Origin of the sequence: Amycolatopsis sp. NPDC023774, from assembly GCF_040639695.1 — a bacterium.
Lineage (GTDB): Bacteria > Actinomycetota > Actinomycetes > Mycobacteriales > Pseudonocardiaceae > Amycolatopsis.
This window is the reverse complement of the sequence record NZ_JBFAAJ010000023.1, coordinates 1-50,987: the sequence shown is the minus strand read 5'-3', so window position 1 is coordinate 50,987 and position 50,987 is coordinate 1. Positions and strand designations below refer to the sequence as shown.

General features: G+C 69.7%; 54 protein-coding genes and 3 pseudogenes. 29 read left to right on the top strand and 28 right to left on the bottom strand.

The genetic code is table 11. From position 1 onward, the window contains the following. Positions 1 to 625 precede the first annotated feature (625 nt). Entirely contained in the window at positions 626 to 802 is a 177-nt protein-coding gene (locus AB0F91_RS34120) for a hypothetical protein (RefSeq protein WP_360604303.1), read from the bottom strand. Positions 803 to 1,058: 256 nt separating this feature from the next. Continuing rightward, a complete protein-coding gene (locus tag AB0F91_RS34115; RefSeq protein ID WP_360604301.1) occupies positions 1,059 to 2,069 on the bottom strand; it encodes an FAD-dependent monooxygenase in 1,011 nt (336 codons plus the stop codon). Positions 2,070 to 2,300: 231 nt separating this feature from the next. Between AB0F91_RS34115 and AB0F91_RS34110 the strand changes: the two genes are divergently transcribed. After that, positions 2,301 to 3,002 carry a TetR family transcriptional regulator gene (locus AB0F91_RS34110; RefSeq protein ID WP_360604299.1) on the top strand — a complete coding sequence of 234 codons (702 nt, stop codon included), beginning with the start codon at positions 2,301 to 2,303 and terminating at the stop codon, positions 3,000 to 3,002. Between the two features lie 200 nt (positions 3,003 to 3,202). Here the strand turns inward: AB0F91_RS34110 and AB0F91_RS34105 are convergent, their stop codons facing one another. Together AB0F91_RS34105 and AB0F91_RS34100 are read right to left on the bottom strand one after the other, a co-directional pair. Next, positions 3,203 to 3,559: an ArsC/Spx/MgsR family protein gene (locus tag AB0F91_RS34105; protein WP_360604462.1), complete on the bottom strand. Its 357-nt coding sequence runs from the start codon at positions 3,557 to 3,559 to the stop codon at positions 3,203 to 3,205. Between the two features lie 19 nt (positions 3,560 to 3,578). Then, the gene (locus AB0F91_RS34100; protein WP_360604297.1) at positions 3,579 to 4,178 is read right to left on the bottom strand and encodes a hypothetical protein; all 600 of its coding nucleotides are present in this window, start codon (positions 4,176 to 4,178) and stop codon (positions 3,579 to 3,581) included. Between the two features lie 136 nt (positions 4,179 to 4,314). Between AB0F91_RS34100 and AB0F91_RS34095 the strand changes: the two genes are divergently transcribed. Further along, on the top strand, positions 4,315 to 4,845 hold the full coding sequence (locus AB0F91_RS34095) for a GNAT family N-acetyltransferase (protein ID WP_360604295.1): 531 nt from the start codon (positions 4,315 to 4,317) through the stop codon (positions 4,843 to 4,845). A gap of 339 nt (positions 4,846 to 5,184) precedes the next feature. Here the strand turns inward: AB0F91_RS34095 and AB0F91_RS34090 are convergent, their stop codons facing one another. After that, positions 5,185 to 5,643, bottom strand: a complete 459-nt coding sequence (locus AB0F91_RS34090) for an MEKHLA domain-containing protein (protein WP_360604293.1) — start codon at positions 5,641 to 5,643, stop codon at positions 5,185 to 5,187. Between the two features lie 150 nt (positions 5,644 to 5,793). Further along, positions 5,794 to 6,435 (bottom strand): NAD(P)H-dependent oxidoreductase, encoded by a 642-nt coding sequence (locus AB0F91_RS34085; RefSeq protein ID WP_360604291.1) that lies wholly within the window; start codon positions 6,433 to 6,435, stop codon positions 5,794 to 5,796. A gap of 84 nt (positions 6,436 to 6,519) precedes the next feature. On the opposite strand from AB0F91_RS34085, the gene AB0F91_RS34080 reads away from it, so the two are divergent. From AB0F91_RS34080 to AB0F91_RS34065, 4 genes are all read left to right on the top strand, one after another. After that, complete coding sequence (locus tag AB0F91_RS34080) at positions 6,520 to 7,044, top strand: MarR family winged helix-turn-helix transcriptional regulator (RefSeq protein ID WP_360604289.1); 525 nt, start codon at positions 6,520 to 6,522, stop codon at positions 7,042 to 7,044. Positions 7,045 to 7,135: 91 nt separating this feature from the next. Next, positions 7,136 to 8,887 carry a cytochrome c oxidase subunit I gene (gene ctaD, locus AB0F91_RS34075; RefSeq protein ID WP_360604287.1) on the top strand — a complete coding sequence of 584 codons (1,752 nt, stop codon included), beginning with the start codon at positions 7,136 to 7,138 and terminating at the stop codon, positions 8,885 to 8,887. Between the two features lie 37 nt (positions 8,888 to 8,924). Beyond that, positions 8,925 to 10,511, top strand: coding sequence for a non-homologous end-joining DNA ligase (ligD, locus tag AB0F91_RS34070; protein WP_360604285.1), 1,587 nt, complete (start codon positions 8,925 to 8,927; stop codon positions 10,509 to 10,511). Positions 10,512 to 10,565: 54 nt separating this feature from the next. Further along, positions 10,566 to 11,555, top strand: a complete 990-nt coding sequence (locus tag AB0F91_RS34065; RefSeq protein WP_360604283.1) for an LLM class F420-dependent oxidoreductase — start codon at positions 10,566 to 10,568, stop codon at positions 11,553 to 11,555. Between the two features lie 320 nt (positions 11,556 to 11,875). Here AB0F91_RS34065 and AB0F91_RS34060 read toward each other — a convergent pair whose 3' ends face one another. Then, on the bottom strand, positions 11,876 to 12,496 hold the full coding sequence (locus AB0F91_RS34060) for a hypothetical protein (protein WP_360604281.1): 621 nt from the start codon (positions 12,494 to 12,496) through the stop codon (positions 11,876 to 11,878). Positions 12,497 to 12,535: 39 nt separating this feature from the next. After that, a complete protein-coding gene (locus AB0F91_RS34055) occupies positions 12,536 to 13,090 on the bottom strand; it encodes an XRE family transcriptional regulator (protein ID WP_360604279.1) in 555 nt (184 codons plus the stop codon). A gap of 43 nt (positions 13,091 to 13,133) precedes the next feature. Between AB0F91_RS34055 and AB0F91_RS34050 the strand changes: the two genes are divergently transcribed. The 3 genes from AB0F91_RS34050 to AB0F91_RS34040 are packed head-to-tail and all read left to right on the top strand — an operon-like array spanning position 13,134 to position 14,537. Beyond that, positions 13,134 to 13,655 (top strand): N-acetyltransferase family protein, encoded by a 522-nt coding sequence (locus AB0F91_RS34050; protein WP_360604277.1) that lies wholly within the window; start codon positions 13,134 to 13,136, stop codon positions 13,653 to 13,655. Positions 13,656 to 13,673: 18 nt separating this feature from the next. Then, entirely contained in the window at positions 13,674 to 14,123 is a 450-nt protein-coding gene (locus AB0F91_RS34045; protein ID WP_360604275.1) for a helix-turn-helix transcriptional regulator, read from the top strand. 9 nt (positions 14,124 to 14,132) lie between these two features. Then, entirely contained in the window at positions 14,133 to 14,537 is a 405-nt protein-coding gene (locus tag AB0F91_RS34040; RefSeq protein WP_220246681.1) for a VOC family protein, read from the top strand. A gap of 10 nt (positions 14,538 to 14,547) precedes the next feature. Here the strand turns inward: AB0F91_RS34040 and AB0F91_RS34035 are convergent, their stop codons facing one another. The 3 genes from AB0F91_RS34035 to AB0F91_RS34025 form a co-directional block, all read right to left on the bottom strand. Next, a complete protein-coding gene (locus AB0F91_RS34035; protein WP_360604273.1) occupies positions 14,548 to 15,534 on the bottom strand; it encodes a hypothetical protein in 987 nt (328 codons plus the stop codon). Next, a complete protein-coding gene (locus tag AB0F91_RS34030; RefSeq protein ID WP_360604271.1) occupies positions 15,531 to 16,088 on the bottom strand; it encodes a hypothetical protein in 558 nt (185 codons plus the stop codon). Before AB0F91_RS34030 ends, AB0F91_RS34035 begins: the two co-directional genes overlap by 4 nt. A gap of 71 nt (positions 16,089 to 16,159) precedes the next feature. After that, the gene (locus AB0F91_RS34025; RefSeq protein WP_360604269.1) at positions 16,160 to 16,438 is read right to left on the bottom strand and encodes a hypothetical protein; all 279 of its coding nucleotides are present in this window, start codon (positions 16,436 to 16,438) and stop codon (positions 16,160 to 16,162) included. 529 nt (positions 16,439 to 16,967) lie between these two features. On the opposite strand from AB0F91_RS34025, the gene AB0F91_RS34020 reads away from it, so the two are divergent. From AB0F91_RS34020 to AB0F91_RS34010, 3 genes are all read left to right on the top strand, one after another. Next, positions 16,968 to 20,057, top strand: a complete 3,090-nt coding sequence (locus tag AB0F91_RS34020) for a BTAD domain-containing putative transcriptional regulator (protein ID WP_360604267.1) — start codon at positions 16,968 to 16,970, stop codon at positions 20,055 to 20,057. A gap of 590 nt (positions 20,058 to 20,647) precedes the next feature. Further along, positions 20,648 to 21,532, top strand: coding sequence for a LysR family transcriptional regulator (locus AB0F91_RS34015; protein ID WP_360604265.1), 885 nt, complete (start codon positions 20,648 to 20,650; stop codon positions 21,530 to 21,532). Positions 21,533 to 21,640: 108 nt separating this feature from the next. After that, positions 21,641 to 22,387: an SDR family oxidoreductase gene (locus AB0F91_RS34010; RefSeq protein WP_360604263.1), complete on the top strand. Its 747-nt coding sequence runs from the start codon at positions 21,641 to 21,643 to the stop codon at positions 22,385 to 22,387. Between the two features lie 70 nt (positions 22,388 to 22,457). Here the strand turns inward: AB0F91_RS34010 and AB0F91_RS34005 are convergent, their stop codons facing one another. The 3 genes from AB0F91_RS34005 to AB0F91_RS33995 form a co-directional block, all read right to left on the bottom strand. Continuing rightward, positions 22,458 to 23,372, bottom strand: a complete 915-nt coding sequence (locus AB0F91_RS34005) for a DJ-1/PfpI family protein (RefSeq protein WP_360604261.1) — start codon at positions 23,370 to 23,372, stop codon at positions 22,458 to 22,460. A gap of 107 nt (positions 23,373 to 23,479) precedes the next feature. Next, positions 23,480 to 24,472 carry a glutathione S-transferase C-terminal domain-containing protein gene (locus tag AB0F91_RS34000; RefSeq protein WP_360604259.1) on the bottom strand — a complete coding sequence of 331 codons (993 nt, stop codon included), beginning with the start codon at positions 24,470 to 24,472 and terminating at the stop codon, positions 23,480 to 23,482. A 27-nt stretch (positions 24,473 to 24,499) separates the two neighbouring features. Then, positions 24,500 to 24,979 (bottom strand): MarR family transcriptional regulator, encoded by a 480-nt coding sequence (locus AB0F91_RS33995; protein WP_360604257.1) that lies wholly within the window; start codon positions 24,977 to 24,979, stop codon positions 24,500 to 24,502. Positions 24,980 to 25,087: 108 nt separating this feature from the next. On the opposite strand from AB0F91_RS33995, the gene AB0F91_RS33990 reads away from it, so the two are divergent. Continuing rightward, positions 25,088 to 25,648 carry a YceI family protein gene (locus AB0F91_RS33990; protein ID WP_360604255.1) on the top strand — a complete coding sequence of 187 codons (561 nt, stop codon included), beginning with the start codon at positions 25,088 to 25,090 and terminating at the stop codon, positions 25,646 to 25,648. Between the two features lie 412 nt (positions 25,649 to 26,060). On the opposite strand, the gene AB0F91_RS33985 is transcribed toward AB0F91_RS33990, so the two are convergent. From AB0F91_RS33985 to AB0F91_RS33975, 3 genes are all read right to left on the bottom strand, one after another. Then, the gene (locus AB0F91_RS33985; RefSeq protein WP_360604253.1) at positions 26,061 to 26,930 is read right to left on the bottom strand and encodes a TIGR03620 family F420-dependent LLM class oxidoreductase; all 870 of its coding nucleotides are present in this window, start codon (positions 26,928 to 26,930) and stop codon (positions 26,061 to 26,063) included. A gap of 85 nt (positions 26,931 to 27,015) precedes the next feature. Beyond that, complete coding sequence (locus AB0F91_RS33980) at positions 27,016 to 27,330, bottom strand: metalloregulator ArsR/SmtB family transcription factor (protein WP_285970061.1); 315 nt, start codon at positions 27,328 to 27,330, stop codon at positions 27,016 to 27,018. A gap of 44 nt (positions 27,331 to 27,374) precedes the next feature. Beyond that, the gene (locus AB0F91_RS33975; protein ID WP_360604250.1) at positions 27,375 to 27,968 is read right to left on the bottom strand and encodes a TetR/AcrR family transcriptional regulator; all 594 of its coding nucleotides are present in this window, start codon (positions 27,966 to 27,968) and stop codon (positions 27,375 to 27,377) included. Between the two features lie 182 nt (positions 27,969 to 28,150). Here AB0F91_RS33975 and AB0F91_RS33970 point away from each other — a divergent pair, with 182 nt between their 5' ends. Then, entirely contained in the window at positions 28,151 to 28,573 is a 423-nt protein-coding gene (locus tag AB0F91_RS33970) for an SDR family oxidoreductase (protein ID WP_360604248.1), read from the top strand. A 1-nt stretch (position 28,574) separates the two neighbouring features. Here AB0F91_RS33970 and AB0F91_RS33965 read toward each other — a convergent pair whose 3' ends face one another. The 3 genes from AB0F91_RS33965 to AB0F91_RS33955 are packed head-to-tail and all read right to left on the bottom strand — an operon-like array spanning position 28,575 to position 31,068. Further along, positions 28,575 to 29,207, bottom strand: a complete 633-nt coding sequence (locus AB0F91_RS33965) for a hypothetical protein (RefSeq protein ID WP_360604246.1) — start codon at positions 29,205 to 29,207, stop codon at positions 28,575 to 28,577. Further along, entirely contained in the window at positions 29,204 to 30,772 is a 1,569-nt protein-coding gene (locus tag AB0F91_RS33960; protein WP_360604244.1) for an alpha/beta hydrolase, read from the bottom strand. The genes AB0F91_RS33965 and AB0F91_RS33960 overlap by 4 nt, the downstream gene beginning before the upstream one ends. Then, positions 30,769 to 31,068: a hypothetical protein gene (locus AB0F91_RS33955; protein ID WP_360604242.1), complete on the bottom strand. Its 300-nt coding sequence runs from the start codon at positions 31,066 to 31,068 to the stop codon at positions 30,769 to 30,771. The genes AB0F91_RS33960 and AB0F91_RS33955 overlap by 4 nt, the downstream gene beginning before the upstream one ends. A 449-nt stretch (positions 31,069 to 31,517) precedes the next feature. Between AB0F91_RS33955 and AB0F91_RS33950 the strand changes: the two genes are divergently transcribed. The 5 genes and pseudogenes from AB0F91_RS33950 (at position 31,518) to AB0F91_RS33930 (ending at position 35,697) form a co-directional block, all read left to right on the top strand. Then, positions 31,518 to 32,918 carry a sugar porter family MFS transporter gene (locus tag AB0F91_RS33950; protein ID WP_360604240.1) on the top strand — a complete coding sequence of 467 codons (1,401 nt, stop codon included), beginning with the start codon at positions 31,518 to 31,520 and terminating at the stop codon, positions 32,916 to 32,918. Between the two features lie 163 nt (positions 32,919 to 33,081). Next, positions 33,082 to 33,492 carry a DUF742 domain-containing protein gene (locus tag AB0F91_RS33945; protein ID WP_360604238.1) on the top strand — a complete coding sequence of 137 codons (411 nt, stop codon included), beginning with the start codon at positions 33,082 to 33,084 and terminating at the stop codon, positions 33,490 to 33,492. A 22-nt stretch (positions 33,493 to 33,514) separates the two neighbouring features. Continuing rightward, positions 33,515 to 34,453 (top strand): annotated as a pseudogene (locus AB0F91_RS33940) (monodechloroaminopyrrolnitrin synthase PrnB family protein); the annotation flags it as partial. A gap of 449 nt (positions 34,454 to 34,902) precedes the next feature. Next, positions 34,903 to 35,142, top strand: coding sequence for a hypothetical protein (locus AB0F91_RS33935; RefSeq protein ID WP_360604460.1), 240 nt, complete (start codon positions 34,903 to 34,905; stop codon positions 35,140 to 35,142). Between the two features lie 108 nt (positions 35,143 to 35,250). After that, complete coding sequence (locus AB0F91_RS33930) at positions 35,251 to 35,697, top strand: hypothetical protein (RefSeq protein ID WP_360604237.1); 447 nt, start codon at positions 35,251 to 35,253, stop codon at positions 35,695 to 35,697. On the opposite strand, the gene AB0F91_RS33925 is transcribed toward AB0F91_RS33930, so the two are convergent. Further along, positions 35,632 to 36,084 carry a MarR family transcriptional regulator gene (locus AB0F91_RS33925; RefSeq protein WP_360604235.1) on the bottom strand — a complete coding sequence of 151 codons (453 nt, stop codon included), beginning with the start codon at positions 36,082 to 36,084 and terminating at the stop codon, positions 35,632 to 35,634. The genes AB0F91_RS33930 and AB0F91_RS33925 overlap by 66 nt on opposite strands. Positions 36,085 to 36,147: 63 nt before the next feature. On the opposite strand from AB0F91_RS33925, the gene AB0F91_RS33920 reads away from it, so the two are divergent. Beyond that, positions 36,148 to 36,516, top strand: coding sequence for a VOC family protein (locus AB0F91_RS33920; protein ID WP_360604233.1), 369 nt, complete (start codon positions 36,148 to 36,150; stop codon positions 36,514 to 36,516). A 133-nt stretch (positions 36,517 to 36,649) separates the two neighbouring features. Beyond that, positions 36,650 to 36,803: pseudogene (locus tag AB0F91_RS33915) on the top strand (ISL3 family transposase); the annotation flags it as partial. Between the two features lie 372 nt (positions 36,804 to 37,175). Here AB0F91_RS33915 and AB0F91_RS33910 read toward each other — a convergent pair. The 5 genes from AB0F91_RS33910 to AB0F91_RS33890 all read right to left on the bottom strand — a co-directional run bounded on the left by AB0F91_RS33910 (position 37,176) and on the right by AB0F91_RS33890 (position 41,783). Beyond that, positions 37,176 to 37,985, bottom strand: coding sequence for a hypothetical protein (locus tag AB0F91_RS33910; RefSeq protein ID WP_360604231.1), 810 nt, complete (start codon positions 37,983 to 37,985; stop codon positions 37,176 to 37,178). Between the two features lie 219 nt (positions 37,986 to 38,204). Then, entirely contained in the window at positions 38,205 to 39,401 is a 1,197-nt protein-coding gene (gene dinB, locus AB0F91_RS33905; RefSeq protein WP_360604229.1) for a DNA polymerase IV, read from the bottom strand. A 174-nt stretch (positions 39,402 to 39,575) separates the two neighbouring features. Beyond that, the gene (locus tag AB0F91_RS33900; protein ID WP_360604227.1) at positions 39,576 to 40,571 is read right to left on the bottom strand and encodes a MerR family transcriptional regulator; all 996 of its coding nucleotides are present in this window, start codon (positions 40,569 to 40,571) and stop codon (positions 39,576 to 39,578) included. Continuing rightward, positions 40,558 to 41,250: a HEAT repeat domain-containing protein gene (locus AB0F91_RS33895; protein WP_360604225.1), complete on the bottom strand. Its 693-nt coding sequence runs from the start codon at positions 41,248 to 41,250 to the stop codon at positions 40,558 to 40,560. Before AB0F91_RS33895 ends, AB0F91_RS33900 begins: the two co-directional genes overlap by 14 nt. Positions 41,251 to 41,303: 53 nt before the next feature. Then, complete coding sequence (locus tag AB0F91_RS33890; protein ID WP_360604223.1) at positions 41,304 to 41,783, bottom strand: helix-turn-helix domain-containing protein; 480 nt, start codon at positions 41,781 to 41,783, stop codon at positions 41,304 to 41,306. Here AB0F91_RS33890 and AB0F91_RS33885 point away from each other — a divergent pair. Beyond that, positions 41,767 to 42,042, top strand: coding sequence for a hypothetical protein (locus AB0F91_RS33885; RefSeq protein WP_360604221.1), 276 nt, complete (start codon positions 41,767 to 41,769; stop codon positions 42,040 to 42,042). The two genes, AB0F91_RS33890 and AB0F91_RS33885, sit on opposite strands and share 17 nt — an antisense overlap. Positions 42,043 to 42,164: 122 nt before the next feature. Next, positions 42,165 to 42,806 carry an HAD family hydrolase gene (locus AB0F91_RS33880; protein WP_360604219.1) on the top strand — a complete coding sequence of 214 codons (642 nt, stop codon included), beginning with the start codon at positions 42,165 to 42,167 and terminating at the stop codon, positions 42,804 to 42,806. Positions 42,807 to 42,810: 4 nt separating this feature from the next. Here AB0F91_RS33880 and AB0F91_RS33875 read toward each other — a convergent pair whose 3' ends face one another. Continuing rightward, positions 42,811 to 44,298: a serine/threonine-protein kinase gene (locus AB0F91_RS33875; protein ID WP_360604217.1), complete on the bottom strand. Its 1,488-nt coding sequence runs from the start codon at positions 44,296 to 44,298 to the stop codon at positions 42,811 to 42,813. Between the two features lie 173 nt (positions 44,299 to 44,471). Here AB0F91_RS33875 and AB0F91_RS33870 point away from each other — a divergent pair, with 173 nt between their 5' ends. The 6 genes from AB0F91_RS33870 (at position 44,472) to AB0F91_RS33845 (ending at position 50,673) form a co-directional block, all read left to right on the top strand. Then, complete coding sequence (locus tag AB0F91_RS33870; protein WP_360604215.1) at positions 44,472 to 45,674, top strand: MFS transporter; 1,203 nt, start codon at positions 44,472 to 44,474, stop codon at positions 45,672 to 45,674. Between the two features lie 1,112 nt (positions 45,675 to 46,786). After that, positions 46,787 to 48,049, top strand: coding sequence for a GGDEF domain-containing protein (locus AB0F91_RS33865; RefSeq protein ID WP_360604213.1), 1,263 nt, complete (start codon positions 46,787 to 46,789; stop codon positions 48,047 to 48,049). 100 nt (positions 48,050 to 48,149) lie between these two features. Then, complete coding sequence (locus AB0F91_RS33860) at positions 48,150 to 48,950, top strand: heavy metal-binding domain-containing protein (RefSeq protein WP_360604211.1); 801 nt, start codon at positions 48,150 to 48,152, stop codon at positions 48,948 to 48,950. 10 nt (positions 48,951 to 48,960) lie between these two features. After that, positions 48,961 to 49,779, top strand: a complete 819-nt coding sequence (locus AB0F91_RS33855) for a heavy metal-binding domain-containing protein (protein WP_360604209.1) — start codon at positions 48,961 to 48,963, stop codon at positions 49,777 to 49,779. After that, positions 49,779 to 50,195, top strand: a complete 417-nt coding sequence (locus AB0F91_RS33850; protein WP_360604207.1) for a hypothetical protein — start codon at positions 49,779 to 49,781, stop codon at positions 50,193 to 50,195. Before AB0F91_RS33855 ends, AB0F91_RS33850 begins: the two co-directional genes overlap by 1 nt. A 61-nt stretch (positions 50,196 to 50,256) precedes the next feature. Next, the gene (locus tag AB0F91_RS33845; protein ID WP_360604206.1) at positions 50,257 to 50,673 is read left to right on the top strand and encodes a VOC family protein; all 417 of its coding nucleotides are present in this window, start codon (positions 50,257 to 50,259) and stop codon (positions 50,671 to 50,673) included. 30 nt (positions 50,674 to 50,703) lie between these two features. Here AB0F91_RS33845 and AB0F91_RS33840 read toward each other — a convergent pair. Then, a pseudogene (locus tag AB0F91_RS33840) lies at positions 50,704 to 50,987 on the bottom strand (IS630 family transposase); the annotation flags it as partial.

The window sequence follows — 50,987 nt, the reverse complement described above, 5'->3', positions numbered from 1 at the left end:
CATAATCCCCGCGGGGCGTCGTGGTCCCCGCACGGCCGTCGTGTCCCGGCCCAGCCGAGAGCCGACGCCGGCACGGCAACCGAACCCGCCTATCCACCCGCGGCCGAGGCCCACACCACGGCGGATACTCCACCCGACCACCACCAAGGCGCCCACCCTCGCCGACTGCCAAAACATCGGCAAGGCCCGTGCCACAAGGCAAACCAGCACGGTGGCGGACCCTTGGTGGCCGACTGGGCAGGCACCTCAGCCCACCTGCCAGCGCATGGACAAGGCAGCACGGCGCCGCAAGCCAGATCAGCGAATGCCCAGCTCGGCCACCTGCGTACCCCGGCTGTCCCGCCAGCCAGTCACCGGCTGCCGGCTGACTCGGCCTAACTGACCGAGCCCGAGCAAGGCCGCGGCGCAGGCCTGCCCAGCGGACGCGCAGCCTGCCCACCTTCAGTTGCCTGCCGCCGCGCCGGCACGCAACTGATTGCGCAGGTGACTCGGCCGAACCGTCAACTCCCGGACAAGACCGCGCCGAGGCGCAGCCCAGTGAATGCGAGGCCCGCGGGTACGGGCCAACCAAACTGTGTCCGCCGGCGCACCTCGCCCGCGGTCGTGGCGGGGCGGGGCGGGGTCACTACTCCAGGTCAGCGAGCAGCTCCTCCAGCCGCGCGGTGTCGGCGGCGGCAGCGGGGCGGCTCGGGTCTGGGAAAGGCGCCGTCAGAGCCCAGGCCCGGCCACGGGCCCACGTCGTGTCGTCCACGGCGAGCTCGGTGCGGAAGCGGCGCGGGATGGGCCGTCGAGCAGGGTCCACGCCGCGATCAGGTCGGTGGCGTTGTCCACCTCCAGCGACGGCACCGGCACCGGCACGACCGGAAGCTCGGCCCACTCCGGAAAAGTGGCCGGCGACGAGCCGCCGCATCACTTCCACCGTGATCGTGGCTTCCTCGGACGACATGTCCCCCGCGGTCAACAGGCCTCCCCCGTGTCGACGGCTCAGATCCAAACCACCGGCTCGCCCCCTGTCCACCGAATCCCGATCACCCCCTCTCCCACCAGGACCCACCCAGTCACGCGGTCTTCGCCAGGGCCAGCTTCTGCGCGGCGTTGACCAACGGCGCCAACCGCGTCCCGAAGTTGCGCACCGCGATTCCCGCCCGGGTGGTGGGAATCAAGATCGCAGCGGCCACAGGAACGTTGCGCTGCCTCGGATTCACCAGTTTCCGGTGCGTCTCCTCATACCTCTTGAACGCCGCTGCCGGATCCTTCGGCGACGCCGCCAGCTCGGTGGCCAGTGTGTACGCGCCGGACATCGCCAGCGTGGACCCGTCGCCGAACAGCGAGACACACGACGCCGCATCGCCCGCCAGCACCACCCGGCCCACGGCCCAGCTCGGCAACCGCACACGCGAAACGGAATCGAGGTACAGGTCGCCGGCGGCACGCACCTGGTCGAGCAGCTGCGGAACCCGCCACCCCGCCCCGGCGTACGCGGTCTCCAGCAACCGTTTGTGCTGCGCCGTGTCGCAGTAGTCGAAGCCCGGCACCGCCGAGTGGCGGAACATGAACGCCACGATCCCGCGCTCCCGCGACGGGTGCACCGCCACGGCACGGCCCGGCGAGTTGTACATGACGATCTCGCTCCGGTCGGGCACCGGCGCGTCGAGCGGCATGGTCGCCACGTACACACCCCTGTGCTCCACGAACGCCGCCTCCGGGCCGAAGGCCAACCGGCGCACGCCGGAGTGCAGCCCGTCGGTGCCCACCACGAGGTCGAACCGCCGCGGGGAGCCGTGTTCGAAGGTGATGTCGACCCCGCCCTCGTCCTGCGCGAGCCCGGACACCGAGTCGTGGAACACGTATTCCGCGTCGCCGGCGCTCGCCTCGTACAGGATGCGGGCGAGGTCGGTGCGCATCAGCTCGACGTCGGTGCCACCACCGTCGCCCATCGCCACCCGCCCGACGCTCTTCCCCCGGTCGTTGACGAACTGCATGCTTCGGACCGAAGTGGCCGCCTCCCGCAGCTGCTGGATGAGCCCCATCTTCCGCGCGACCTCGGCGGCCGGCCCGCGGACATCCACCGGGCTGCCGCTCGAGCGCAGTCCCGCCGCGCGCGCTCCACCACGGTCGGCCGGTACCCCGCACGCGCCAGCCAGTAGGCCAGCGTGGGCCCGGCGACGCCCGCGCCGGAGATCAGCACTGTCTTCGTGGTCATGATCCGTCATCCCCTCTCACCGCGGCGCCCTGACCATCGGTCAGGGCCGACAGTACACGCCTGTCCGCCGGTCAGGCAAGGAGGTAGATTCGACCGCATGAACGAAGTCGTGCCGCCCGACACCCGCGCGCTTATCCTGCAGGTCGCCATGGACCTGTTCGCGTCGAACGGCTACCACGCGACCTCCGTGCGGGAGATCGCCGAACGGGTCGGCGTCACCAAAACCGCGGTCCTCTACCACTTCCCGGGCAAGGCCGAGATCATGGCCGCGATGGCCGAGCCCATGCTCGTCGACCTGGAAGCCACCGTCAACGCGGCGGAGGCACTGGGCGCGAATCGGCAAGCGGCCCGCGAGGCGATCTTCGAAGGCCTGCTCGACGTCTGGCTACGGCACCGCGATCTGCTGCGGCTCAACCTTCGTGACCTGGGGTTGACCGCGGCCCCATCGGTGTTCGACCGCTTCCGCGACAGCATGCTGCGCGCGAACCGGATCGTGGCCGGCCCGGACTCCGACCTCAATCTGGACATCCGCGCCTCGCAAGCCATCGCCATGCTGAGTGACCCGGTGGTCCTCTACGCCGACCGCCCGGTCGAGCAACTGCGCGCCGCCGTGCTCGACGGCGTCCACCGCCTGTTCGACGAACCCAGCCCCCACACCGGGCGCGGCCGGCCGACCGTGATGACCGGCAATCTGCTCGTGACGTGCCGCAAGCTGCACGAGCAGGGGCTCTCGGCCGCCAAGATCGCCGATGAGCTGGGCGTTTCCCGGGCGACCGTGTACCGCCATCTCAAGGGTTAGTATTATTGAGACGCTTTATGATACTTTTGAGACACCGGCGACGCAGCAGAACTCAACGAACCACACTTTCTCGAGCACGAGACAGCACGGCACACGACCGCACCGGCACGACGAATCTGAGACAGCAGCACCGAGAGAACAGCACCGCGACCACACCAGGAGGCGAATGGAAAAGCAGACCACCCACGCGAGGCGAGGCATCAGCCCAGGACGGACCGGACCGTCTCCTCGTCACGGGCGACGACTGTGGTGCCGTCGTCGGCCGTGATGATCGGGCGCTGGATGAGCACCGGGTTCGCCGCCAGTGCCTCGATCCAGCGGGCGCGGTCGGCGGGTGTGCGCGGCCACGACTTCAGGTCGAGCTCGGCGGCGACCTTCTCACCGGTGCGCGTGATGTCCCACGGGTCGAGCCCGAGCCGGTCCAGCACGGCCTCGAGCTCACCCGGGGTCGGCGGGTCCTCGAGGTACCGGCGCACGGTATAGGTTGCGCCGGCCTCGTCGAGCAGGGACACGGCGGAGCGACACTTCGAGCAACGCGGGTTGACCCAGATTTCCACGAGGGTCACCGTACGCGACCTACTTCGCGAACGCTTGCAGCTGGCACTGGTCGGCGAGCTTGTCGAGGTTGTCGTAGGTGTCGGACGAGCCGTCGTCGATCTGCCAGGTGAGGCCGTCTGCGTCGACGCTGGTGTCGGGGGCCACGTGCACGTGGGCGCCCTTGTCGGTCATGCACTTGACCATGGCGTGGAACTGGTCGTTGAACTTCGGGTTGGTCCGCGGCGAAAGCTCCGGCGGCTGCAGCGGCAGCTTTCCCTTGCAGGCCTCCTCGGCTTTCTTCGACTGGGGACTGTCGTCGTTCATGTCGAGGGCGGGCGGGCTGCCCGAGCCGCCGACCGGGCCGGAGTGCCGTCCATCGAGGACGGCGTGGCCGTGGGTGCGGAGACAGGAGTCGTAGGCGTCCCAGTAGGACTGTTTCTCCTCGGGTGAACTGTCGAGGCGCAGCTGCGGGCGTCCGGCGTCTGAGTCGGCCGTGGTGACCGACGACGAGGCGGGCGCGCCTGTGGCGGCGCTGCCTGTGTCCAGCGTGGCGACCTGCGGAGCGGCGGGCGAGCCGGAGCAGGCGCTGAGCAGGACGAACGCGGCGCCGGCGACGAGGAGAGAAATGGATGAACGCACGCCGTGAGCGTGACAGGAGGTTGTGAGGAAGCTATGACGATGGAGTCAGGAGGCCACTAGGACGAAACGTCGAGGGTCGCGACGGGTGCCGCGGATCACCCGCCGGTGGAGGGTCGTTTCGGCGTACCGTTCAGCCATGGACATGCCTCTGGCCACCGACCGCCTCGTGATCCGGGACTGGTCGATCGACGATGCCGAAGCCGCGTTCCCCATCTACGGCACGGATGAGGTCACCCACTGGCTGACGCCCGCGATGGACCGCGTCACCGACGTCGCCGCGATGCGCTCGGTGCTGCAAGCGTGGCAGGAAGCCCAGCCGAACCTGGCCCCGCCGCGCGGGCGCTGGGCCGTGGAGCGCACGTCGGACGGCGCCGTCGTGGGCGGGCTCGGGATCCGGCTGCTGCCGCCGTTCCAGGAGGACCTGGAACTGAGCTGGCAGCTGCACCCTGACGCCTGGGGCCAGGGCTACGCGACGGAATCCGCGCGGGCGCTGATCGAGTGGGCGTTCACCCAGGACACCGAGGAGCTCTTCGCCGTGGCGCGGCCCTCCAACACGCGCGCCATCGCGACGGCCAAGCGCCTCGGCATGCAGTGGGTCGGCGAAACGACGAAGTACTACGACCTTCGGCTGCAGGTGTACCGCATCCGCCACAGCGACATCGTCTAGCGGGGCGGCGCTCCCGCGCGCCTACCCGGCAGAGTGGCAACGCGCTCGTGCACCCGCACCCGCGCCTGCGCCTGCGCCAAGCGGGGACGCTGGTGCAGCGTCCCCGCGCGGGACCCGACGGTGGTGCAGCCCACCCACATGCCAACCGACCATGGTGCAGCCCACCCACGCGCCAACCGACCGTGGTACAGCCCTCGCGCCCTCCGGCCCAACAGCGCGGCGGCGTCGCCGCGCGCCGACCGGCGGAGCGCGCCTCCCACGCTCGCGCCGGTGAATTCCGGGCCAACCGCGAGGAAAAGCGTCCGCGAGCGAGCCGGCCGGGCGCGCCGAGGAGCAGGGTCAGGCGGTCGTATAGCGCGCGAAGATGGCGGCCTGTCCCTGCTTCACGCCGGTGTCGTCGATGAGGTTCCACATCGTCACGTCTTCGATCCAGAAGCGGCGGCCCGACTTGGCGATGCGCCGGCCGCGGTAGCCACTCACGAAGCCGTGGGTGGTGACGGCGCGGACGAGGGCGTCGCGGTCTTCTTGGCGGTCCGGTTCGGCGGAGAGGCGTGAGGGCATGCCGCGGAACTCGGTCCAGTCAAGTTCGAACGCGTGCTGGGCGACGAGGTTGGCATAGGTGAAGAGGGGGTCGTCGGCTGTGTCGTGGGCCAGGAGGCCGAAGGGGGCCTCCTCGTAGAGGTGGCGGGCGGCATCCGGCCTGGCGTCGATCAGGGGTTTGCCGACCACGCGGTGGTAGCTCTCCACGAGCAGCCGGACGAAGGCGGCGTCCAAAGGTGACGACCCGGTGTCCGACATATCCTCAAGTTACGCCCGCCGCCACGGACCATCGCGGCGCGGGTGATCGACTTCACGCCAGGTCCACTATGGACCTCTGGCCGAAGAAGAACTCGCCGCGGCCTCCCCCTCGGGACCGCGGCGAGTCGTCCAGCCCGAAAGCGCGCCGGTCTACGCGTTGACCGGAGTCCAGAGCTCGTCGATCTCCCGCTCGGCGGCTGTCATGCTCTCGGCCGCGAGACCACGCAGGTCGGCCATCGCCGGGTTGGTGTCGGCGAGGGTCAGCTCCGCGACGATGAACCGCGGCTCGATGCCGGTAACCGCCAGTCCGTGCGGCAGCCAGGACTCGGCGTGGTCCCAGCCGAAGCGCGGGGTGCCTTCGCCGTAGCCACCGCCGCGGGAGGCGAGGACGAGGAACTCGCGGCCGTCGAGCAGGCCGGTGCCCGTGGCCGGGTCGAAGGCGAGGCCGGGCGCGATCAGGTGATCGACCCAGGCCTTCACGACGCTCGGGGCGCCGTAGTTGTACAGCGGCAGGCCGAGCAGCACTGTGGACGCCTCGACGACCTCGCCGACGAGCTCCTCGGTGAGCTTCCACGACTCGTTCTGCTCCGGCGTGCGCTGCTCGGCAGGCACGACGCGGGCGAGACCGGACGCGGCGTCGAGATGCGGGATCGGGTTGGCGCCCAGGTCGCGGTAGGTGACGGTGCCGTCGGGGTGGGCGGCCCGCCACGCAGCGGCAGCGCGGGCGCTGAGCGCCCGGCTGACCGAGCGGTCGCCGTTGATGCTGGAGTCGATGTGGAGAAGATGAGGCATCTCGTTCGCCGTCCATAGATCGTTTGTGTAGAGCAAATCATTTATATCACACGGACGACTCGTGAGTTCTCGTATACTGGACGCATGGCCTCGCTCCCGGTCGTCAACCAGCCGCCCCACCGGTGCGGCGCCCTGCTCGACCACCTCTCGCGCCGCGTGCGCACGCGGGCGGAATCGGTGCTGGCGCCCATGAACCTGCGCCCCCGCCACCTGCTCACGCTCACCGTGCTGCGCGACCACGGCAGCAGCACCCAGCAGGCGCTGGCCGCCACCCTCGGCATCGACAGCACCAACCTCGTCGGCCTGCTCAACGACCTCGAGGCCGACAACCTCATCGAACGCCGCCGCTCCCCCGAGGACCGCCGCCGGCACGTGGTGGAGCTCACCGACGTCGGCGCGAAGAAGCTCGCCAAAGCCGAGTTCGCGATGGCCGCCGTCGAGGACGAGGTGCTCTGCGCCCTGAGCCTCGAGCAGCGCGAGCAGCTCTACAGCCTCCTCCAGCAGGCGACCGCCGCCACGGAGGCCGAAGCCTGCGTCGCCGCCGACGACTCCGTTCGCACCCACGTGCAGGCCTGCGTCGCGGACGACGACAAGCCGCTGCAGAGGTAGCCCGCAGCGCACCGGAAAGCACGTTGAAAAAACGGCCCCGCCCGCTCCTCGCGACCGCGCCCACAATGGGTACGCCCTGAGGGGAGGACCGATGGCCGACACCGTGACCAGGCCCGTTCCGGTTCCGCTGCGACCGGTGTGGCGGGGGCCGAAGGGCGGGCAGATCCTGAAGATCGCCCGCACGACGGATCACAAGACGATTGGCGTCCTCTACCTTTCGACGTCGTTCGGGTTCTTCCTCATCGGCGGCCTCACCGCGCTGCTGATGCGCTCGGAGCTCGCCCAGCCGGGCCTGCAGTTCCTGTCACCGGAGCAGTACAACCAGCTGTTCACCATGCACGGCACGATCATGCTGCTGCTGTACGCGACCCCGAACCTCTTCGGTTTCGCCAACTTCATCGTGCCGCTGCAGATCGGGTCGCCCGACGTGGCGTTCCCGCGGCTGAACGCGTTCTCCTACTGGCTGTACCTGTTCGGCGGGCTGATCGTGATCAGCAGCTACCTCACGCCCGGCGGCCCACCCGACTTCGGCTGGACCGCGTACACACCGCTGTCCGACGCCATTCACTCGCCGGGCATCGGCGGCGACTTGTGGATCACCGGGCTGATCATCTCGGGGCTCGGCACCATCCTGGGCGCGGTGAACATGGTGACGACGATCGTCACGTTGCGCTGCCCCGGCATGACGATGTGGCGGATGCCCATTTTCACCTGGAACATCCTGCTCACCGGCGTGCTGATCCTGCTCGCGTTCCCGATCCTCACGGCCGCGCTGTTCGGGCTGCTCGCCGACAGACACATCGGCGCGCACGTCTTCGACCCGGCCAACGGCGGCGCCATCCTGTGGCAGCACCTGTTCTGGTTCTTCGGCCACCCGGAGGTCTACATCGTCGCGCTGCCCTACTTCGGCATCGTCACCGAGATCATCCCCGTCTTCAGCCGCAAACCGCTCTTCGGCTACCGGACGATGGTCTTCGCGACGATCGCGATCACCGGCCTGTCCGCGACGGTGTGGGCCCACCACATGTTCGCGACCGGCGCGGTGCTGCTGCCGTTCTTCTCGTTCATGACGTTCCTCATCGCCGTGCCCACGGGAATCAAGTTCTTCAACTGGATCGGCACGATGTGGAAGGGACAGCTCACGTTCGAGTCGCCGATGCTGTGGTCGATCGGCTTCCTCGTCACGTTCCTGCTCGGCGGGCTGACCGGCGTCATCCTCGCCGCGCCCGCGCTCGACTTCCACGTGCACGACAGCTACTTCGTCGTCGCGCACTTCCACTACGTGCTGTTCGGGACGATCGTGTTCGCCACGTTCGCCGGCATCTACTTCTGGTTCCCCAAGATCACCGGCCGCATGCTCGACGAGCCGCTGGCCAAGTGGCACTTCTGGACGACGTTCCTCGGCTTCCACACCACATTCCTGATCCAGCACTGGCTCGGTGACGCCGGCATGCCGCGCCGCTACGCCGACTACCTGTCCACCGACGGGTTCACCCTCATGCACACCATTTCCACGATCGGGTCGTTCGTCCTGGGTGCTTCGGTGCTGCCGTTCATCTGGAATGTGGTGAAGAGCTACCGCTTCGGCGAACGCGTCGAGACCGACGACCCGTGGGGCTACGGAAACTCGCTGGAGTGGGCGACGACGTGCCCGCCGCCGCGGCACAACTTCCTCGAGCTGCCACGCATCCGTTCCGAACGGCCGGCGTTCGAGCTGCACTACCCGCACATGATCGAGCGCCTGCGCGACGAGGGCCACGTGAGCCGGGGCGGCCGCCACCGGGCGACGCCCAGCCAGGCGGCGTCCGAGGCACTGATCCCGCCTGAGGACCAGGCTCCCTGACCGAAAGTGTCCTACGCTGCCTTCAGGAGGGCGGACGATGGACTCTGCGGCGGAGCGGCTCAAGAAGTACCGCGAGATGCGCGACTTCCAGCGCACAGCCGAGCCTGCGGGCGGCGACGCGGGCACCACGCCGGGAAACCGCTTCGTCGTGCAGCGTCACCGCGCCCGCCGCCTCCACTACGACCTGCGTCTGGAGCTCGGCGGAGTGCTCATCAGCTGGGCCGTGCCGAAGGGCCCGACGCTCGACCCGAAGGTGCGGCGCATGGCCGTGCACGTCGAGGACCACCCGCTCGAGTACGCCGACTTCGAGGGCGTGATCCCGCACGGCGAGTACGGCGGTGGCGACGTGATCGTGTGGGACCGGGGCACGTGGGAGCCCGTCGACAGCGACGACCCCGAGCAGGCGCTCGCCGACGGCAACCTGCACTTCGACCTGTTCGGCGAGAAGCTCGCCGGCCGCTTCGTGCTCATCCATCCCAGCCGCGACGGCGACGGGAAGCAGTGGCTGCTGCTGCACAAACAGGACGAGCACGCCACCGCCGGCTGGGACGCCGAAGACCACCCGAAATCGGTGAAGAGCGGCCTGACCAACGACGAGATCAAGGCCGCTCCTCCGGCGCTCTGGCGCGGCGACCTGCCCGCGGCCGAGGCGGAGGTGCGGCTCACGCCCGAGTTCACCCCCGCGTCTCCCGCGGAGCTGAAAGCCCTCGACGAGCTGGACTCGCGCGGCAGCTGGGCTGTCGCAGGGCAGAAGCTGGCGCTGACCAACCTCGACAAGGTGCTCGTCCCCGGCCGTGACGGCGAAGACCCCATCACCAAACGCGACCTCATCCGGTACTACACGCGCATCGGCCCGACGATGCTGCCCTACCTCGCGAACCGCGCGCTCAACACGCACCGGTTCCCCGGCGGCATCGAGAAACCCGGCTTCTGGCACAAGGAAGTGCCCGACCACGCGCCGAAGTGGCTGCACCGCTGGCACTACGAGGAAGCCGACCCCGGCGACGTGCAGCAGTACCTCGTGCCCGAAGGCGTCGCGGACCTGGCGTGGCTGGCGAACTTCGGGGCGCTCGAGCTGCACGCGTGGACGTCGCGGATCGAGGACGTCAAGCACCCCACGTGGACGCTGTTCGACATCGACCCCGGTCCGGAGACGTCGTTCGACGACGTCCTCGCGCTGGCCCGCCTGCACCGCACCGCCTTGGCACACCTCGAGCTGGTCGGGCTGCCGAAAGTCACGGGACAGCGCGGGATCCAGGTGTGGGTGCCCGTGGAACCGCGCTACACGTATGCGGAAACGCGCAAGTGGGCCGAGACCGTGTCGAAGACGATCGGGCGGACGCTGCCCGATCTCGTGAGCTGGGCGTGGCACAAGGACCGCCGCGGGGGCAAGGCGCGGCTGGACTACACGCAGAACGTGCTGAACAAGACGCTCGTCGCGCCCTACAGCGTCCGCCCTCGGCCGGGCGCGCCGGTTTCGGTGCCGCTGCGGTGGGAGGAGCTCGACGATCCGGAGCTCACTCCCGACCGCTGGACGATTCGGACAGTCCTCGAACGAGTCGAGACCGTCGGTGATCCGTTCTCGGCGCTGCTGGGTGTGGAGCAGCAGCTGCCGAAACTGTGAATTATCACCGGTTCAGCTGCACCTGGAGTGCGCTCCAGGCCTAGGGTCGGGGCCATGCGATTCGGATTGTTCGTTCCCCAGGGCTGGCGTCACGACCTCGTCGGTATCGACCCGGCCGACCACTGGGACACCATGCTCGGCCTCGCGCGGTTCGCCGACGAGGGCCCCTATGAGTCCATCTGGGTCTTCGACCACTTCCACACCGTGCCCGTCCCGAGCGACGTGGAAGCCACGCACGAGGCGTGGAGCCTGATGGCGGCTTACGGCGCCGCGACTTCGAGGGTGCGGCTCGGCCAGATGTGCACCTGCATGGGGTACCGCAACCCGGCGTACCTCGCGAAGGTCGCGGCCACGATCGACGTGATCTCCGGCGGCCGCGTGGAGATGGGCATCGGCGCCGGCTGGTACGAGCACGAGTGGCTCGCGTACGGCTACGGCTTCCCCAGCGCCGGTGACCGCCTCGCCATGCTCGACGAAGGCGTGCAGATCATGCGCCAGCTGTGGACCGAGGGCAAAGCCACCCTGAACGGCAAGCACTACCAGGTCGACGGCGCGATCTCCCGCCCGCTTCCCCTTCAGGACGGCGGCATCCCGCTGTGGATCGCCGGCGGCGGCGAGAAGAAAACCCTTCGCACGGCCGCGAAGTACGCCCAGTACACCAACTTCGCCGGCGACGTCGAGGGCTTCAAGCACAAGTCGTCGGTGCTCGAGGCGCACTGCAAGGACGTCGGCACGGACTTCGGCAAGATCGTCCGTTCGGCCAACTACAACGTCGTGATCGGCGAGACCGAGAAGGACGTGCAGGACCGCCTGGCGTGGGTCCGCTCGCACTACGAGCCGCACCTGCCCGCGGACGTCCTGGAGTCCACCGTCGCCGGTTACCACAACGGGCCGCTCGTGGGCACCCCGGAGCAGATCGTCGAACGCCTGAAGGAACTCGAAGGTCTCGGCATGACCTACGCCATCGCCAACTTCCTCGAAGCTGCGTACGACCGGTCGGGCGTCGAGCTGTTCACCTCGAAGGTGGTCCCGGAGCTCAGTTGAGCTTTTCGTTTCGCCGGCCGGCGCCCGTGTGGGTGCCGGCCGGCTTTTTTGGGCTCTGATGAGCTATGAGATCAGGGCGTCGGGATGTTCGAACAATCTGTCTTGGCGATCCAGGCAAGTTTGTGACGCTGGTGTTCATTGCGCTCAGGAACCTGGACCCAGCAACGGCGTGCCCCCTGCTACCAGGAAAACTACCGACACATCACTGCGAAGAGCCGTTTTTTGTGGGTGGGTTCGGGGATCATGCCTGTGGGGTGGGGACTCCCGGTTGGGGAAGCGTTGGCAGTGCGGCAAGCCGGGCGCAACGCGTTGCAGCAACGTCACACAAGCGACTCGAGAAGGTCGGGCACAGCCACCAACACCGTGGCAGCCAAGGCGAACGGCACCACCCACAAAGCCACAAACCCCACCTGCCGCAGCGAACGCACCCCCAGACCCAGCACCACGCAAAGAGCGAGCAGAGTCGCCACAGCGAGGACCGCCGAACCGCGGTGGAGCCATTCGCGGGCGGCGTCCGCGAGGAGGAGGCCCGCGGCGGCGGCCGTGGCGAGGGTGCCGGCGCGGGTGGGAGCGCCGACGAAGCGGAAGGCCAGGCCGAGGGTTCCGGCGAGGACGGCCAGAACGCACCACAGCACCACGGTCTGCGTGTCGATCGCGTACGGCATGCCCGGGTATTCGATGCCGTACATGACTTTCTTGCCGACGTAGAACGCCACCACGGCCGGCAGGAGGGCGGCGACGGTGCGGACATACGCGCGGCGCGGGCCGCGGCCGGCGGAGACGGCAACCACCAGCACGATCCATAGGACGAAGGCGTGCGCGAGAATGCGAAGGCCGTCGTTGTAGTACGCGAAGGCCGCGAAGGCGCCGGAAAGCAGGCCGCCGGCGGCGGCCAGGGCTTCGCCCGCGCCGATGGATCGTCGGGTCAGCGTGTCGGTCATGTGCCCCCCAAGAACACAGACCATACCGGCGAAGAAGGCTCAGCGTTTCGTCAGCACGACCAGGTATCGGCAAGCGTCCGGGGTCGGGTTCACATAGGTGCACGGCGCAGGGCGGCCCAGCTGCAGGCAGTCCCCCGCGTCGAGCTCGTGCACGGTGGCGCCCTCGACGAAGCGGAGGTGGCCCGACAGGACCCAGATCTGGTGGTCCGTGAACGCGTACGAATCCGCCGGAAAGCCGACCGAGGCGCCGGCCGGCAAGGAAACTTCGACGAGTTCCGTGGAACCCGGTGGTGAGACAGCGCGGCGCACGTATCCCGTGACCGGGTCGGTCCACGTCGGTTGATCCGAAGCCCGCATCAGGCCACGGTCGGAACCCGCCTCGGCGCGCGCGACGAGTTCCGACAAGGTCAGGCCCAGAGCTGTCGCGAGCCGGCTCAGCAACACGGCCGTGGGCTGGGCCTCGCCGCGTTCGATTTTGCCGATCATGGCGCGCGAGACACCCGAGCGTTCGGCCAGAGTGCCGGCGGAGAGGTCGTGGGCGAGGCGGGCGTCGCGCAGGGTCGCAGCCAGGGAGGCTGACAGGGGGTCCGTCACAAGGTGACACTATAACAGCCAGTATCCGCTACTATAGTGAACCATGCTGATCCGAGACGCCGACGAGCGCGACGCCGAAGCGTGCGCGGAGATCTACGCGCCGTACGTGCGCGACACGACGATCACGTTCGAGACGGAGCCGCCGACGAGCGCCGAGATGGCGGAGCGCATCCGGCGCGCCGCGAAGACGCACGCGTGGCTGGTGCTGGAGATCGAAGGGCGCGTGGCCGGGTACGCGTACGGCGGGCCCTTCAAGGAGCGGGCAGCCTACCGCTGGTCGTGCGAGGTGAGCGTGTACCTGGAGCTGGGGCGGCGACGCACGGGTGGTGGCCGCGCGCTGTACGAAGCGCTCTTCACGCGTCTTGCCGAGCGTGGGTTCCAGACGGCCGTCGCGGGGATGACGCTGCCCAACGAGCCCAGCGAACGCCTGCACCGGGCGCTGGGCTTCGAGCCCGTGGGCACCTATCGGCGCATCGGGTGGAAACACGGAGCGTGGCGGGACGTGGCGTGGGCGCAGCGCTCGCTCGCGCCCGATTCGGCCGAATCACCGGAGGAACCGCGCTGAGCAGTGCAGAATGGACCCATGAGCGCCGACCTCGACGAGCTGCGCAGACTGCGCCGCGCCCGTGACCGGATGGACCGCGAGTACGCCGAACCCCTCGACGTGCCCGCGCTCGCCCGCACGGCATTGATGTCGACGGCGCACTTCAGCCGCCGCTTCCGCGAGGCGTACTCCGAGACGCCGTACTCCTACCTCATGACCCGCCGCATCGAACGCGCCAAGACACTGCTGCGCAACGGTGTCACCGTCACCGAAGCGTGCTTCGCCGTCGGGTGTACGAGCCTGGGGTCGTTTTCGGCGCGGTTCACCGAGCTCGTCGGCGACACGCCCTCGGCCTACCGCGCGCGCGACCACGAGCACGTCGCCGCCGTGCCGCCGTGCCAGACGATGGTGGCGACGCGGCCGCGCAAGACCGGCGGCGCGCCGCGGCAGAGCAGTTTTGGAGAAGCGTCTGTCGGCGCACCCGCATAACCTCACGGCATGACTGTTTCCATCGCCGCCGTGCACGTGATCGTCGACGATCCCGACGCGGCCGTCGCGTTCTACAGAGACACGCTGGGTTTCAAGGTGCGCAACGAGGTCGCCAACGACGGCTTCCGCTGGGTCACCCTCACCACCGACACCCAGCCCGAGATCGAGATCGTGCTGTCGCAGCCGCACGCCGGCCGCTCGAAGGCCGACGGCGACACCGTCGCCGCGCTGCTCGCGAAGGGTGAGCTCGGCGCGATCAACCTGCGCACGGACAACCTCGACGAGACATTCGCCAAGGTCGCCGCCGCGCCCGGTGCCGAGGTGCTGCAGGAGCCGGCCGACCAGTTCTGGGGTGTGCGCGACGCCGCCGTGCGCGACCCGGCGGGAAATCTCGTGCGGATCGCGCAGGCGTGAGCTGCCGCCGTCAGTCTCCGCTGATGTCGAGGTCCTCGATGTCCTGCTCGAGCCGGGCGCGCCAGGACCACTGCGGCTGGGTCCAGTCGGTGTCGTCGCCCGGGGGCTCGCCCAGCGGCAGCGCCTGGTCGGTCACGCCGTGGGTCACGCGGTAGGCCAGCGCCGACGTCGCCGCGCGGATCCACCGGTCGCCCGCCGCCCCGGACGGCGGGGCGACGCCGAACGCGTGCGTGAACCACACCGGCAGCAGCGCGCTGGAGCCGATCGCGTCGGTGATGCGCTCACGCAGCATGGAGTGCAGCTCTTCCCAGTCGCGTTCGGACTTCTCGATCTGGGGCAGCACGCGGGTGCGCGTGACGTCGTCCGCGGTCAGTACCTGCTGCGCGGCCTCGGCGTCCTTGACTGCGGCGGGCAGCAGGCGGTCGAGGACACCGCGGCGACGTGCGGCCACTTCGGACAGTCGAGCCGGCGCGTTGCCGCGGTTCTCGTCGCCGTGCTGGGTGGTGGCAAGGGTGGCGAGCACGTTGATGAGCGCGTTTTCGCTCTCTGCCAACGCTTCGCGCGCCTGCGGCAGCCGCGCGATGTCCTCTTCGTACGGACGGCGCTGGTTGGCCGTCATCAGCTGCGCGGCCAGCGCGTGGCGACGCTCGGCGTCGGCGGCGAGCTTGCGCAACGCGGGCCCGACGTCGTCGAGGTCCACCACCGGCACCTTCTCCGACACCCGCACCGCGCGTTCGAGCAGCTGCAGGCGCTGGCGCAGCCGTTCGAGCTGACGCGTGGCCAGGTCGAGGCGGGACTCGTGGCGGGCTTGGGCGTCGGAGAAGGACTCGAAGGTCTCGCGCAGCTCGGTCAGCTCGCGCCCGGTGCGCGACTCGAGGTCGACGACGGTTTCCTGCATGCCGTCGACGGTGTCGGACAGCGCTTCGAACTGGCTGTCCGTTTCCTCCTCGCCTTCGGGGTAGTACTCGGTGTCGGGGTAGTACTCGGAGTAGGTCATCGGACCTCCTGCACCAGGAACACGACGGTGACCACGGTCGCGACCGCGGCGAGCACCACCAGGATCGTCTGCACGGCGCCCGGGACCAGCAGCGACGCGGCCGTGAGCCCCGCCGCGGCCGCCCCCGCGTACGCGGCGCGCAGGCGCCGGTCGACCATCCGGGGCGTCGGCCCGAGCGGCCCGAGCGCGATCCGCAGCCCGGCGCCGAGCAGCGGCAGCGCGAACAGGATCCACACCGCGCTGATGCCGCCGAACAGCATCAGCGCGCCGGCGACCATCCCCACCGTGGCGGGCGCCGCCGCCAGGTACAGCGACAGCCGCTGCGCGCCGGCCCGCTGCGCCTCCAGCTTCGCCGCCCGCACCTGCTCGGTCGCGATCTCCACCTCGTGCTCCGTGCGCAGCAGGTCCTCCGCCGCGGTGACCAGGCTGTCGAGGGCACGCGTCCGCTCGTCCCCGGCTTCCGGCAGGGCATCCAGCCGCGCCCGCATGCTTTCCTGCACCCGGGCGACGCGCGCCGTCGCCTGCTCGCGCTTGTGCTGCGCTGGCGTAGTCACCCGGCCACTGTAGGTACCAACCACGCCAACCCCCGGGAACGACGCGGCTTGCCGTGGAGTGTCGCCGCCGGTCAGATGATGCCGAAGAGGCAGAACCCGCCGTCGGGCCCTCTCCGCAGCATGAACGTGGCGCGGCGGGGCGTCGGGTTTCCGGGGTAGTCCGAGTCGACGTGCACGAACTGAGTGATCTCGTGCAGCGGCTCGACCTGTCGGATGCGGTAGTGCCCCACGTTCGGGTCCGCGAAATGCCCGTTCACGAGCGACGCCGGGCTCTCGTCCGCCGACTCGCACACGTACCCGGCGGCTCCGGCGAGGTCGTGGGCGTTGAGCTTGCCGAGCAACTCGTTCATGAACTGCGGCTCAGGCAGAGTACGGGCGGCGCCGACCGGATGGTTCTTGTTCAGGAAGAACCCGGGTGCGACGAAGCCCGTGAACCGACGCCGGCAGCCAGCACCACGACGCCCCCCAGGGAGTCCAAAGCCAGAGGAGGCTCCGCTTCTTCGGTTGCTGTGGTGGCGGTGGGTTGCCGGGCTGGGCCCACTGCTGTTGCGGGTACGGCTGTTGCGGGTACGGGTAGGGCTGTTGTTGCGGGTACGGCTGCTAGGGGTAGGGCCGCTGGGATACGGCCCGTTCGGCTGCGGCGGGTAACTCATCGTCGTCCTCGGAAGCTCACCGAACGTAACTCACCGAAATAACCAGGGTAATTCTCGAGCAGAACCGCCGGGCGAGTTCTCAAGGGCCGGATCTGCCGCGATCCGCTCGTCGACGGCGGATCGCCGCCATCCGCACCGGTCCGCGCGGATATCGAGGCCCAGCGAGCCCTGGAATTCCGGGGATCTCCCCGAGGTGCCGGCGCCGCGGAGTGGGCAGAATCGAACGGTGCGGATCAGCTTGCTCGGCCCCCTCGAGGTCCGGACGGACGACGGCGCGCCCGTCGAGGTCGCGGGTGCGCGGCTGCGGGCGCTGCTCAGCGCGCTGGCGCTGGAGCCCGGCCGGGAGGTGCCGGCGGCCCGGCTGATCGACGCGGTGTGGGGCGAGCACCCGCCGGCGACGGCCAACGCGTTGCAGGCGCTCGTTTCGCGGCTGCGCAAGGCCGGGGTGACGCTGGAGTCGACGTCCGCGGGGTACCGGCTCTCGGCGAGCGTGGACGTAACGCGGTTCGAGGAGCTCGCCGCGAAGGCGCGGCACGGGGACGATGTGGAGACCGTCACGCTGCTGCGGGCGGCGCTGGACCTGTGGCGGGGTCCCGTTCAAGCCGATGGCGCTTATTTCCAAGCCCCGCTCGCCCGGCTCACCGAGCTGCGGCTGGGCGCGGCGGAGGACCACGCCGAGGCAGCGCTGCGATTGGGCGGCGGCGGGGAACTGACCGCGGAGCTCAGAATCCTCCTGTCGGAACATCCGTTACGCGAGCGCCTCACCGCGGCCCTCATGCGTGCTCTGTGCGCCGCCGGGCGGCCCGCCGATGCGCTGACCGCCTACGAACGCCTTCGCAAAACCCTCGCCGAAGAGCTCGGCACGGACCCGTCGGCGCAGCTTTCCGCCCTGCACACCACAATCCTGCGCGACTCCCGGGTGGACAGTCACGACGAACCGCGCAGCAACCTGCGCGCCGGCCTCACGAGCTTCGTGGGCCGCGACGACGACGTCGCCCAGGTCGCCAAGCTCGTCGCCGAATACCGCCTGACGACGCTCACGGGTCCGGGCGGCGCCGGGAAAACGCGCCTGGCCACCGAAACCGCCCGCATACTGCGCGACCGTGCACCGGGTGACGTCTGGCTCGTCGAGCTCGCCCCGATCACCGGCGGTGCCGACGTCACCCAGACCGTGCTCACCACCCTCGGCCTGCGAGAACAGGGGCAGCTCGGCCTGACCACCAGCGGCTCGCCGATCGACCGGGCCGTCGGCGCCCTGCGCGGCCGCGAAGCCCTGCTGGTGCTGGACAACTGCGAACACGTCATCGACGCCGCCGCCGAACTGGCCGAACGCCTCCTCGGCGAGTGCCCGCGCCTGCGCATCGTCGCGACGAGCCGCGAACCGCTCGCCGTCACGGGGGAAGCGCTGTGGCCGGTGGAACCGCTGGCCGTGCCGGCGCAGGACGCGAGCGTCGCGGAAGCCATGACCTGCGCTTCCGTGCGTCTCCTCATGGACCGCGCCGCAGCGGTGCGCCCGGGCTTCGAAGTGGACGCCTCCACCGTCGACGCCGTCACCCGCATCTGCCGCGCCCTCGACGGCATGCCCCTCGCCGTCGAACTGGCCGCCGCGCGCCTGCGCTCCCTCACCATCGCCCAGCTGGCCGCCCGCCTCGACGATCGCTTCCGCCTCCTCACCGCCGGCAGCCGCACCGCGCTCCCCCGGCACCGCACCCTGCGCGCCGTCGTCGACTGGAGCTGGGAACTCCTGTCCGACGCCGAGCGCACCCTGCTCCGCCGACTCGTCGTCTTCTCCGGCGGCGCCACCTCCGAGGCCGCCGCCGCGGTCTGCGGCACCGAGGATGCTCCGGACCTGCTCACCACCCTTGTCGACAAGTCGCTCGTCGTTGTCTCGGACACCCCCGAACCGCGCTACACCATGCTCGAAACGATCAAGGCCTACGCCCTCGAACGCCTCACCGAAGCCGGCGAACGCGAGCTGCTGCGACGTGCCCACGCCACCTGGTTCGCCCAGCTCGCCGAAGCCGCCGACCCCCACCTGCGCCGCGCCGAACAGCTCGAATGGCTTCCCCGTCTCACTGCCGACCACGGCAACCTCACCTCCGCCGTCCGCTCCGCCATCACGGCAGGCGACGCAGCGACCGCGATCCGCCTCGTCGTCGCCTCCGGCTGGTATTGGCTCCTCGGGGGCCACCGCACCGAAGGCATGGACCTGATCGTCGCGGCCCTCTCCGTCGCCGGCGAAGTGGACAACGAGGACCGCGCCTCCGCCAACGCCCTCTGCGTCCTCTTCTCCACGGCCGGCTTGGCCGACGACCGCTCCGCCGAGTCCTGGATCCACACCGCCTTGGCACTGACGGAAGGCGGCCCCCGCGCTCACCCCGCGCTCCGCTTCATGGTCCCGCTAGAACAGCTGTTGTCCGGCACCCCAACCGGCGCACCCCCGCGTCTGGACACTTTGGACACCCTCCTGACCGACGAAGACCCCTGGCTTCGCACCCACGCCCACCTGACCCGTGCCCGCCTGCAGTTCAACACCGGCCACGGCCGCGCCTCCACCGAAACCGACCTCGAAGAATCCGTGCGCTTGTTCCGCCTCACCGGCGAACGATGGGGCCACTCCCTCGCGCTGAGCAGCCTCGCCGAAATCATCGCCCGCAACGGCGAACTGCACCGAGCCGTCGACCACTACGCCGAAGCCATCGACGTCCTCACCGAAATCGGCACCGTCGACGACGTCCTCCACATCTGGGGGCGGCAAGCCCATCTCCTCTGGCTGAAGGGGGACCCCGGTTCCGCCGAAGCCGCCCTCTCAGCCGCCGACCGCCATGCGGCCGTGGTGATCTCCCCCGACGCGCTCGCCGGCCTGGCCCAAGCCAAGGGCGACCTGGCACGGTGGCGTGGCGACTCCGATGCTGCGGCGAGGTTCTTCGATCAAGCGGAAGGCCTGGTTCAGCACCTTCCCTTGCATCCCCTGTTCCGGGCACTGATGGCACAGTCGCGCGCATTCGTGGCTGCGGACAACGGCAACCTCCCCGCCGCGGCAACCCAGCGTCGGACCGCTTTCGACCTGACCACCGCAACCGGCGACGCGATGTATTTGTCACAAGTGGTTGTGGGGATCGCGGATCACGCTCTTCGCACCGGCCGAGCGAAGGACGCGGCACGTTTGCTGAAGACTGCGCACGAACTGAGCGGCGGATTAGATTACAGCTCACCCGATGCTGTACGGCTGGGCCAACTGATCACAGTGGACGATGATGGGACACCGATGAGCATGGAGGAACTGAGGGCAATGGTCCTCTCAGTTCTGGAGTAACACCCCAAGTACACCGGTTGCGCCGCCAATCTGCAATATGCCCACACCGACAACCAGCCCCCCACTGTCCACCGGCCAAACCCATCTCCCGAAGCAGACGGCGGGTGCACCCAAGCCCAAAATCTCCTGAGCCAACCCCCCGACCCTTCCCCGGCCGCCCCCGACGAAGGTGAACCCACACGGCTCGGGGTAGCTTGTCGAGGTACTCTTTCCCGCCTTGACAAGCTACCCCGAGCCGTCGTGACAATTGAAACTTCGGGGAGTCATTACCAGGTAATCTTTTGATCTTTTAATCCGTAAATGGCAAAGGTAAAAGATTGAAATAAGATGTCAGCCGGAGAAACCGACGGCTTTGTCAGGTGGTTGAGTCGGGAGTCGTGTCTGCCGATCGGTGACCATTGGGCAGAGATGGCTGGCTCGCTGAGCGGTGCGTTCCCGAGGTGGCTGAGCTGCGTGACGGCCGGAAGGTAACCGTTGGATTGGTGGGTCACCGGGCCCCGGGAGTGCCAAGCAATCTGGCTCCTCCACCCCGCTCCGGCGCCGAGACGCTGCCACCCACCCCCATGGACAGCCGTGGTGCGATAGCCACCATGGAGATCCGGGAGATGCGTGCGTTCGTCGCCGTGGTCGAGGAGGGCGGGCTGTCGGCGGCGGCGCGCCGGCTGCACGTGAGCCAGCCGGCCGTGTCGCAGACGGTGCAGGCGCTGGAGCGGCAGCTGGGGGTGCAGTTGCTGGTCCGCAGCAACGCGGGGGTGCAGCCCACCGAGGCGGGGATGACGTTGGCGGGTGAGGCGCGCGCGGTGCTGGCGCGGCATGACCAGGCGGTGGCGGCGGTGACGCGGCACGCGTCCGGGAGTCTGTTGCGCGTCGGGCTTCCGTTGGAGTTGCCGCCGGATTTGATGTCGCGGGCGCTGGCCGATCTGGCCGAAGCGTTTCCGGGCACGAGGGTGCAGGTGGTGCACGCGGCGACGACCGGGCAGTTCGAGCTGTTGCAGAAGGGCGAGCTCGAGCTGGGCCTCGTGCGCGAGCGGCCGGTGGGGCCGGAGTTCGACGCGATGCTGGTGCTGGAGGAGAGGCTGGGTGTGCTGCTGTCGAAGGAGCTGGCCGACAAACTCGGCGGGTCTGACGGGATCCGGCTCGACGCGCTGGTCGGGCTGGAGTGGATCGGGTTCGCGCGGGAGGGCAGCCCGGCGTGGCACGACGAGGTGACCGCGATCTTCCGTTCGCACGGGCTCGAAATCGGCCCCGATACGACGGCCGGGCACTCGCTGATCTCCGAGCTCAAGTTCGCTGCCGTGAGCGGGGGTGGCGCGTTCACGCTCGCGCCGCCGAACTGGACGCAGCCCATCCCCGAGCACCTGGCGTGGTGTCCGCTGCTCGGATCCCCGCTCGTGAGACGGACGTGGGCCGTGTGGCCGGCGTCGTCGCACCGGCGTGACCTCGGGCACCTGGTCGCGGCACTGGACGTCTTATAGGGGTCATAAGCGAGGCGTATCGCCAGGTCGGAAGGCTGATCGGCCCGTTTCGCTTGAACGAGGCGGCTGCGCACCACGGCGCGGCCGGACTCGGGAGAAGTGACTGAAATGACGACAGAACTGTCGGGAACCACGGCTCTGGTCACGGGCGCGACGAGCGGCATCGGGCGTGCGACCGCGGTGGCTCTGGCGACGCTGGGCGCCCACGTGCTCGTGAGCGGTCGCGACGCCGGCCGTGGTGAGCAGGTGGTGAAGGAGATCGTCGCCGAGGGCGGGCAGGCCGCGTTCCTGGCCTCCGACCTCGCCGACGCGGCTTCGGCGCAGGACCTCGCTTCGCGCGCCCTCGCCGTGACGGGTCACGTGGACGTGCTGGTGAACAGCGCCGGCGTGTTCCCCTTCGGCCCCACCGAGGACACGTCGGAGCAGGACTTCGATGCGGTGTACGCGCTGAACGTGAAGGCGCCGTACTTCCTCGTCGCGGCCCTCGCGCCGACGATGGCCACGCGCGGTGCCGGGTCGATCGTGAACGTGTCCACCATGGTCGCGGAGTTCGGCGCCGCGGGCATGGGCCTCTACGGCTCCAGCAAGGCGGCGCTCGAGCTGCTGACGAAGTCGTGGTCCGCGGAGTACGGCCCGCGCGGCGTGCGCGTGAACGCCGTCAGCCCCGGCCCGACACGCACCGAAGGCACGGCCGGGATGGGTGAAAGCCTGGACCAGCTGGCGTCGCTCGCGCCCGCCGGCCGTCCCGCCGGCCCGGACGAGATCGCGGCGGCGATCGTGTTCCTGGTGACCGGTGGCGCGAGCTTCATCCACGGCGCGGTGCTGCCGGTGGACGGCGGACGGGTTGCGGTGTAAGGAACTCTCGGGTGGGTGGGCCGGCGCCGATCGAGCGCCGGCACGTCCCTCGATCCACCAGGGACGAAACCTACTGGTGCTGCGGTTCCTTCGACTTCCGCAGCGACCGCAGTGAGCACAGGGCCGCGAAGCCGGCGCTACGGGCCGCCGCCTCGAGGGTCGACCCCTCGGCCAGCAGGTGCTCGGCGTGTTCCAACCGCAGCGTTTGCTGATAGCGCAACGGGGTCATGCCCACGGCGTCGACGAAATGCCGCGTGACCGGCCGTTCACTGCAACCCAGTTCCCGCGCCAGGGACGAAAGCCGCAAGGGTTCCGCGTAGCGCGTCTCGATCAGGTCCTGCACGCGGTGCACCAGGTCGGACAGGTGGTTGCGGTGGCGGAGCGCGCCGGTGACGGGCTGCTGGCCGTTGCGGCGCGCGTAGAAGACGAGCGAACGCGCGATGCGGCCCGCGACGCCGGGGCCGTGGGCGGTGGCGACGAGGTGCAGCGCCAGGTCGATGCCGCTGGCCATGCCGGCGGAGGAGGCAACGCGGTCGTCGACGACGTAGAGCACGTCGCGGACCACGGTGGTGGCCGGGTAGTGCAGGGCGAAGTCGTCCTGCAGGTCGTGGTGGGTGGTGCAGCGGTGGCCGTCGAGCAGGCCCGCCTCGGCGAGGGCGACGGTGCCCGCGCAGACTCTTGCGACGAGGCCGCCCGCCGAGTGGTGGACGCGCAGCAGGTCGAGCCCGCGCGGCATGGCGGGGGCGACGCCCGGGGTGAAGCCGGCGCCGCCGGGGACCACGAGGATGTCGTCGCGGCCCAGGACGGGGACGCGGGTCGAGGCGCGCACCGGCAGCCCCTCGGCGGTGGGCACGTCGGGTTCCTCGGCGAAGTAGGCCAGCTCGTAGGGCAGGCCCAGCGAGCGCGCGGCGAGGAACACGTCGGCCGCGCCCGCGATGTCCAGCAGGTACGCCTGAGGAGCGAGCAGGAACACCACCCTCGTCATGAGCGCGACGCTACCCGCGGACGTCCCCCGGACCGGCGACATCAGCGCAGGTCCGGGGACCCCGGGTAAGGGTGCTGCCCTCGTGGGCCCAGCAGCGGCGAAACGCGTTACGCCGCCAGCGAGGGCACCTTCTCGCTTTCGATCGGCGGCCCCGGCGGGGTTCCGTCGCCGAACGGACGACCGCCCAGCTCCTCGCGGCCGTGCGGAGTCAGCCAGCCTGACAGATCAGGTCCGGCGGGGATGATGCCGGTCGGGTTGATGGAGCGGTGCACCACGTAGTAGTGCTCCTTGACCTGGTCGAAGTCGATCGTGTCGCCGAACCCGGGAGTCTGGAACAGATCGCGCGTGTACGCCCAGAGCACCGGCATCTCGGCGAGCTTCTCGCGGTTGCACTTGAAGTGGCCGTGGTAGACGGCGTCGAAGCGGACGAGCGTGGTGAACAGGCGCACGTCGGCCTCGGTGATCGTGTCGCCGACCAGGTAGCGCTGGGTGGCGAGGCGCTCGGAGAGCCAGTCGAGGCGGGCGAACAGCGCGTTGTACGCCTTCTCGTACGCCTCCTGCGAACCCGCGAAACCGGCCTTGTACACACCGTTGTTCACATCGTGGAACACCTTGTCGGCGACGTCGTCGATCTCGGCACGCAGGTGTTCCGGGTACAGGTCGGGGGCGCCTTCGCGGTGGTACGCGCGCCACTCCAGTGACAGGTCGAGCGTCATCTGCTTGAAGTCGTTGGTCACGACCTGGCCGGTGGGCACGTCGACGATCGCCGGCACCGTGATGCCGCGCGGGTACTGCGGGTCGCGCTTGAAGAAGGCCTCCTGCAGGCGCTCGATGCCCAGCACCGGGTCGCGCCCGCCCGGGTCGAGGTCGAACGTCCAGCTGCGCTGGTCGTGCGTCGGCCCACAGATGCCCATGGACAGCACATCCTCGAGGCCCAGCAGCCGGCGCACGATCGCCGCGCGGTTGGCCCACGGGCAGGCACGGGCGATCACGAGGCGGTAGCGGCCGGGTTCCACCGGCCAGCCGTCGCGGCCGTCGGCGGTGATGCGGTCGGCGAGATAGTTCTGGTCGCGCTTGAACTCGCCCTTGTCGGCGGTCATGTCACCACTTTCGTCGAAGGGTTGCGGTCACTCTGGGCACGGCTGGGCGCCGTCCGGCTCCAGCGCAGCGGCCACCCGCGCGAGGATCGGGCCCGCGCCGCGGATCTCTTCGGGGGCCAGGTGGTCGAACAGGTGCGACCGTACGCGCGCGAGGTGCCCCGGATAGGCCCCCGCGAGCTTCGAGCGGCCCGATTCGGTGAGCGACGCGTTGGCCACGCGGCCGTCGCTCTCACACTTGACCTTCTCCACCAGGCCGCGCTTGACCAGGCTGTCGACGACGCGGCTGATGCGGCTGAGCGAGAGTGCCGTGGCCTTGGCCAGATCGGACAGCCGCAGCCACCCCTCCTCGGCCTCGGACAGGGACACGAGCACGGTGTAGTCGGTCATCGAGATGCCGGTCTCGTTCACGAAATGGTCTTCCAGCACGCGCGGCAACACGGTGATGATCCGCGTCAACGGCCGCCACACGGCCTCTTCTTCCCTGCTCAACGGCACTCTGTCCACCATACGGGCAGTCTACCGGAATACTTGCTCGCGCAATCAGGTTATGTGGGCTAGAGTCCAGTTGAGCCCTCAACCAAGTGGTTGGGGGAGCGAACCGAAGGAAGTAGAAAAATGACCAGCGCGACCACCACTTACCCCCAGTTGACCGGCGACTACACCATCGACGGCACCCACAGCCGCATCGGGTTCGTCGCCCGCCACGCCATGGTGACCAAGGTGCGCGGTGCGTTCAACGAGTTCGAAGGCACCTTCTCCGTCAACGGCGACGAGCCGGCGAAGTCGAGCGCCAAGGTGACCATCAAGACGCACAGCATCGACACCCGCAACGCCGACCGCGACGGCCACCTGCGCAGCAACGACTTCCTGTCGATGGACGAGTACCCCGAGATCACGTTCGTGTCCACCGGTATCACCCAGACCGGCGACACGAGCTTCGACGTGACCGGTGACCTGACCATCAAGGGCGTCACGAAGTCCATCACCATCCCGTTCGAGTTCGAGGGTTCCTCGAAGGACCCGTACGGCCTCGACCGCGTGGGCTTCGACGGCTCGACCACGATCTCCCGCAAGGACTACGGCATCACCTGGAACGCCGCACTCGAAACCGGTGGCGTGCTGGTGTCCGACAAGATCACCCTCGAGTTCGAGATCTCGGCCGTCAAGAACGCCTGAGCCTCGTCTCAGACCCCGGGTAACCGGGTCGCGCAGGGCCGGTTCACCGACTTCGGTCGATGAGCCGGCCCGTCGGCGTTTGCGGCTCCGGTTCCGCCGAGCGCAGCTCAACACGGCTTGCGCAACGGCGGTGAACCGGCCCGCTGACGGTTCGGGCCCGGCGTCCCGGCAGCGGCACTTCACCGAGCAGCGGCAGCGCGGCATGGCCGAGGCCGCGCCGGCGTAGTCCGCTTCGGACGCGGGGCGAGGCCGGACCGAGTCACACCCACCCGGACAACGATCGGCCCCTTACCGTTTCCGCCGAGGCTAAGTGAGCAACGTCGCAGCCGAGTGCGGCGAGCGACGTCCCGGATCGCCGAGAACCGCACCCAGCTCGCGACGGCGGCGAGCCGGCCCGTCGGCGTTTTCGGGCTCAGTTCTCCGGCAGCAAGGCTTCGCCGAGGCGGCGCCAGTGCGGCATCGCCGACGTGCCCGGCGGGGTGCCGATGACCTGGATGCCGACGTGGTCCGCGCCCGCCGCGAGGTGGCCACGGAGCTTGTCCACGACGGTGTCGACGTCGCCCCAGAAGACGAGAGCGTCGATGAGGCGGTCGGAGCCGCCGTGCGAAATCTCGGCTTCGGGGTAGCCGAGGCGGCGGAACTTGGCGACGTTGTACTTCGACGTCAGGTAGGGCGCGAGGTGTTCCCGCGCGGTGGCGCGGGCCACCGAAGGATCGCGTTCGAAGAGGACGGCGTGCTCGACGCCCAGGAAGGCGTCCGGGCCGAGGATCTCGCGTGCTTGCGCGGTGTGGTCGACGGTGACGTGGTAGGCGTGGGCCCCGGCAGCGCGGTCGCGGGCCAAGCGCAGCATCTTGGGTCCATAGGCGGCCAGGACGCGGCAGACCGGCTGAGCCGGCGCGGGGTTCGGGCTTTCCACGGCGTCCATCTCGTCCAGGTACGCAGCCATGGCGGCCAGCGGTTTGACGTCCGACCGGGAAGCGCCGCCGTAGCCGAGGCCGAGGACGTGGCGGCCGGGATAGGCGTCAGCGAGCAGATGGGCGGCACCTTGCGTCCACCGCGCTTGGCGGGACCAAATCTGCGCGATGCCGTTGACGACGTGCATGCGCTCGGTCGCGGCGAGCAGGAAACCCGCGTGCGTCAGGGCTTCGCGGCCCAGCAGCTCCGGGACCCAGATCGCGCGCCAGCCCTGTCCTTCCAGCTCCTGCACCGATTCTCGCAGCGAACCAGCGGGCTGGTGTTCGAAGTCGAACGTCCAGATCCCGAACTTCCCCAGCCCGTCCACAGCCTCTCCTCGCGTCACACATCGGGGTATCGCAGAATTACGATATGACACGCAACCAAGAGGACCGAGCCGAACCGCACCAGACCTACAACGTCTGCCCCAGCGCGGAAACCAGCGAGGCGATCCGCTCCTCGTCACGCCGGTAGTGCGTCCACTTCCCCACCCGCGTGGACCGCACAAGGCCCGCGCGCTCCAGCTCCGCGAGGTACGCCGACACCGTCGACTGCGCCAGGCCCGCCTTCGCCTGGATATGGCTCACACACACGCCGACGTCGAGCACCCCGCCGTCGAGCGGGAAGTGCCGCGCGGGCTCGCGCAGCCAGGCAAGCAGCTGCAGTCGCACGGGGTTGGCCAGCGCGCGCAACGCCCGGACGACCTCGGGATCCGCGACTGTTTCCATACCCCCAGGATACCGCGCACGTTTCGCAGTATCCCGATCCGAAACTAGCTCCGCCGCAGGTTCTCGATCGCCACGTCCAGCGCGGCCTCCAGGTGCGCCGACGACCCCGTGGACAGCAGCATCACCACCCCGCCCTGCAGCCCGGCCAGCAGCGCCGAAGCCGCACGCGAAGGGTCGACCGACGCCCCGACCTCGCCGGCCGCCTGCAGGTGGCGGATGCCCGCGGCGAGCTCGGCGAGCCAGCGCTCCACCAGCCGCGTCGACACCGCCTGCGCGCCCGGGGTGTTGCGGCCCACCTGCGACATCACGGCGTTGAGCGGGCAGAACTGCCCCTGCTCGGTGTAGTGCGCCACCACGGTGTCGCGCCACGACTGCCACGCCTCCCACGTGTTCAGCGCAGCGAGGTGAGGCTGCTGCGAACCCAGCACGCGCTCGGCCTCGAACTCCGCGACGGCCAGCAGCAGTTGCTCCTTGCCATCCGGGAAGTAGTGGAACAGTTGGCTTTTGCTGGTGCCGGTGCGCGCACGGACGTCGTCGAGCGTGGTGTCGAACACGCCGCGTTCGCGGATCTCCTCGGCAGCACCCTCGACGATGCGCTGCCGGGTGGCGGCGCCCTTGGCGGTGAGTGTCTGGGTCACGGGCACACCTTTCTGGACTTACCAGTCCAATTTAGCGCGGGCACGGTCGCACCCGCCAGTCCATTCCGAGACCGGAAGAATTACCGTGACCTCACGTTTCGAAGGCCGCACCGCGCTCGGCACCGGCTCGACGGGCGGGATCGGCGTCGCCATCGCGCGCGTTCGCCGCCGAGGGCGCCCACGTGCTGGTGAGCGGCCGCGACGCCGAACGGGCAGCCGGCGGGGGGCTCCACATCCTGGTCGACAACGCCGCCCTGCTGATCTTCCCGTCGTCCACCGCCGATCTGGTCGAAGAGCTCATCGACGCCGCGCACGCCGTGAACGTCGAGGCGCCGATGCTGCTCACCGGCCTGCTGGCACCGGGCATGGCCGCGCGCGGCAGCGGCGCGATCGTGAACCTCGGCTCCATCAACGGCCTCGACGGCATGGCCGACCAGGCCCTGGAGTGCGTGCGGCCGATGCTCGCGACGATCCCGTCGCGGCGCGCGAGCACGCCGGAAGAGATCGCGAACGCAGTGCTCTTCCTGCCGAGCGACGACGCGCTGAACATCCTCGGCACGACGCTCAGCGTCGACGGCGGCTATTCCGCCGTGCGGTCCGCCTGAGTCAGAAGGCCGTGCCGCCGTCCGACCAGTTCGTCTCGCCGAAGTCCTCGTCGTCCACCGCCGCACGACGAGGACGCGGCTGCGGTTTCGGAGCGGGCTCAGGCTCAGGCTCAGGCGCCGCGGCCACAACGGTTTCCGAGGGCTCCCCCGCGGCTTCCGGCACCCCGTTCGGCCACACGCACGGCGAGGTCGCCCCGAGGTACAGCTTGCCGAGCTCGTTGGCCTGGATCGACATGTCGAAGCTGTCGGAAGCGTTGCGCGCGAACACGTACTGGTCGGTCGGCCGCCGATCGGTGACGACGGTGAAGCCGTGCGCCCGCCACCAGGTGACGACGGCGTCGACGTGCTCACCGAACGCCGCCACCTGCACGCCGGTGATCTCGTACGTCACCGAGATCTCGAACCGCCCGGGCGGGCCGTCGTCGGTCGGGTCCGTGCACTCGGACCGGTTCTGCGAGAACAAGGTGCGCGACGCCGTGCCCGGCAGCGCCTCGAACGCGGCGCGCACGTAGTCCTCGACCCGGTCGTGGGCTTGTTTCTCGGTCATCGTGGTTTCCATGGCCCCACCTCCGGGGGAGCAGGCGACGCAGGTCAGCAAGACGGTCAGCGCGGCGAGCGCGCGGCGGGCGCTCACCCCGGCTTCCCCGCGATGATGCGGCCGAAGCTGCGCAGCGAAGGGTTGTTGTCCTCCCAGTACTGGCTGTGCGCCGCACCGGACAGCCCGCCCTCGTACCACGGGCCCTTGGTGCCGGGCGCGGAGTCGAAGACCTGGCCGCCGAAGCCCGACCCCGCCGGACTCGGTCCGAGCGGGTCGTGGCCGGCGACGCCGACGTTGGTGACCTTGATCATGTCGTGCTCGGCGAGGGTCGAGTGCACGTGCTGCGCCACCTGGTCCCGCGGCACGCCGTCGAGGTGCAGCTGGTTCGCGTGGTCGACGCCGACGCCCGGGCTCGCGACGAACACGAGTTCGTCGGCGGCGAGGCCACCATCGCGCGCGGCGTGGCCGACCACGGTGGTGCCGTAGCTGTGGCCGAGCACGGTGTTGTGCGAAGGCGCGCCGTCGTGCGATGCGCGCAGGCCTTCCTCGAACTTCGAGAGGTCGGCTTTTCCGTGGTCCGCATAGCTTTCGCCGGCCGCGTCCCACAGCTCATCGGGCGCGTCGTAGCCGACCCAGGTGATCACGGACGCCGACGGCGAGCCCGCCATCGTCGCCGACTGCCACATCTTGTCCGAGCGTCCGAGGTCGCCGCCGATCTTCGAGAGCTCGCTGCCGGTGCCGGGCACGTAGGTCGCGACATCCGTGGCCGTGTCGGGATTTCCCGCGGCGACCACGGCTTTGCCGTCGCCGCCGGTGTCGAGCTGGACCAGGTACGCCTGCGGTTTGCCCGGACCGGTGTCGTTGAGGCGGTTGTCGATCTCGGTGAGCCCACGCAGCTTGGCCTTCGCGTCGCCGCTCGGATCGTTCCGCAGCCGGGTCATTTCCCGTTGCAGGACAACGCGGTTGGCGGCGTCGCGGTCCTTCACGGGGACGCCGTCGAGGTTGCGCACGAGGTCCGGGTTGTCGCGCAGGATCGTGCCCTGCTCCGTGGTCGACAGGCTGTCCCACCACGCGCGGTTGTCCCCGGGTGTGCCACCCTGCGGCGGGCCGATGGTGGACAGGCCGCTCTGGGCAGTGCCGGCGTCGGCCGCCTGTGCGAGCGAGGTGGCACCCTGGTCGGTGATCTCGCCGCGCGCGGCGCGCGTGAGGATGCCGGCGAAATCGGCGTCGACGTCGGTGGCCTGGCGCAGGATCTGCTCGATCCGGTCGGACAGCTCGACGCGGATCCGCTCGTCGGGAAGCGCTCCCGGGCCGGGCACGGTGGTGACCCAGCCGCCGTCGTCGATGGCGAACCCGTTGTGCGAGGCCAAATCGTCGGTGTCGCGGACGTCGGCGGTGATCCGTTCCACGGCCAGCTGCGTCTCGTGTGCTCCGCGTCGAACGGCCGAGGCCTCGGCCACGAGCTGTTCGAGCCTCGTGGTCAACGCGGTGCCGCGAGCCTGCGCCGCTGTCGCGGCGTCACCGGTCCAGCCGTCGAGGCGCGACATGCCTTCGACGTCGCTGTCGGCGGCCAGGAGCTGCTCGCAGCGTTGGTTCACCAGATCGGCCACCGTGCCGATCGACCCGGCGTGCCAGCTCCGCACATCCCCCCAGGTGATCACCGGCCCGCCCCGTTCACGTCGTCGGTGGCCTGCCGCTCGGTGCCGCGGTAGCCGCGCGCGGCGTCGTCGAGCTGTTCGCCGTACGCGTCCGTGTCGGTCGCCCACCGCGGCACGGCCTCGTGCCAGACATCGCTGAGCTGCGCCGCCGCCGTCACGCTCGTGCCACCCGGCATTCCGGTCGCCATCCCACTGAGCGGGCCGGCCAGGTCCACCGGGCGCACGGTCGCGGCCGCGCGGTGGGCGTGACCCGCCGCCTCGCTCACCGTCGCCGGAACGACTTCGAATCCCGCACCCATGCGTACCTCGTCTTCCCCAGGCGACCAGACGACACCGTACGACGAACGGCGTATGCGCGCGGTTCCGAGACGACACCGGAAATCCGCATTGTCTGTACCACTGCGCCTGACCTGGGCACTCTCGCCCCTACCGTGTCCACATATGTGAATGCCAGTCACGTGACTGAATAGTTATCAGCCGGTGTATTGCCCACGGATGGGCCGCGTGTGAATGTGTACGGCGAAGTTCGTCGGAACGCGCCGGCGGATTTGGCGGCTGAACGGCCCGTGACGAGGAAAGGCGTTGCGCGCGGGGGAACCAGCCGTTTCGCAGCCCTGCGCTGTGAAACTCCGGCGCGCCCAGCCAGGAAACCCGGCTATTCGAGACCCACCATGCTCGGCCCGACGGCGCTGGCCACCCCCCAGCGAACCGGACCGGCCGGCCAGCCCCAGAAAGAGACGGCTCGGCAATGACACAGACAGCCGCGGCGCGGCGGCCCATCAACAGGACCACGTTGTACTTCTTCGGTGCCCTCGGCGGCATCCTGTTCGGTTACGACCTCGGTGTCATTTCGGGTGTGCTGCCGTTCATCGGCAAGACCTGGAACCTGACCGGGTGGGACAAGGGCGTGATCACCGCCAGCCTTTCGGTCGGCGCGATCATCGGTGCCATCTTCTCCTCGCGGATGAACGAGAAGCTGGGCCGGCGCCGCACGATCATGGTGGCCGCGGTCATCGTCATCATCGGCACGGTCGCGGCGAGCGCGTCGCCGAGCTTCGCGCTGCTGATCATCTCGCGGCTCGTGATCGGCGTCGGCATCGGACTTTCCTCGTCCACGGTGCCGACCTACCTGTCCGAATTGGCCCCGGCCCGCCAGCGCGGTGCCATGGGCGCGCTCAACCAGATCTTCATCGTGCTCGGCATCCTGATCGCGTTCCTCGTGAGCTACGGCCTCGGCCCGTCCGGCAACTGGCGGCTGATGTTCGCCGGTGCCGTCGTGCCGGCCGTGATCCTGCTCGTGGGCCTGATCTTCCTGCCCGAGACGCCGCGGTGGCTGGTCGCCAACGGCCAGGAAGAGCACGCGCGCTCGGTCCTCAAGAGCTCGCACGGCACCTCGGTGAACGTCGACGAGGAAATCAGCACCATCCGCGAGGTCATCCGCCTCGACGCGGAATCGGCCAAGACGCGCTTCCGCGACCTGTGGGCGCCAATGGTCCGGCCGATGCTGATCGTGGCTCTGCTGCTCGCCGTCGGCCAGCAGTTCAGCGGTGTCAACGCGGTCAACGCGTACTTCCCGACCATGCTGATCGGCCTCGGCTTCGCCACGCAGGCGGCGCTGCTGTCCGGTGTGCTGCTGGGTGTCACGAAGTTCCTGTTCACCGCGTGGGTGGTGTTCGTCGTCGACCGCTGGGGCCGCAAGCCGCTGCTGCTGATCGGCAACGTGCTCATGGTGATCACACTCGTCGCGGCCGGGTTCATCGTGATCGAGGTGGACGACGTGACCACCAAGGGCATCCTGATGCTCGTCGCGATGGTGCTCTACCTGGTGGGCTACGAGCTCGGCTGGGGCGCGGTCGTGTGGGTCATGATGGCCGAGGTGTTCCCGCTCAAGGTCCGCGCGGCGGGCATGGGCATCAGCAGCGTGGTGCTGTGGGCCGCCACCGGCATCATCAGCGCGATCTTCCCGATCATCTCCGATCCCGGGGCACTGGGGCTCGGCGGTTCGATGTTCCTGTTCGCGGGGATCAACGTCGTGCTGTTCGGCCTCACCAAGTGGCTGGTCCCCGAGACCAAGGGCCGCACGCTCGAGCAGATCGAGCTCGACCTGCGCGGGCGTCACAAGGCGCGTGCCAAGGCCGAAGCGGCCTGATCACCTCCACCCGGCCGGCCGGGGTGCAGCGTTCGCGCCGCGCCCCGGCCGCCGTCGTTTTCAGGTCCGCCTCAAGTCCACTTCGGACAGAGTTTGCCGCGCGGAGTTGGCACGGTGGTGATCACGGTGCTGTACTGCCACTAGAGCGCGAGGAGGTGGTGGCATGACCGAGCCGGACGGGACACCGGGCCGGCACCGCGTGTCCGACCCCGCCGAAGGCGCCGGCGAACCCGGCGACCTGCCGCTCGTGCGGCCGTACGCGCGTACCCGCACGCCCGTGCACGTCAGTCACGAGCTAGCGCTGGAGACACTGGTCTCGACCACCGAGCTGGGCCGTCGGCTGAGCCGCCTGCTGCGGGAGCCTTACGGCAGTGCGTGCGAGCTGTGCGTGTCCACGGTGTCGGTCGCCGAGCTGTCCGCGTACCTCAACCTCTCGATCGGCACCGCGCGCGAGCTCGTCGAGGAACTGGTCGACGACGAGCTGCTGTACGCCCACCCGCCGGTCGGCGCGTACGACGCCCAAGCCCGCACGCGGGTGCTGGACCGCATGCTCGGCGGGCTCGACCGGCTGTAGCACCGCGGATATCCTCGGCGCGGTGACGACTTCCGTGGCCCGGTTCGACCGGTGGATCAGGAACGAGTTCGTCGAGTACAACACCGCGCTGGAAGAGGCGTACTTCGCCGAGCGGCGCGAGGTCCTCGACGGCCGTCCCGAGCTGGACGAGCTCAAGCACGCCATCGTCGCCGAAGGTCACCACCTGATCGGCCGCATCCTCGACGAGGGCGCGCTCCCCGTGGTAGAGCGGGAGAAGTATCAGCTTCTCGGGATGGTGGGCTACCACCTCGCCGCCTGCCGGAGGCACGAATCGGTTGGGCCGGGTGCCGAGGAGCTGTCGTCCGCCTGGGCGCTGGCATCGTTGCTCGGGTCCTCGCTGGGCGTGGCGCCGCGGTTCGTTTTCGCGCACCAGGCGATGTACAACCCCGCCAGTGGCGGACAGTTCCAGACCTTCACTTCGCTCGAGGACGAGGCTGTCTTCCTGACCAACAACGGGTTGGCCGTCTTCGCTTACCAACGCGCCGCCGAGGCCGTTCGCCGCGTTGTGCCGATCGGGGTGTCGAGCCCGCTTTCGGCGTATTTGCTGGAGACGGCGCGAGCGGCGCTGGAAGATGTGCTTCGGTTCAACCGGACGCTCTCCAATACGTTGGACGTGGAGCGGTTCTTCTTCAACGTGCGCCCGTATTTCAAAACTTATCGCGTGGGCAACGCCGAATACCGTGGCGCGAACGCCGGTGATTTCTCCGCGATCAACGAGCTCGACGTCCTGCTGGGACTGGCGACCACGCGGGATCCCTTCTACCAGAACGTAGTGGTGGAGAAGTACCCGTACGTGACCCCCGAGGACCAGGCGCGGCTGCGAACGATCGGCGACGAGAAACCACTGCTCACACGATTCCTGAGGGAAGCCGAGAGTTCGTCGAACCCGCAGCTGAGCCGGAACGCGGAACTGTTCCTCGCGGTGTGCCGCGCCCATGGTGCCGCCCGCGCCCGAGCGCATCGTGGCGAACGCCTTGGTGAACCGGGCCTGAGCGGTCTGGGCCGAGGTGGTGAACGCGGTGCTGACCTTGCTGGCGACCGACGAGCCGATGCTGCCGAAGTCCTTCATTACGGACTTGCCGGTGTTGAAGGCAGAGCTCACCGCCCCGCCGACCGTACCCATCCGACCGGTGAACGCACTCGCCGCCGACTCGCTCGACTTGAAACCCGAGTTGAAGTTCTGGACCGCCTTGATCCCGGGGTCGAACGCGGTCCGAACCTTGCCACCGAGCGACCCCATCGATCCGCTGAACGCGCTCGCCGCGGCCTGGGTGTCGTTGAAGCCGGCCTTGAAGTTGTTGACCTGGTTGATCGCGGGCTTGAAGGCGGACGAGACCGTGCTGCCCATCGTGGTGAAGGGCCTACACCTATCACCACCACAAGCTCGTTCTGCCGTTCCTCGTCGAACCCGCTGAAACGGCGCCGCCGGAACGGCTTTCGGAGCTCACCGCGAGCGGTCCGCCGTTGGAAGTCGTGGTTCCCGGTCTTTCATACCTGGCGGATCTGCGTTCAGCGCGCGACCGGCCCGGAAAACCGTCGGCTCGAAAAGATCTCGACCGGCTCCGGGAACTGGTTTCGCCCGGAACCGGTGACGGCCACGCTGTGTCACTCACCGCATCGGCCGAGTAACTCCGCAGGTCCGGCGGCGACGTTCCCACCGACCGCGGCCGTGACCGGCAACCTGCCGGCGGAACGAGCGGCACGGCGTTCAACAACGACGCGGCGGCCCCGAACACCGTGATCGGCAGCGCCGACGCGGCCGTGTTCGGCACCGGGGGCGCCGCGGCCGACGTGCATCCGGCGGCCGGCGACCAGCCCCTGACCACCCCGACCGCCGACGACAACAGGAACGGCACCCGTGACATCGACGAGGTGCTCGACTCGGCCTTGATCGGCGGCATCGGCAAGTTCACCGCGAAGAGCTTCCAGAGCGGCACGGACTACGACGCCGGGATCAACGCCGCGAAGACCGTGACGAACGCGCAGACCGAGAACCGCAAGATCGTGGTTTCCTCTCCGACGGCATCGCGGGCGGTGATGTCGGGGAGTCTGTCGGTTTCGACGTTGCCGGCACGGATTTTCATCCCCGGCGGCGCTCCTGTCCGGGCGCGGCGTGAGCTATGCACCGTCGTCGCCATCGCGCAGGGAATGGATCATGCTCTTCAGGATCCGGAACGCGTCTGACTGCTCGGCCTCGGTCATGCCGGCCAGCATTCTGACCTCGACAGACCGGACCGCTACGGTCGCCTTCTCGAGTTTCCGTCGGCCGCGAGGCGTGAGCCGCGCGGGAAGGACCTTCCCGACGGGTGCCTGCGCAGGCCTGGTCACGTGGCCCTCTCGTTCCAGGGCCTGGAGCAGCACGTTCATCGACTGCCGTGTCACGAACGCGCCCCGCGCGAGCTCGGAGTTCGACAATCCGGGCCGTTGAGCCAGCAGCTCGAGGCAGGAGTAGTGCGTCACGCTCATCCCGAGCGGCCGCAGCACCTCCTCCATGGCCGCACGCAGGACGCTTGACGCCTCTTTCAAGAGGTAGCCCAGTGATTTGTCCAGGTCGACACCGTCTTGACTCATGTCAGCATTCTGACATAGGTTGCTTCGTGTCAGAAGGCTGACATGCAAACAAGGAGTATCACCATGCCGGTAACCGGCCCCGACTTCATCTCGCTCCAAACACGCGACCTCGACGCTTCGCAGGCGTTCTACGAGCAGTACCTCGGCCTCGTCCGCTCGCAGGCCGGGCCTGCGCACGCCGTCGTCTTCGAGACGAAGCCGGTCGCGTTCGCACTCCGCGACATCGTTCCCGGCACGGACCTCGCATCCATTGCCCGGCCCGGCATCGGTGCCGCGATCTGGCTCCACGCCACCGACGTCCAGGCCATTCACGATGCTCTCGTCGCCGACGGTCACACCATCATCTCCGCGCCGATCGACGGCCCCTTCGGTCGGACATTCACCTTCGCCGACCCCGACGGCTACCAGGTCACCCTCCACGACCGCGCCTGACGGGGCCCAACGCCACCGGACGATCACCCGCCCCCGCAGACCATGGGCGTGCCCGAGACTCGAGAATCCTTGGGCGACGTTGGGTTACCCCGGGATGATCACCCGTCCGGCTCTTCACGCTGGGGGTGCCAGAGTGGCCCGGATCGCCGAAGGCCTCGCGGGTTCACGGAACACCGCCAACGACGCGGTCCTGGCCGAGCGCAAGCAGGTCCCCGACCAACGACGAGCATCGCTTCGACGGCGTCCACGTGTCCGGGGTCGACACGCCCGCGTGGCGACACATCCGTGAGTGGCTCGAGCAGTGCCGGCGCCGGATCCAGCCCGCGCCCTACCAGGTACGGCGGACCCGGCAAACCGCCGCCGAATCCGCAACCTCGCCAACCACATTGCCGGGTCTCTGCTCGAGACCGGCGGCTTCGGGCCGCGACTACAACCCCGCCTACGAAGAGCGTCGGAAATCCATTCGGACGAATGTGACGAGGGGGAAAATAGGGCTACGGATGAATTGTTATCCCGGCAGTGTGGACAGACCTCGTGGAAAATGTCTTGTCAACCCGATCGGGTGAGTGCGGAAAAACGTCCACCTGCGCATTAACGCGCGCGACGTCAAGCGGCCCCGCGCCCCGTGGAGGGGTGCCGGGCCGCTTCGCGGTGAGAGGTCAGCAGCTGATGAGCAAGCTGGTGACGGCGCGGCAGGAGCGCGACGCCTTGTCGTTGGCCGCGTTGGGGTCCGTCGGTGAACTCGCCTGGCGCTGGGCGGTGGTGGTGAGCGTGCCGAGGGCCAGGAGGCCGGCGCGGGCCGTGAAGCTCGCCTTGGCCGAGGAGCCCGAGGGCAGGGACGCGACGTCGCAGGTCACCGTGCGGCCGGAAGCCGTGCAGCCGGCGGACTTCGAGTACTGCAGCCCGCTGGGCAGTGTCGCCTGGAGCTTGACGCCGGTGGCGGTGGCAGGGCCGCTGTTCTTCGCGGTGATCGTGTACGTGATCTCCGAGCTGAGCACGCCCGCGGGCGCGGCGGTCAGCGACACGGCGACGTCGGCGGAGTCGGTGGCCGGGGTGATGCTGATGGCCGGGCCGTCGAGGGTCTCGAAGGCGAAGTTGTCGCCGACGAACTGGTCCTGCAGGGTGACCGAGCCGGTCGGGGCGGTGTCCTTCACCTTGAGGGTGAAGGTGACGGTGGTGCTCTGACTCGGCGCGAGGTCGCCGACAGTCGCGCGGAGGCTGCTGCCGAGCACGCCGCACGCGACGTTGCAGGACACCACGTCGGCGACTTCGGTGATCGGAGTCTCCTTGCCGTACAGCGCGGCCTTGGCACCGGTGACGACGAAGTCCTGCGTGTTGTACAGCGTCTCGGTGACCGTGAAGGTCTCACCGCGCTGCAGGCTCGTGGGGCTCACGTCGATCGCGCTGCTGGGCGGGGCCGCGAGCGCCGCGTCGGGCGCCACGAACAGCATCGCGGCTGAGGCCGCCACCACCGAGAGAATGGTGATACCACGCCGGCGTCTTTGCTTTTCCATGCTTTCTCACTATTTCGTCCGAGGGGTACCGCTCTGGCATTTCCGGGAAGACTCGGGAAAACGTAGCTGCCCCTCCGTCGCCCGAAGCCCTTCGTTCGTTACAGCGCCATTCAGAGCACCCGTCGCTGATTCGCGGTGAGTTTTTCACCCGATGCACCCGGCGGCCGGTGGAGATCAGTCAGGTAGCAGCGGCACCGACATCCCCGGGTCGTGCCCCAGCAACGACCCGCGCGTGATCGCGGTGCTCCCGAACCGATCGCGGATCCCGTCGACAGCCGTGTCGACGGCCACCCCGTCCTCGATCTCGAACGGCAGCACGAGCTGCACCGACCCGTGCGGCGCGAGGTTCGAGAACGAGATCCCCAGCAGGGTGAGCCCCCGGTCGTAGACCAGCGATTGGGCCTCCACCAACAACTTCCGCGCCGCGGCCAGCAACGTCTCGGTGTGGTCGGTGGCCTCGACCAGCGTCCGCGACCGCGTGGCCCGCGTGAAGTCGGCGAACCGCATGCGCAGCACGACCGTCCGCGTGAGCCGAGACGCCGACCGCAGCCGCCGCGCCAGTCGGTCCACAATAGACACCAGAAGCTCGTCCAGCTCCGCCATCGACCGCCGCCGACGCCCCAGAGCCCGCTGCGAACCCATGGACCGCCGACGCCGCCCGACCTGCACCGGACGCGGGTCCAGACCATGTGACAGCGCGTGGAGGTGGTGCCCGGCTCCCCTCCCGAGCATCGACACCAGGTCCACCTCCGGCAGCTCCGCCACCTGCCGCACGGTGCGGATCCCGCGTGCGCGCAGCTTTTCCGACGTCACCTTCCCCACGCCCCACAGCCGCTCCACCGGTAGCGGGTGCAGGAACTCCAGCTCCCCCTCGGGCGGCACGACCAGCAACCCGTCCGGCTTCGCCACCGCGCTGGCCACCTTCGCGAGGAACTTCGTGCGCGCCACCCCGACCGTGATCGGCAGCCCGACCCGCGCCAGCACCTCCGCGCGCAGCCGCCGCGCAATCTCCGACGGGCTGCCCGCGATGCGCCGCAGCCCGCCGACGTCGAGGAACGCCTCGTCGATCGACAGCCCCTCAACGACCGGCGTGGTGTCGCGGAAGACCTCGAACACGGCCTTGCTCGCCGCGCTGTACGCCGCCATCCGCGGCGGCACTACCACGGCGTCCGGGCACAACCGCAGGGCGTGCGCACCGCCCATGGCCGTGCGCACGCCCAACCTCTTCGCCTCGTAACTCGCCGCCAGCACCACTCCGCCCCCGACGATCACGGGCCGGCCGCGCAGGCGCGGGTCGTCGCGCTGCTCGACCGACGCGTAGAACGCGTCGAGGTCGGCGTGGAGGACGGGGCCTTCGGTCGACACGAACACATGTTCGCATCGAACACCGTCAAAAACGGCCCTCGTGTCACCCAATCGGCGCAACCGCCGTACCCTGTACCGGTCCTCGCGCTGCGCGCGGTCGCCGTCGCGAACCGGTCCTCGATCGAGCTTTGAGCGGTCGCGACCACCACACCAGGTGGGCATCGCCGACCCCGACGGAGGTCAGCTGTCGGAACGCCGCGTTCGCGCGAGAGCCGAGGCGACGAGGGCGACAGCCGGGTCGCCGTCCCGGGTCAGCTGCTGAAGGAGATCTTCGGCCGCCGGCAGCTCGGCGAGGGCCTGCGTCAACCGGATCCGCACGGCCGAATCCGACGGGTGGGCAGCGAGCTCGTCGGCCAGCGCGGCCTTGATCGGGCCGGCACACGTGGCGTCCAGCGACAGCGCGCCCAGGACCTCGGCCGCTTCGACGTCGTTGGGACCGTCCACCACCATGGCGACGAGCGTCGGCACCGCCTCGGGAAAACCACGGCCGCCCAACGCCAAAGCCGCCCGCGTCCGCACGGCCGGGTCCGAGTCGCCGAGCGCTTCACGAAGCACCGCCGACGCATCGTCCCCCGGCAGCGAAGCAATCGCCCGGACCGCGCGCCGCCGGACTTCGACGTCGGCGGAACGCACGCCCGCGGCCAGGCTCGCCAGCGCGTCGCCACCCGCCCGCGCGAGCGCCCACCGCAACGCGCCCGCGACGTTCTGATCGGGTTCGGCGAGCACGGCCGCCGCCAGCAGGTCCGCCGGCACCTCCTCCGCAGGAGCCAGCGCGGCCTGCTGCCGCCGTGCGGCATGCGGCGAGTCGAGCCCGTGCAACAGCTCGACCAGGCGCAGGACGTCCTGCCAACCGGGCGGCGCCGACGCGTCGACCCGCCGCAGCCGCTCCAGCAGCTCCTGCTCCCGCTTCAGGCGGTCTTCGGTCCGCCGGATCAGGTCACCGACCAATGAGGACGGTGCGAACGCCGGATCCTCCAGAGCCCGGCCGATCTCGCGCAACGACAGCCCCAGCGACCGCAGGCTTTCCACGTGGAAGATCCGCCGGATGTCCTCGGCGGAGTACTCGCGGTAGCCGCCGACGGTGCGGCCGGTGGGACGCACCAGCCCGAGGGTGTCGTAGTGCCGGAGCATCCGGGCACTCACCCCCGAGCGGCGCGCCACCTCACCGATCAGCACCGGCCACCTCCGCCGCGCGTTCCGGCCCGAGCGCGGCGATCCGCTTCGCCTCGTCGACGGCCGGGTCGAACGCCGCCTCCGGGTCGTGCAGCAGCTGTTCCGTCGCGCGGGCGTGAGCACGCACCACCGGATCAGCGCTCGCCAGCGCCTTCCGCAACACCGGCTCGATCCCGTCTCCGAGGGCGACCAGCGCCCGGCTCAGGCTCAGCTTCACGCTCCGGTCCCCGCGTCCGAGCTGCGCCGCCAGCTCCTCCGCCAGCGCGGGTTTTCCCACCTCGGGCACGAGCACGACGGCGGCCCGCCACGCGCTCCGCGCGACCTCGTCGTCGGCGTCACGCAGCAACGAGCGCGTGATCTCGGACCCGACACTCCCGTCGCCGATCTTGGACAACGTGTGCAACGCCTGGCTCCGTGCCTGAGCACGGCCGGAGCGCAGCTCCACGACGAGCCTGGGCACGGTGAGCTCCGCCGGCAGCCGGGTCAACGCCCACGTGAGCATGTCGCGCACGAAGAAGTCCGGCTCCACCGCGCACCGCGCCACGAGCGTCTCGAGCAGCCCGGGGTCGGCGTCCGTGCCGGCCGCCAGCGCCGCCCGCAGCCGCACCGACGAGTTGCCGGCGCCGAGCGCTTCGAGCAGGTTGGAGTTCTTGTTCTTGTGTGGCGTGTTGATCGGGACCACCTCCTGCGACCCAGTGAAGACCTTGTCACTATGTCAAGGTCAAGGGCGGAGGTTCAGCCGCGGAAGCGGAGCCCGTCCAGCAGCAGGTCGAGCAGCCGCCCTGCCTGCTCGCGTTGTGAAGGCTCGCCGGGCGCCAGCGTGATGCCGCCGAGTCCGATGAGGACGTCGTCCACGAGGAGGGCGCCGGCGGCGATCAGCGGGGAGACGGCGCGCAGGGCGTCGAACCTGCCGATCTTCGTGGTCAGGTGGCCCACGAAGCGGTCCAGCCACGTACGCGACGCCTGGTCGGCCGGCAGCTCCTGCAGGAGCGCGGGGCCGGCGTGGCAGAGCTGGCCCAGCTCGTTGCGGTACGCGGCCTCGATCAGAGCCTCACGCGTCGGGAAGTGGCGGTGCAGCGCGCCGATGCCGACGCCCGCGTCCTCGGCGATCGCGTTGAGCGAGGCGTCGAAGCCCTTCTCGGAGAACGCCGCACCGCGGACGCGAGCAGGAGGTCGCGGTTGCGCCGCGCGTCCGGCAGTGGCAGCCGAGGCCACGCTGGCCGTCCGCGACACCGGGGCCGGGCCTCGCACCGCCGCGGCGATCACGGCGGGCACGGGCAACGCGTCGGTCGACGTCAAGCACCTCGAGCTGGCGGACCGCGACTCCGTCGCCAAGCTCGCGGGAGCACCAGTTCGCCACCAAACCACCTCGGCCACTTCGGCCTCGCGCTCCGCCTGCACGAAGCCCTCGCGCGCGCAAGCCGGCGACGCGCTTCGTGGCCGTGAGCTCCAGCGCTCGACCCCGAAGCGGTGACCCGGCCGGGGAAGGTCGCCCTGGAGCTGCTCGCGCGCTGACCGACGGCCGGCCTGCGCCGCTCGGGTCGTTCGGGCCGGATCGACGTGCGGGTGCGCGCGGTGTCCGCTTAGGGTCGTTCGGTGCGGCTCGTGCTGTTCGACCTCGACAACACCCTCGTCGACCGGGCGGAGGGTCTCCGGCGCTGGGCTTGGGAGTTCTGCGCCGAACACCGCCTGACGCCCGACGACGCCGCCTGGCTGGCGTCCGCCGACCAGGACGGGCTCGCGCCGCGCGACGTCTTCTTCAAAGCCGTGCGCGACCGGTTCGTCCTGCGGGACACCTGCGCGGAGCTGCTCGACTCGTACCGGCAGCGGCACCCGGCGCTGATCCCCGCCGCGCCGGGCGTGCTGGCCGGCCTGCCGCGATTGCGGGCGGCGGGCTGGCGGATCGGCGTGGTGACCAACGGCAACGCCGAGCACCAGCTCGCCACCCTGCTGTGCACGGGCGTCGCGGGGCTCGTGGACGGGTGGGCGATCTCGGAGCACGAAGGCGTCGCCAAGCCGGACCGGCGGCTGTTCGAGATCGCGGCGGAACGCTGCGAGGCGCCGATGCGCGACGGCTGGATGGTCGGCGACGGCGAGGACACCGACGTCGCCGGCGGCCGGGCCGCGGGGCTGCACACGGTGTGGGTCGATCGTGGGCGCACGTGGAGCGGGGACGAAAACGCGCCTGACCACGTCGTCGCTGACGCTGCCGGGGCCATCGAACTGCTGCTGGAGTGAGCGATCAGGTCTCGGAGTCGATCTTCCAAACGCCGTTGTCGTTGACCATGTGGTACGTGTGGTGGTTGGTCTGGCTGGCCCCACTGGCGGACACGTAGGTGATGTCGGCGCTGAGCGTGTCCGGGCCGATCGACTTGACGTTGCTCGCGCGCGCTGACCGGTAGTCGTCCCAGAAGTTCTGGTACGTGGCGAAAGTCTGGTGCTTGGCGGCTTTGAAGTTGTCCGTGAGCAGGCTGAAGCCCTGTTGCAGGTCGCCGGGGATGAGCGAGAAGTAGTTCGTCAGCGCGGCCTCCATGGACCGCGGCGAGTTGACCGGACTGTTCGAGGGTGACGACGGCGGGCTGCTGGGCACCGACGGCGTGCTCGAAGGCGGCGGTGTCGTCGGCGTCGTCGGCGGGTTCGTGGTCGGAGCCGGGGAGTTCGCGGACGACGAGTTGATCACCGGAGCCGCGCCACCGGCGGTCGGGGCCGTGCCGCTGTTGCGGTTCACCAGCACGATCACCACGACGACGACCACGACGAGCACGGCGCCGAGGCCGGCGAGGACCATCGAGCGCCGTCTTCGGTCGACGGGCGCCGGGGCGGGAGTCGTCGGAGCGACGGCCGGAGCCGGAGCAGCCGGAAGCGCCGCGGGGACCGTCAGCGGGATCGGCACCGCGGCGACGGGCGTGACGCCGCCGTCGAGCTCGCGCAGCTCGGTGAGCACCTCGGCCATCGACGGCCGGTCCTCGGGCTTGAGCTCCAGCAGCTTCAGCAGCAGCGGCTCCAGCTTCCCCGCCTGCTTCGGCGGGTTGATCGAACCGCTGGACACGCGGTACAGCAGGGCGATCGCGTTGTCCGCCGTGCCGAACGGCGGCGCGCCCTCCACCGCCATGTAGAGCGTGGCGCCGAGGGCGAAGACGTCGGAGGCGAACATGGCTTCCTCGCCGCGCGCGACTTCGGGGGCCAGGAACGCGGGCGTACCGGAGATTTCGCCCGTCGCGGTCAGCGTGACGTCGCCGACCGCGCGGGAGATGCCGAAGTCGGTGACCTTGACGGTCCCGTCTTCGCCGAGCAGGACGTTGCCCGGCTTCACGTCGCGGTGCACGATGCCGGCGCGGTGCGCGGCGGCCAGCACCCCGGCCAGCTGCACGGCGATGGGGATGACCTCGTCGACGCTCAGCGGGCCGTCGTCGTGCAGCTTTGCCGAAAGACTGCGCGAAGGCAAGTACTCCATGATCAGCCACGGGCGATCTTCGTACTCGACCACGTTGAACACGGAGATGGCGTTGGGGTGCTGCAGGCGCGCGGCGATCCGAGCCTCGCGCATGGCGCGGCTCTTCGCTTCGTTGACCTTCTCCTCGCCCTGGTTCATCGGCATGAGGAGTTCTTTCACCGCGACGACGCGGCCGAGGATCTTGTCCTCGCCGCGCCAGACCATGCCCATGGCGCCGCTGCCGATGAGCTCGACGAGCTGGTAGCGACCGGCGATCTGCCGGCTCTCCTCGGTCAACGAAAAAACCCCTCAGTGCGACGTTCACGGACGGCGATCGCCAAGTTTTTCACGGCGCTCGCCCGGGTGTCCCTACGACCCACCGGTGGGCGCGGGGGTTGCTCCGCGTGGCCGAACCGGGACACTCTGATCATATGAGCACCGAGGCCCCGTCATTCCGAAACGTGTTCGGCGTGACCGAATTCCGGGCCCTGTGGCTCGCGCACGTGCTGTCGGTCGCCGGTGATCAACTGGCTCGTGTCGCGCTCACCGTCCTCGTGTTCGACCGTACCGAATCCGCGGGCTGGGCGGCACTCACCTACGCGCTGACTTACCTGCCTGACCTGCTCGGCGGCGCGCTCGGCGGCCTGGCCGACCGGTTCCCGCGCCGCACGGTGCTCGTGGTGGCCGACGTGGTGCGAGCGGGGCTCGTGGCCGTGATGGCGATTCCGGGACTGCCGTGGCCGGTGGCGGCGGCGCTGCTGGTGGTCGTTCAGCTGGCGGCGGGGCCGTTCCAGGCGGCGCGCCAGGCCGTGCTGCCGGACATCCTCGGGCCCGACCGGCTGCCCGTCGGCCAGGCGATGTTGTCCTCGACCTACCAGGCGGCGCTCGTGATCGGCTTCGGGGCCGGCGCGGCGGTGGTCGCGTGGCTCGGGGTGACGGGCGCGCTGGCGGTGGACGCGGTGACGTTCGCCGTGTCGGCGCTCGCCCTGCGGTGGGGGCTCGGACCACACCCGGTCGAAGTCGCCGGGCGGGCTCCGGCGGCGGCTTCCCAGTGGGCTTCGCTCGTTGCGGGTTGCCGGCTGGTCGGGCGAGACCGCCGGCTGCGGTCGTTGCTGGCGATCGCGTGCTGCAGCGGGTTCTACGTGGTGCCCGAGGGCCTGGCCGTGCCGATCGCCGCGCAGCTCGGCGGCACGGGCGTGCTGGCGTGGCTGCTCATCGCCAACCCCGTCGGGTCACTGCTCGGCGCGGTGCTGCTCAGCCGGGTGCCGCGCGTGCGTCAGGCACGGCTGCTCGGGCCGCTCGCCGTGGCGACCAGCCTGGTGCTGCTGCCGACGGGCTGGACGCCCGGGCTCGTCGTCATGGTGGTTTTGTGGATGTTGTCCGGAATGTTCTCCGCGCACGACTTGATCACGCAGGTGCAGTACGGCCTGGCCGCCCCGCCCGAGCAGCGCGGCCAGGTGATCGGCGTCGCGATCGCGGCGCTGCGGGCGTCGCAGGGCCTGGCCATCGCGGCCGCCGGAGCGCTCGCCCAAGTGCTCGCGCCCACGACCGTGGTGGCCGTCGCGGCGGTCGCCGGTGCGACGGTCGCCACCCTCGCCGCCACGGCGTGGCTGCGCGCGGCGTGGCCCCGTCGAAGTCCCCTCGACGGGGCCACGCCACCTGCCGCGTCCTGAACCTCACAGCTCACGTCCGGTGACCGGCCCACCTCCTCGTGGTGCTCGTGGTGCTCGTGCACGGTCGGGCTCTCTCGCGAGGATTCACGTCCAGTTGTTGTCACGCATGCCTTTCACCCCCTCGTCGGGTGTTCGCCGGGCTTCGTCTCAGCGGGTCCAGTTGTTGTCACGCACCTGGCACTCCTCTCGGCTGGTCGGGCTCGTCGCGGTTGCCGGGCGGGGTTCAGCGAGTCCAGTTGTTGTCACGCACCTGGCGCTCCTCTCCACTGGTCGGGGCCGTCGGGGCCGTCGGGGTCGCCGGCGGAGTTCAGCGGGTCCAGTTGTTGTCACGCACGGGCATCTCCTCTCGATTCGTCACGGACGTTGACCACTTGCTTCAGCGCGTCCAGTTGTTGTCGCGCACCGGCGTCTCCTCTCCGCTCGTCGTGTCCGTTGGTCTGACTTCAGGGCCTCAGCGGGTCCAGTTGTTGTCACGCATCTCCGCAACCTCCTTCCTTGCCTGTGCTCCACCGGAGTCGTCAGTCACCAGTTGTTGTCACGCACGGCTCTACCCCCTTTCACCTCGGCTGTTCAGCGGACTTCGGCCGTCACCAGTTGTTGTCCCGCACCGCCAGACCCTCCTTTCCCCGCAGCGGTTCGCCAGCAGTTCGGACTCACCAGTTGTTGTCCTGCACCGTGGACACCTCCTCCCCAGAACGCACCGAAAACACCCGTAACTCTCGACCTCAGGTCGAGCTCAAGGGTCCAGACCACTCAGGCCGAGACCGTCCAGTTGTTGTCGCGCACCGTCGTCACCTCCTCGCCAGGACCGCGCCGACCGGCGGTTTCGCGGAGCCCGCCGGTCACCGATCGTGGTTGTCGTACGTCAGTGGCTTCAGTGGCCGGAGACCGCGGATTCCCAGGTACGCCAAGGAATCGCGGCGGCTCACCACTACAGTCCGTGCTCACCTCCCCTCTGCGCGGGCCGGACGCTGGGCTGTCCGGGCGAAATTCCTCGGCCAGGTCCCATAGTCCGGACCACGGGCGGCACACGGCGCGCCCCGTCGTTTACGGTAGAAGCCAACCGGGTGAGGTGAAGAGTGCGCGGACGAGCAAACCGGTCTGCCGGATGGTTGACGGGCTGGCGCCTTTGGCGGTTGCCCTCTTATGTCCGGACTTTTGTGCTCCTCGTCAACTTCCTGGCGATCCTGGCGTCGGTGAGTACCGCGTGGCTGGTGCCGGTGCACCAGCAGGACCTGATCCGCTTCGGTGTGCTGGCCGTGTGCGCGGCCGCCGCCATCGAGGCCACGCGCCACATCGAGCGCCAGCGCGAGTACAACCGCGCGCCGACGGTGGCGTACGTCGACACCAAGGCCGTGTGGAGCATCGCGGCCGTGGTGGCGCTGCCGGCCGTGCTGGCCACGGCGATGGTCGTGTTCACCTACGTGGTGGCGTGGTGGCGCGTCTGGCCACGCGAACGGCCGGTGCTCCCCCACCGCTGGATCTTCTCCGCCGCGTCGGTGCTGTGCGGCACGCAGGCGGCGGTCGCCGTGCTCGCGCTGGGCATGCACCACTACCCCGGCGTGCCGGCGGCAGGCTTCCTGCCCGGCCTCACCGACCTGGTCGTCGTCATCTTCGCGGCCGCCCTGCGCTGGGCCATCAACACGGCGCTGGTGATGGTCGCCATCGCGCTCTCGAGCCCGCCGCGCTCGCTGTCGGACCTGTTCTCCGGCTTCGGTGACCAGCTGCTGGAAGCCGGCGCGATCGGCCTCGGCCTGGTCACCGCCGCACTGCTCCTGCTGGCCAACCCGCTGGTGCTCACCGGCGTGGTCGTAGCGCTGGTGGCGCTGCACCGCGGCCTGCTGCTCGCGCAATTCCAGCGCGACGCCCGCACCGACGTGACCACGGGCCTGGCCACCAAGCGCTGGTGGCGGACGCTGGCCGAGCAGTACCTCGAGCGGGCCCGCACGGGCAACGGGACCGTCGGCGTGCTGCTGCTCGACCTCGACCACTTCAAGGCCATCAACGACACCTACGGCCACCCGACGGGCGACGTCGTGCTGCGCGAGATCGCCATCGCGCTGCGCAGCGAGGTGCGCGACCAGGACATCTGCGGCCGCTGGGGCGGCGAGGAGTTCGCGATCGTGCTGCCCAACGTGCCGACGATGGAGCACCTCGGGCAGCTCGCCGACCGCATCCGCCGGCGCATCCCGCAGGTCGTCGTGCCCCTGCCGGAGCGCGACACGGTGATCAGCGACCTGACCGTGTCGATCGGCTGCGCGCTCTACCCGGCCGAGCACCTCACGGGCGTCGACGACGTGCTGGTCGCCACCGACACCGCCCTCTACCGGGCGAAGCAGGCGGGCCGCAACCGCGTGGAGCTCGCCACACACTGAAGGACGTTCCGGACAACCCCGCCTTCTCGTTCCGACTTCGCCTCCGTCGCGTGCCACGATGGATGCTGAGGGCCGCGCCGAGGCCCGCGAGGAGGTCCGAGTGCCCGACTGGGATGGCCGTGGACTGCCGCCGGTCGCGCGGGCTCGCGTCGACCGGTTCGCTTCGTCCGGCCTGCGCACCTCGCTGCTGAGCGTCCCCGGCGCCGTCGGCGGGGAAGTCGCCGGATTCACCCCCGTGGGGGAGGTCATGGGGTGCGTCGTCGAGCGCCTCGGCTGGACCTCCGGGTTCGGCATCACGCCCAACCAGCAGGCCGCCATCTACGCCGACGCGCTCCGCCAGGGTTACCGCACCGCGCTGAACCGGCTACGGCTGGAGGCCGAGGCCATCGGAGCGGACGGGGTCCTCGGCATCACCACGTCCGTCACGCGGCTCGACGAGACCATGCAGGAGTTCGTGGCGCTCGGCACGGCGGTGCGCGCCGAGACGCGGCAACGCCCCGGGCGCGTGTTCACCACCGAGCTGCCGGGCCAGGACGTCGGCAAGCTCATGCAGGCCGGCTGGGTGCCGGCGGCCGTCGCGATCGGCATCTCGGCGCACACCACGTTCGACTACAACATGCAGTACCAGACCACGATGTGGGCCGGGAACATCGAGGTCGACGCCCACACCCGGCTCGTCACCGAGGTGCGGGCCGACGCGCGCAGCCAGTTCCGCAAGACCGTGCAGACCACCAGCGCCGACGGGGCGATCGTGTCGCGGATGTCGCTCGACACGTGGCAGCTGGGCGAGGTGGCCGTGGCCGGGGTGGCGAGCGTGTTCGGCACCGCCATCGCCCGGTTCCACAGTGGCGACGCCGCGCCCACGTCCGCGCTCACCATCCTGCCGCTCAACCGAGTTTGAAGGAGGCCCTGTGACGACCACGGACCCCACCGCGCAGCACATCCCCGACGATGCGATGCGCCGGCTCGCCGAGATGCGGCCGGGGCAGGCGACCAGCCTGTTCACGTCCGACTTGAGCGTGAACGAGTTCCTGCTCGTGCGCGAGGCCGGCTTCCGCCCGCTGGGCCTGGTGCTCGGGTCGAGCATCTACCACGTCGGGTTCCAGATGGGGCGCTGGAGCAAGAACCAGGAGATGGACCGCCTGTCGGCCGCGATGTACCACGCGCGCGAGCTCGCGATGACGCGTATGGAGACCGAGGCCGACCTGCTGGGCGCCGACGGGATCGTGGCCGTGCGCCTGGAGATCGAGTTCAAGGAGTTCGGCAGCGACCTGGCGGAGTTCATCGCCGTGGGGACCGCCGTGAAAGCCGACGAACCCGGCGAGTGGCGCAACAACACCGGCAAGCCGTTCACCTCCGACCTGTCCGGCCAGGACTTCTGGACGCTCGTGCAGGCCGGGTACGCGCCGCTGGGCATGGTGATGGGCACGTGCGTCTACCACATCGCGCACCAGCGCTTCCGCCAGGCGATGAGCAACATCGGGCAGAACGTGGAGATCCCGCAGTACACCGAGGCCCTCTACGACGCGCGTGAGCTGGCGATGTCACGCATGCAGGCCGAGGCCGAGCAGCTGCACGCCGAAGGCATCGTGGGGGTGCAGTTGCTGTCACTGCCGCATCGATGGGGCGGGCACACGACGGAGTTCTTCGCCATCGGCACCGCCGTGAAGCCACTGCGCCCCGACCACCGCATCACCAAACCGCAGCTCGTGCTGCCTCTCACCGACTGATGTCCGGGTCAGAGCTCGGCCCGGCCGGCGAGTTCCACCTGCTGGTGGCAGCCCTGCGCACCGATCGCGCCGATGTCGAGTCCTACACGCGCGTGCTGTCCGAGACCCTCGGCGACGCCCTCCCGCCGGGCATGGTCGAGATCGACCGGCGGCGCAGCTTCGCCGACCGCGTGGCCGGGCGCCTCGGGCAGCCGGTGGAGGTGCGCGTGTCGACGCCGCACCAGTTGCTCGTGCTCACGGCCGGGCGGTCCGGCGGAGTCACGGGCGAGATTCGCCAGGTGGTACGCGGGGTCGTGATCAGCCGCCGGGACACCGACGTCGAGGAGTGGGTGACGGTGCTCGCCGGGGAGCTGCAGGCGCTGGCTTCCCGGGACGCGAAGGCACGCGAAGCGTTGGCGCGATTCCTAGGTAGCTGACGCCCGCGTGGTTGAACCGCTGAACCTTGACCCGCCCGGTTTGCCCGATTAGAACTCGGGGATGGACTGGACACTCGAGGTCGTCATCGTTCCCGTGTCCGATGTGGACCGTGCCAAGGCGTTCTACGCCGGGCAGTGCGGCTTCCACGTCGACCACGACACCGTGGTGGGGCCCGGCGCCCGGGTCGTGCAGCTGACCCCGCTGGGCTCCGGGTGCTCGATCGTCGTCGGCGAGGGCGTGGTGCCCCCGATGCCGCCCGGCTCGCTCAAGGGCCTGCAACTCGTGGTCGCCGACCTGGCGCGCGCCCGCGAGACGCTGCTCGCGGGCGGCGTCGACGTCAGCGAGATCCAGCTCCTCGGGCCCGACCCGGCCACGGGCCGGCCCGAGGACCTCGACAACATCGGCTTCTTCCACTTCTCCGACCCTGACGGCAACGGCTGGGCCGTGCAGCAGATCTCGGCGCGCGGCAGGAACTAGTGGTCGCGCCTGTTAGTTCGTCGGGGTTGATCATGCTGCCGGTGGCGGGGCGTGGCGGTCGTGACGGCCGATCCGGTCGAGCAGCTGGTTGAGGTCGTCGCGGGTGAATTTCCAGTCGAAGGGGGTTGCGGTGGTGTTGTACCGGTGCTGGAAGGACAGGAGCCGGTCCGCGACCTCGTCGAGGTCCTCGAAGTCGTCTGGTGTGAGGGCTTTGCGTTGCACGGCGGAGAAGTAGATTTCCACTTGGTTGAGCCATGACGCGTGCACCGGCAGGTGGACCATGTGGGCATTGGGGAATGCGTCGTTCATCCGTG

Excerpts from the sequence above, each read along its gene's own strand:
- AB0F91_RS33945 (WP_360604238.1), top strand. The coding sequence starts at position 33,082 with ATGACCGAGCCGGACGGGACACCGGGCCGGCACCGCGTGTCCGACCCC.
- AB0F91_RS34095 (WP_360604295.1), top strand. The coding sequence starts at position 4,315 with ATGGACATGCCTCTGGCCACCGACCGCCTCGTGATCCGGGACTGGTCG.
- AB0F91_RS34050 (WP_360604277.1), top strand. The coding sequence starts at position 13,134 with ATGCTGATCCGAGACGCCGACGAGCGCGACGCCGAAGCGTGCGCGGAG.
- AB0F91_RS34040 (WP_220246681.1), top strand. The coding sequence starts at position 14,133 with ATGACTGTTTCCATCGCCGCCGTGCACGTGATCGTCGACGATCCCGAC.
- AB0F91_RS33845 (WP_360604206.1), top strand. The coding sequence starts at position 50,257 with ATGGACTGGACACTCGAGGTCGTCATCGTTCCCGTGTCCGATGTGGAC.
- AB0F91_RS33990 (WP_360604255.1), top strand. The coding sequence starts at position 25,088 with ATGACCAGCGCGACCACCACTTACCCCCAGTTGACCGGCGACTACACC.
- ligD (WP_360604285.1), top strand. The coding sequence starts at position 8,925 with ATGGACTCTGCGGCGGAGCGGCTCAAGAAGTACCGCGAGATGCGCGAC.
- AB0F91_RS34110 (WP_360604299.1), top strand. The coding sequence starts at position 2,301 with ATGAACGAAGTCGTGCCGCCCGACACCCGCGCGCTTATCCTGCAGGTC.
- AB0F91_RS34010 (WP_360604263.1), top strand. The coding sequence starts at position 21,641 with ATGACGACAGAACTGTCGGGAACCACGGCTCTGGTCACGGGCGCGACG.
- AB0F91_RS34025 (WP_360604269.1), bottom strand. The coding sequence starts at position 16,438 with ATGAACGAGTTGCTCGGCAAGCTCAACGCCCACGACCTCGCCGGAGCC.
- AB0F91_RS34000 (WP_360604259.1), bottom strand. The coding sequence starts at position 24,472 with ATGACCGCCGACAAGGGCGAGTTCAAGCGCGACCAGAACTATCTCGCC.
- AB0F91_RS33995 (WP_360604257.1), bottom strand. The coding sequence starts at position 24,979 with ATGGTGGACAGAGTGCCGTTGAGCAGGGAAGAAGAGGCCGTGTGGCGG.
- AB0F91_RS34085 (WP_360604291.1), bottom strand. The coding sequence starts at position 6,435 with ATGCCTCATCTTCTCCACATCGACTCCAGCATCAACGGCGACCGCTCG.
- AB0F91_RS34035 (WP_360604273.1), bottom strand. The coding sequence starts at position 15,534 with ATGACCTACTCCGAGTACTACCCCGACACCGAGTACTACCCCGAAGGC.
- AB0F91_RS34080 (WP_360604289.1), top strand. The coding sequence starts at position 6,520 with ATGGCCTCGCTCCCGGTCGTCAACCAGCCGCCCCACCGGTGCGGCGCC.
- ctaD (WP_360604287.1), top strand. The coding sequence starts at position 7,136 with ATGGCCGACACCGTGACCAGGCCCGTTCCGGTTCCGCTGCGACCGGTG.
- AB0F91_RS34005 (WP_360604261.1), bottom strand. The coding sequence starts at position 23,372 with ATGACGAGGGTGGTGTTCCTGCTCGCTCCTCAGGCGTACCTGCTGGAC.
- AB0F91_RS34045 (WP_360604275.1), top strand. The coding sequence starts at position 13,674 with ATGAGCGCCGACCTCGACGAGCTGCGCAGACTGCGCCGCGCCCGTGAC.
- AB0F91_RS33955 (WP_360604242.1), bottom strand. The coding sequence starts at position 31,068 with ATGGGTGCGGGATTCGAAGTCGTTCCGGCGACGGTGAGCGAGGCGGCG.
- AB0F91_RS33920 (WP_360604233.1), top strand. The coding sequence starts at position 36,148 with ATGCCGGTAACCGGCCCCGACTTCATCTCGCTCCAAACACGCGACCTC.
- AB0F91_RS33980 (WP_285970061.1), bottom strand. The coding sequence starts at position 27,330 with ATGGAAACAGTCGCGGATCCCGAGGTCGTCCGGGCGTTGCGCGCGCTG.
- AB0F91_RS34060 (WP_360604281.1), bottom strand. The coding sequence starts at position 12,496 with ATGACCGACACGCTGACCCGACGATCCATCGGCGCGGGCGAAGCCCTG.
- AB0F91_RS34015 (WP_360604265.1), top strand. The coding sequence starts at position 20,648 with ATGGAGATCCGGGAGATGCGTGCGTTCGTCGCCGTGGTCGAGGAGGGC.
- AB0F91_RS33850 (WP_360604207.1), top strand. The coding sequence starts at position 49,779 with ATGTCCGGGTCAGAGCTCGGCCCGGCCGGCGAGTTCCACCTGCTGGTG.
- AB0F91_RS33925 (WP_360604235.1), bottom strand. The coding sequence starts at position 36,084 with ATGAGTCAAGACGGTGTCGACCTGGACAAATCACTGGGCTACCTCTTG.
- AB0F91_RS34065 (WP_360604283.1), top strand. The coding sequence starts at position 10,566 with ATGCGATTCGGATTGTTCGTTCCCCAGGGCTGGCGTCACGACCTCGTC.
- AB0F91_RS33950 (WP_360604240.1), top strand. The coding sequence starts at position 31,518 with ATGACACAGACAGCCGCGGCGCGGCGGCCCATCAACAGGACCACGTTG.
- AB0F91_RS34090 (WP_360604293.1), bottom strand. The coding sequence starts at position 5,643 with ATGTCGGACACCGGGTCGTCACCTTTGGACGCCGCCTTCGTCCGGCTG.